The following is a 53,733-nucleotide window of genomic DNA, read 5'->3' as shown; positions in this document are numbered from 1 at the left end:
CCTCCCTGACGGCGGCCGAGGCGGGCGGTCTGACGCTCACCGCCCAGGGCCTGGGGATCGATCTGGCCCCGAGCACGTCCGACGGCGCGGCCACCACCCCCGCGTCCCTCTCCGTCGCCTGCGTACCCGGCCGGGACGCGGAGGGGCGTACGGTGCTCGCCACCGTTCCGGTCGGTGCCGACCTGCCCACCGGGGAACCCGGCACGCCTTCGCCGTCCCCGGCCTCTCCTTCGCCGTCCGGTTCCGCCACGGTCGGTCCGCTGCCCCCGCTCCCGTCGAACCGCCCGGCACCGGCGAGGCCGGGGACCCCCGAGAGGACCGGGAAGCAGGCTCCGAAGGACCCGATCGGCCCACGGCAGCCGGACCGCGGACGGGCGGCGGAGGCCACACCCGGCGCTCCCAAGCCCCGGCCGACCGCCCCGCCCTGCATCACCGAGAACCCGACCCCGGTGTCGCTCTCGGCGTACATCACCGGCTACTCCAACGTGAGGAAGCTGAACGGAGCCTCGCTCATCCCGTTGTCCTGTCTGCTGATCGAGCAGGGCCTGCCGGAGCCGCCCTCCACCCCCGTGCCGGACGGCGAGTTCCAGTTCTTCACCCCGTCGACGGCCCAGCTCTCCTACCAGGGGCGCCAGCAGACCCCGCCGTTCACCTCCACCCTCCTGACCTTCGGATTCGCGCCGGTCACGGCGACCATGGTCCTGGAGCAGACGGGTCCCATCACGATCGGCACGCTGTTCCGCGCCATCTTCGCCACCGGTGACAACTACCTGGACAACACGGTCCGGGCCCCCCTCGTCCTACGCGTCCTCGACGTCGAGGTCAACGGCGTCACCCTGGACGTGGGCCCCTCCTGCCGCACGGAGACCTCGCTCAGCTCACCCGAGCCCGAACCCGCCCGGTACCCCGGGAAGCACCTGGTGATGCTGGGCAGGGGATACATCCCGGTCGGAGGCAACGCCCAGGGCTACCAGCTGACCACCGGCGGCCCCCTGACGGGCGAGGTGACCATCCCCGCGTTCAAGGGCTGCGGCACCAAGGGCGGGGAGAACCTCGACCGGCTCCTCACCGCCTCCATCTCCGGCTCCGGCAACTACCTCAAGCAGATGCAGGGTCAGACCTGCACCGTGCTCAACCAAGTGCCCACCGACGATCCCCAGTGCACCGAGGACCTCCAGCCGTACGTGGTCCCCAAGCCCGAGCGCTGATCCACCCCACCTCCTCCTCTCCCAGGAAGGCATCCGCCATGTCCCTCGCCTCCTCCCGCACGAGACTCGCCACCCTCTCCGCACTGACCGCGCTCGGCGCCTTCGCCTCCCTCGGCACGGCGACCGCCGCCACTCCCCAGCTGAACGGCGGGTGGGCTCCGTTCGACCGCTGTCCGGTCGACGCCCCGGCGATGCTCGCCACGGACGGGCTCGACCAGGCGCCGCAGTGCGTCTCCTCCAGCTCGGCCTCCGGGGCCATCAAGCTCGGGAACACGACCGTCATCACGGGGAGGACGAACCTCCAGATCGGCGTCATCCAGAACGCCGACGGCACCAGCTCGGTCGTCGCCCCGCCCGCCGGCTCGCTCATCGCGGACTCCGCCACCGTCCCCGGCGGCCTGCTCGGGCTGATGTGCCCGAGCGACATCCCGTTCATCACCGACATCTGCCGGCAGCTGTCCGACGCCAAGCTCAACAAGATCACCGCCACCATGGAGTCGGTCGGCACGCCGTCGGACTTCGACCAGATCGCGGGCGTCCTCACCGACATGCCGATCGTGGCCATCCCGGTCCGCATCCACCTGGAGAACCCGTTCCTCGGGAGCAACTGCTACATCGGGACGAAGGCCAACCCGATCATCCTGCGCCCGAACAACAAGACCTCGCCCGACTTCTCCGTCGAGCGCTACAACGGCGACGGCTCCGCGAACGAGGAGGGCGACATGAGCCGCCTCAACATCCTCGGCTCCACCCAGGTCGACACCACCTTCGCCGTCCCCGGCGCCAGCGGCTGCGGCCTCGGGCTCGGGCTGGTCAACGGCGCGGTCAACCTCAAGACCGGACTGCCCTCCGCCGCCGGCCGGAACAGCCTCACCCTCGACAACACCCAGACCTACCTGACCGGCCTGTACGCCCCCGGGGTCGTCGCGCCCGACGCCGGCAAGGTCCTCTCCCGGAACTGGCACTCGGCCGTCAGGTAACGGCCACCCAGGGTCGATTCCCGGCCTAGTCGGCGGCCCACGGGCCTCCGCGCACACCAACTCTTGCGCAAGTTGTGTACAGCACACAGCAGTTGATTTAGCTTCAGCAGTCCCCGTTGGTACGCACCTGACGGCCATGGCGGCGCCCACCACCCAGGGAGGGCGCCGCACCGCCGCTCCCCACCGGTCGCGCAGGAGAGCAAGGGATCGGTCCATGCCCGCAATCGCACAGTCACCGAACATCGGCGAGCCGCTCGACCCACTTCCGAGGGAGTTCGCCGACCTGATGAGGCCGGAGATCCCGGGGCTCATCAAAGAGATCGGCATGGAGGTCCAGCGGACCTACCCCGTCTACGCGCACCTCTTCAACGGACCGCACTCGGACGCGATCCGCCAGGGCGTGGAACAGGCCCTGGCTGCCTTCGTGGAGCGGGTCGCCGTCCCGGGGGCGACGTCGGCCCTGCGGGACGAACTGCTGCGGAAGTTCGGGCGCGTGGAGGCCTACGAGGGCCGCGACCTGGGCTGCCTCCAGGGTGCCTACCGCCTCGGGGCGCGCATCGCGCTGCGCCGGGCCAAGAGCATCGGCCGCACCTACAACCTCTCCCCCACCCTGATCCTCGCCTTCGCCGACGCCCTCTTCGCCTACGTCGAGGAGCTGGAAGCCCTGTCGCGCGAGGGCTACGTCATGGCCCAGGCGCGCGCCGTGTCCGACGTGGCGGCGCGGAGGAGACAGTTACTCCACCTCGTCGTCGCGGGTCCCCCGCTGCCCCGGGCGACGATCGCCGAGCTGTGCGAGGAGGCGTCCTGGCAGCTCCCCTCCGAGTGCACCCTGGTGGCCCTGCGCCCACCCGTCGCCGAGCTCGTCCAGGCGGGACTCGACCGGGACGTGCTGGCCGACCTGACCCTCCCCCAGCCGCACCTGCTGATCCCCGGCCCGCTCACCCCGCAGCGGCGCGTGATGCTCGAATCGGCCCTGGCCGGGACCCACGCCGTCGTCGGTCTGACCGTTCCGCCGGCGCAGGCCGCGCACTCCGTCCGCTGGGCGCGGCGCGTCCTGCAGCTCATCGACGAAGGCGTCGTGGCGGACGCCCCCCTCGTGCGCTGCGAGGAGCACCTGACAACGTTGTGGCTGCTGTCCGACCCCGCCCTCACGGCGCATCTCGCCGCGCGTGAGCTGGCCCCGCTGGACGAGCTGTCCGGCACCCGGCGCGAGCGGCTGATCGAGACCCTGCGCGTCCACGTCTCCACGCGCGCCCCCGCCGAACAGGTCGGCGAGATGCTGGGCGTGCACGCCCAGACGGTCCGCTACCGGCTGCGGAACCTGGACGCCCACTTCGGCGACCGGCTCCTGGACCCGGACCACCGGTTCGCCCTGGAAGCGGCCCTGCGCTCGCTCCACCTCAACGGCGGGAAGCGGACGGACTGAGGCGCGTGCGGCTGCCCCGGGCGAGCGTCAGGCGCGGTTCCGGTCGGGGTGCAGGCGGATCTCGATGTCGTCGGACGAGGGGTCCGGCGCGGGGTCGGCGGTGACGCGGACGCTCAGCGGGAGGCCGGTGTCCGCGTCGACGAACGCCAGGGGCGGACGGCCGTCCTGGAGGTACGCGTCGCCCCACCGGACCAGCGAGAGGAAGACCGGCAGCAGGTCCTCTCCGGCCCGCGTCAGGCGGTACTCGTCGCGCGCCCGCTGCCCGGGCTCCCGGTAGGGGGTGCGGGCCACGACCCCGGCCGTCTCCAGCTGCTTGAGGGCGCGGGAGACCGAGGGCGCGGAGCTGCCGATCCTGGTCACGAAGTCCTCGAACCTCGTCGTGCCGTAGAAGCACTCCCGCACGACCATGAAGACCGTCCGGGTGCTCAGGAGGTCGAGCACCCGGCCGGCCGAGCACCCGTCCCCGATCGACCACGCGTCCCGGTCGCTCAGCCTCTTCTCGAACCTCATCGTCACGCGCCCATTGTAACTAATGCTTGCGTTACTCAGCCCTGGCGTGCTTGCATCTGACTAACGAAGTCGTTAGCCAGATGAGGAGTGAGTGTCATGGTCGCGTTGGCGGGCAGGGTGGTCGTGGTGACCGGAGGGCGGCGGGGGCTGGGCGCCGCCCTCGTGGACGAGGTGCTGGCACGCGGGGCGGGCAAGGTGTACGCCACCTCCCGCTCGCCGTACACGGACGAGCGCCCGCGCGTGGTGACGGTCCCGCTCGACGTGCGTGCGGCCGCGTCGGTCGCCGCGCTCGCGAAGCTCGCCGACGACGCCGAGGTCGTGTTCAACAACGCCGGGATCCTCCTGCCCGGGCCGCTGCTCACGGGCGACGCCGAGCAGGCCGCCGAGACGTTCGACGTCAACGTCTTCGGACCGCTGCGGGTGGCGCGGGCGTTCGCACCGGTGCTCGCCGCGAACGGCGGAGGGGCCCTGGTGAACATGCACTCCGTACTGTCCTGGCTCGCCGGCAGCGGAGCCTACGGGGCCTCCAAGGCGGCGGCGTGGTCCCTCACGAATTCGCTCCGGCTCGAACTGGCGCCGCAGCACACGCAGGTCGTCGGCGTGCACGCCGGCTTCATCGACACCGACATGGTCGCCGCCCTCGACCGGAGCAAGGCGAAGCCCGCCGACGTGGCCGCGCGGATCGCCGACGGGCTGGAGGCGGGGCACACGGAGGTGCTCGCCGACGACGTCAGCGTCGCCGTCAAGTCCGCCCTCTCCGGCCCCGTGGAAGACCTGACCTTCTCGGCCGCCGGCTGAGCCCGCACGAAGGAGACACGAACCACCATGCCCCTGTGGACCGTTCACCACACCCCCGGAGTCTTCTCCGACGACGAGAAGCACCGGTTCGCCTCGTCCGTCGCCGACCACTACGAGAAGGCCGGCCTGCCCCGCTTCTACGTGGTCACCCTGTTCCGGGAGACCCGGCCCGAGGACTTCTACGTCGGCGGAGAGCCCGCCCCCGTCGGGGTCCGGATCAGCATCGACCACATCGCCCGGCACAATCCCGACGAGGACAGCAGGCGCACGACGGCCCGCTGGATCAGGCGGATGGTGCAGCCGTACCTCGAACGGCACGCCGGGCTCCACTGGGAGTTCCACGTCGACGAGACCAGCGAGGAGCTCTGGATGATCAACGGGCTCGTGCCCCCGCCGGGCGGCTCCGACGCCGAGCGGCGGTGGGCGGAGCAGAACGCGGCCACCCCGTACTGACCCGGGTCAGCCGGCCGGTACGGTGATCTCCCTCTTGAGGATCTTTCCGCTCGGTCCCAGCGGCAGCCGGTCCACGAACCACACCCGGCGCGGGTACTTGTAGGCCGCCACGCGTTCCCTGACGTACGCGCGCAGCTCGTCGGGGGTGGTCTCGGCACCGGGACGCAGCACGACCGCGGCCGCGACCTCCTCGCCCAGCTCGGGGTGCGGGACGCCCACCACGGCGGCGAGGGCGACGGCCGGGTGCTCGTGGAGGACCTCCTCGACCTCACGCGGGTAGACGTTGTAGCCGCCGCGGATGACCATGTCCTTCTTGCGGTCGACGACGTACAGATAGCCCTCGTCGTCGGCCCGGGCGAGGTCGCCGGTGCGCAGCCAGCCGTCGGGGATCGCCGCCTCGGTCTCCTCCGGGCGGTTCCAGTACCCCTTCATGACGTTCGGTCCCCGGACGGCCAGTTCGCCGATCGCTCCGGGGGCCACGTCCTGGCCCTCGTCGTCGAGCAGCCGCACCTCGACGTCCCGGATCGGGGTGCCGATCGAGCCGGCCTTGCGCGGCCGCTCGGGGTGGTTGAAGGTGACCACCGGGCTGGTCTCGGACATGCCGAAGCCCTCCAGCACGGGGCAGCCGAAGCGCCGCTCGAAGCCGTGCAGGATCTCCACCGGCAGCGAGGCCCCGCCGGAGATGCACATCCGCAGCGTCGACACGTCGGCGTCCGAGGGGTGCTGGAGCAGCGCCGCGTACATGGTGGGGACGCCCTCGAAGACGGTGGCCCGCTCGCGGGCGACGGCCTCCAGGACGGCTCCCGGCTCGAAGCGCGGGACGAGGACGAGCGAGGCGCCGCTGCGGACGGCCGCGCTCATGGTGCAGATCTGTCCGAAGATGTGGAACAGCGGCAGGCAGCCCACCACGACGTCGTCCGGCGTCATCCGCTGGATCTCGACGGTGTTGACCTCGGTGTTGTGCCGCAGCCCCGCGTGGGTGAGGACGGCGCCCTTGGGGCGGCCGGTGGTGCCGGAGGTGTACAGCAGGACGGCCATGTCGTCGTCGGCCGTGTCGGCGACCTCGGCCGACGGCTCGTGCCGGGCCAGCGCGGCGGCGAACGCGGCGGGTTCGACCACCGCGTGCCGCACTCCCGCCGCGGCCGCGCCCTCGGCGCCCTCGCCCGGGGCCTGGTGCCACTCGAACAGCACCACGGCGCCGGAGTCGGTGAGGTGGAACTCGGTCTCCCGGGTCTTCAGGAGCGGGTTCATCGGGACGACGACCGCTCCGGCGCGCAGGGCGCCGTAGTACAGCACGACGAACTCGGGGACGTTGGGCAGCATCAGCGCGACCCGGTCTCCGGGGCGCACCCCCTCGGACCTCAGCAGGGCGGCGGCGCGGGCACTGCGCTCGTCCAGCTCCGCGTACGTGATGGCCTGCTCCCCCAGGCGCAGTGCGGGCCGCTCGGGCTGCCGCCCGGCCGTCTCCACGAGAAACCCTGCCAGATTGGCCATGCCCCGCCTCCGTTACACGGAATCACCGGATGTTTACATCGTCGACATCTTGCAGGGGCATGCGCCCGCGGCCTATGGCCGCAGCGACAACGCGGGGCGTCCCGGATTGTTCCCGCTCACCATCCGAGGGCGTTAGGCTGCGTCGATGATCCTTTCGGGTGTGGCTGCGGCGCTGCTGGCGAGGCTGCCGGAACTGGGCGAGCGCATGGCGCTGCGGATCCGCGCGAACGTCGAGGCGTACGAGGACGAGTCGCTGATCCCCCTGGAGTCGCTGCGCCGTTCCTGCACCGCCAACGCGGACCTCATCCTCACGCACCTCCGCGTCGGGGGCGCTCCCGACGCGAGCTCGGCCCGTGAGACCGGGCGGCTCCGCGCGGAGCAGGGCGTTCCGCTGGCGGACACCCTGCACGCGTACCGGATCGGCTCCCAGTTCCTGTGGACCGAGATCCTGACCGAGGCCCGTGCGCGCCCCGAGGTCTCCGACGATCTCCTGCTGTCGGAGTCGACCGAGTTCTGGGCGCTGTCCGGCCTGTACGCCGAGTCGGTGGCGGTGGCCTACCGCGAGGCGGCGGCCGAACTCACCTCACAGGGGCAGGCCAGGCGCTCCGCCCTGGTGGAGGCGCTGTTCACCGGCATCGTCACCGACCGCACGCTGTGGGAGACCGCCCGCGAGCTGGAGCTGCCCGAGCACGGCCCGTACGCCGTCGCGGCGGCGAAGGCGGGCACGCCCGGCGAGGAGCCGCTCACCGGGGCGGAGGCGGCGCTGCGCCGGGCGAACCTGCCCTCCGCGTGGAGACTCCTGCCGGACCAGCAGCTCGCCCTGATCGCCCTGCCGACGGCGTCCGCGGAGACGGCCTGTCTGCGCATCCTCCGCCGGACCCGCGCCCGGGTGGGCTTCAGTCCGCGGTTCCACTCCTTGCGGGACACGCCCCAGGCCCTGCGCTTCGCGCGCCTCGCCCTCGCGGGCCTCGAAGGCGCGGGACCCGGCGTGGCACGCTTCGACGACAACCCGCTGGCCATGGTCGTCGCCGCGGCGCCCGCGGAGGCCGCGCACCTGCTGGAGGTGGTGCTGCGGCCGGTGCTCGACCTTCCGGTCGCGGAGCGGTCCCGGCTCCTGCGCACCCTGGAGCACTGGTTCGCCGCCGCGGGCTCGGCTGGTGACGCGGCGCGGAGCCTGTTCGTCCACCCCAACACCGTCCGTTACCGGCTGCGGCGCGTGGAGGAGCTGACGGGCCGCTCGCTCTCCGATCCGCGGGCGGTGGCGGACATCGGCGCGGCGCTCCTGGCGGTGCGCGGTCCGGGGCCGGGCTGAGGCGTCCCGCCGGCGGTCACCCGCACCGGGCGGGGCGAGGCGTCACTCCTCGTCGATGATGTGCATCGCCGCTTCCTCGGCGGATGCCGCGCCGCCGTCGACGCCGAGGTCCCGGGCGTTCAGTTCCGAGGTGACGCCGCGCGTCCCCTCGTCCTCGGACATCAGGCGTCCCGCGCGCCGTGCGCCGACCTGGTCGTCCAGGAGCTCGCCGTCGGTGTCCGTCGTGTCGCCGAGACCGTCGCCGTCGGGGGCGGCGGGCTCGGGTTCCTCCTCCGCCAGGCGCTCGTCGAGGGTTTCGCCCCGTTGCCGTTCGGCCGCGGTCACACCCGCGCGCTCGGCACCGAGGGGCCGTTCGGGCGGCGAGTACCCCGCGTCGAGAGGATCGCCGAGCGGTCCTTCGAGGGTGTCCTCGTAGTCCAGTACACCCGCGTCGTCCTGGACCTCGCTGCCGTCGGGCTGGTAGACGTCGTCCCCCCACGCTTCCGTCTCGGTCATGCGGAGCTCCGTTCCTCACCAGGTCCACGACGGCATTCGCCCGGGCTCACTCCTCCCGTTCGAAGTCGGCCTCGGCCCGCTCGGCGTCGAGGTCGGACTGGGCCTTCGCGTACAGCGCGTGCACGAACTTCCGGGCCTCCTCGGGCGAGATGCCGACGCCGAGCCGGAGCAGCCGACCGGTCCAGTATCCGAGCGGATCGTCGGGTACGGTCATGGCGCCTCCTGAGGGGAGTGCGGTCGATGCCGACCGTATCGGCTGCGGGGCGGGACGGGGCCGACCGCACAGCTCTCCGGCTGATCCGCCCGCACGCGGGGCGCGTGCGGGGCGCCTTCGAGGGGCGTCGGATCCCCGTTCTTGATTCCATGGTCCCCGCCTGTGGGGGGAGCGCAACCCGATGTGGACAGGTCGGCGCCCCTCCCGGGAACCGCGCCGCCACCGCGACCCGTGCCGTACGGATCCGCCGGAGGGGCTCTAGCCCACCCACCGTCGCAGCAGCTCCTCCCGCTGCGCCGCGCGGGGTGTCGCGCCCTCCGCCGTGCGGCCCCACTCCGACATCGCCGCCAGGGTCGTGGCCATCGTGGCCGCGCCCTCCGTGAGACGGGACAGGAGGGCGCGGGAGAGCTCGGCCTCCGCCGGGGAGTAGCCGACGGCGGCGGCGACATGGACCTTGAGCTCGTACGTGCCGTCGTGTGCCTCCAGGTCCACCGTCATGAGCGGCGGCGCCTCGCCCGACAGGCCCGGTCCCAGGGTCATCCCCAGGTTCATGACGACGTCCAGGGCCACGTCCGCGACCGCGCCGACCTGCCGCTTCAGGGACTTCACGGGCACGTCCGCCACGGTCAGGGCGCGCACGTCCTCCCAGAGGTGGAGGCCGGACTGCCCGTCTCCCAGGGCCACCACGCCGTCCGGGCTCAGTCGTATCCCGGGCGCCGAACCGGTCGGCTTGGCCCCCACGTACACGTCGCCCTCGGCGATCCAGAACAGGCCCACCATGGCCATCGGCTGCTCACTTCCCCCGACGGCGGCGCACCGCCGCCGTGTCACACGTCAGAACGATCAGGTCGCCTCCGGAACGCGCGCGAGGACCGGGAAGTTCCCGCTCGGCGGCCGGTGGACAGCCAGGCGCGGTAGCCGCGCAGGGCCACGCGCTGCTTCCGGTGCTCCGAGACGAGCGCGACCGCCGGGTGCGTACCGGGCCTGGGGTCCACGCCGCGGGCGAGCCGGCGCATCTGGTGGCGGACCTTCGCCATGCCGGCGGCCGCGGCGAGGGTCTTGTCCGACCAGGTGACCGGCGCCATCGGCCGGTCGGCCTCGCGGCCGTTCCTCCAGCGGTCCGGCAGGTCGGGGGTGACGGCGAGGGCGGTGCCCATCCCGACGACGGCGACGCCGCTGTCGAGGACCTTCTCGGCCGTGGCGCGCCGTGTGATGCCGCCCGTGAGCATGAGCGGGACGGGGCTCGTCCCCACCAGTTCCTCGGCCAGGTGGAGGAAGTAGGCCTCGCGGGCCGTGGTGCGGTCGTCGGCGGGGCGCCCGGCCATGGCCGGGCTCTCGTAGCTGCCGCCGGACAGTTCGACCAGGTCGACGCCGAGGGGTGCGAGCATCCCGATCACCTGGCGCGCGTCGTCGGCGTCGAAGCCCCCGCGCTGGAAGTCGGCGGAGTTCAGCTTCACCGCGACGGCGAAGGCGGGCGAGACGGCCGCGCGGACGGCGCGGACCACGTCGAGGAGCATCCGGGCCCGGTTCTCCAGCGAGCCGCCCCACCGGTCGGTGCGCGTGTTGACCAGGGGCGAGAGGAACTGCGACAGGAGGTAGCCGTGCGCGGCGTGCACCTCGACGCCGTCGAAGCCCGCCTCCTCGGCGCGGCGGGCCGTGACGGCGAACCGCTCGACGGTGTCCTCGATCTGGCGCGGGGTCATGGCGGTCGGGCGGCCGAAGCGGCCGCTGTGCCGGCCCAGGTCGACGCCGATGTCGGACGGGCCCCAGACGACGCCGGGCATGTCGGAGGCCACCTGCCGGCCGGGATGGTTGATCTGCATCCAGATCGCGCCGCCGCCGGACTTCCCGGCCTCGGCCCACGCGGCGAACGGCTCCAGGGGCGCGTGCTCGTCGAGGACGACGCCGCCGGGGCCGGTCAGCGCCTCGGCGTGCACCATCACGTTGCCGGTGATCAGCAGTCCCGTGCCGCCGGCGGCCCAGCGCCGGTACAGGGTGTGCAGCCGCCGGTCGGGGAGCTGGCCGTCACGGGCCATGTTCTCCTCCATGGCCGCCTTGGCGATCCGGTTGTTCAGCACCTGCCCGGAGGGCAGGGGCAGTGCCGAGAACAGCTCGCTGGTCATCCCGGTTCCCTCTCCCGATCTCTCTCGTCTACGATGTGTGCACCACAAACATAAGGGCCCATGTAAGCAACGCACACATCGAAGAGTGTGAGCTATGTCGCAAACCGGTACGTACCATCACGGTGATCTGCGCGCCGCCTGCCTGCGCGCGGCGCGGGAACTCCTGAAGGAGGACGGCAGCGCCGGACTCTCGCTGCGCGCGGTCGCCCGGCGGGCCGGCGTGTCCGCCACGGCCCCCTACCGCCACTACGCGGACCGTGACGCCCTCGTCTCCGCCGTCGCCGCCGAGGGGTACCGCGAGCTCGCCGGGCACCTGACCGCCGCCCACCCCGCGCCCGCCACGCCGGACGACCTGGCCGCGGTCGCCGTCGTGTACGTGCGATTCGCGCTCGACCACCCCGCCCTGTTCCGGGCGATGTTCGCGGAACCCTGCGACCCGACCAGCGAGGAGCGCGTCGCCGCGACCGCCGTCATCACGGAGTACGTCCAGGGCATCGTCCGCGACGCGTTCCCCGGCGCCGACGCGTCGGGGGCCCTCCCGACCAGCGTCTGGGCCCTCGTCCACGGGCTGGCGTTCCTGCACCTCGACGGCAAGCTCGACGCCTCGTCGCCCGAGGCCGTCGCCGCGCAGGTACGCGGGGCCGTGCACGCCCTGTTCACCGCCTCCCCCGCACTGCGGGCGGCCGCCACGCCCTCCGGGCCCTTCCCACCCTCACCGTCCCAGGGAGACACCCTCCGATGAGCACGCCGCCCTCCCCCTCCGGAGCGCACCCGGACCGCTCGCCCCTCCGCCTGGGCGCACTCGTCCCGCTCACGCGCCCCGGCTGGGTCGAGGCGGGCCGGCACCTCCTCGCGGGGCTCACGCTGGCCGTGGACGAGGTCAACGACGCGGGCGGGATCGACGGCCGGCCTCTGGAGCTGGTCGTCCGGGACACCGCGGCCGATCCGGAGCGGGCCGCGGCGGCCGTGGACGAACTGGCCGGCCTGGGCGTGGCCGCCGTGGTGGGCGAGTACCACAGCGTCGTCGCCCGCGCCGTCGCCACCCGGGCCGACGCCCTCGGCGTGCCGTTCCTCTGCTCGTCCGCCGTGCTCGACGCGCTCGTCGAGGAGCCGGCGGAGTGGGTCGCGCGCGTGGCGCCGGCCCAGTCACGCGGCTGGCGGATCTACGCGGACTTCCTCCTCGCCACGGGCCGGGACCGGATCGCCGTGGCGACCCAGCCGAGCGTCTACTGGGCGACCGGGACCCGCCTGCTGCGGGACCGCCTCGCGCCCCGGGGCGGCTCCGTCGTCGAGCTCGACGCGACCGCGCTCACCCCCGAGGCCCTGTGCGACGCCCTCGTCGAGCACGACGTGACGGCGCTTCTCCTCCTGGTCGGCAGCCCGGAACCGGCCGTGCCGGTCGTCCGTGCCGTCCGGGGCGACCGGCGGCTCGCCGGCCTGCTGATCGGCGCCCCGGCCGGGCAGCCGGAGTTCGCCGGGTGGGCCGAGGCACTGGGCGAGGACGGCGCCGGGATCCCGTTCCTGCGCTACCTCCCGGAGCGCCTCGGTCCGCTCGGCGAGCGGGTACGCGAGGAGCTCCGCGAACGGCTGGGCGAGGCACCCTCCTTCGTCGCCCTGGAGGGCTGGGACACCGTCGCCGTCCTCGCCGCGCTGCTCCGTTCCCACGGCACGGACCGGGCGGCGATCGCCGCGGCCTGGCCGCACGTGACGGCCGAGGGCACCCGCGGTCCGATCCGGTTCTCCCGTACGCCGGGCATCGACCTCTGGCAGTGGACCTGGGCTCCGGTCCAGGTCGCCGACCGGGACCCGTCGGCCCCCTCCGTCTTCCGGGTGCTGCACACCGGCTGACCCGGGGCCCGGGCCGCCGCGCCCGTCAGGACGCCGCGGCGGCCCGGTCGGACTCGCTGCGCAGGACGCAGAACTCGTTGCCCTCGGGGTCGGCGAGGACCGCCCAGCCCGAGCCGTCGGCGTTCCTGTGGTCGGCGACGAAGGCGGCGCCGAGGTCCAGCAGGCGCCGCACCTCCTCGTCGCGGGAGGTCTCGGGGCGCAGGCACAGGTGCAGCCGGTTCTTCGTCGTCTTGGCCTCGGGCACCTGGTTGAAGTACAGCACCGGGCCCTCCGCGAGGAGGACCTGGGTCTCGTGCGCGCCCGGTCTGTCCTCCGGATCCATCGGACGGCCCGTCACGCCGCTCCAGAAGCGAGCCAGCTCGTAGGCGTCCGCACAGTCGATCGCCACATTCTGCAAAACCGAAACCATGGGGGCGATCCTTCCCGATCTTCACCGCGTCGGCCAGTGCCTCTCCTGCCGGGGGAGCCACCGGAGGGCGGCCAGGCCGAGGGCCACGTGCAGCGCGGCGGCCGCAGCGGCGGCCACCCGCAGGCCCGTGACGAAGGCGGACCTTGCGTCGGACGCCGCCGCCTCCGCGAGGCCGGGCACGCGCAGGGTCTCGTCCAGTGTCGGGGCGAGGCCGGGGCCGTGGAGGCGGAAGAGGACGGCCGCGAGCGAGCCGAGCAGGGCGATGCCGAGGGCGTTGCCGATCTCGTTGCCGGTCTCGGCGAGGGCACCGGCCGAGCCCGCCCGCTCCGGCGGCACCGCTCCGACGGCGGTGTCGGCGACGACGGCGAAGGAGATGCCGTAGCCGACCCCCGCGACCGCCGTCGAGGCGACGTACCAGCCCGTGCCGCCGGTGGCGGCGGCCGGCAGGAGCAGCAGCAGTCCCGTCGCGATCGAGAAGTGGCAGGCGAGCAGCGCGGCGCGGGTGCCGACGCGGTCCACCAGCGCCGGTGTCACGACGCACGTCACCGTCAGGACGACGGCTCCCGGCAGCGCGAGCAGCGCGGCGCGGAGTACGGGGAGGCCGAGGACCGACTGCAGGTAGACACCGGCCAGGTAGGCGACGGCCGACCACGCGGCGAGGGGCAGCAGTCCGGTGATGACGGCGACGGTGAAGACCCGATCGCGGAAGAGCGAGAAGTCGATCAGCGGGTGGTCGAGGCGCCGTTGGCTGACGCCGAACCAGGTCAGGAGGGCGGCACCGGCGACTCCGGCGAGCACCGCGGAAGCCGTCGCCCCCTCTGCCGCGGTGTGCTTGAGCCCGTAGACCGCGAGGAGCAGACCGCTCGCCGAGGTGACCACGCTGACGACGTCCACGCGTCCGGGGCGGGTCGCGCGCACTTCGCGGAGCAGGCCGGGTGCGACGCACAGGAACACGGCGATGACGGGGAGGTTGACCAGGAACACCGATCCCCACCAGAAGCGTTCGAGCAGCACGCCGCCGACGACCGGTCCGATCGCGAACCCGGCCGCGAAGGCCGCGGCGAAGACACCGATGGCCCGCGCCCGCCGCTTCGGGTCGGCGAAGAGTTCGCCGAGGACCGCGAGCGCGGAGGGAAGGAGGGTGGCTCCCGCGAGGCCCATCACGGCACGCGCGGCGATGAGGAGCTCCGCCGACGGGGCGAAGGCCGCGCCCGCGGAACCGATGCCGAACAGAACGGCGCCGGTCATGAGGAGCCTCAGGCGGCCGTACCGGTCACCGATGTTCCCGAACGCGATGAGCAGCGAGCCCACGGCGAAGCCGTAGACGTCGAGGATCCACAGGGCCTGATCGGCGCTGGGGGCCAGCGCCCGGCTGACCCGGGGCATCGCGAGGAACAGGACGGAGCCGTCCATCGAGACCAGGAGCACGGGACCGAGTACGGCCAGGAGGCCGAGCCATGCCCGGGTGTCGGCCGGGCGTGCGGAGCGTTGCGTCATACCGGCCACGCTCGGGCCCGGCGCCGAGGGCAGCCAGCCACCCGCCGTGGGTACACCCGGCGGGTACACCCACCGCCGGCCGCGCCCCCCTAGTCTCGACGGCATGGAGAGCCTCGGAGCGTTCTTGAAGAGCCGCCGTGACCGGGTCACCCCCGACCGGATCGGATTGCGCACGTACGGGACCGGGCGCCGGGTCCCGGGCCTGCGCCGCGAGGAGCTCGCCCACCTGGCCGGGGTCAGCGCCGGCTACTACACCCGGCTGGAACAGGGCCTGGCCGAGACGGCGTCCGAGCAGGTCCTGGGCGCGCTCGCGCGTGTGCTGGAACTCGACGCCGTGGAGACCGCGCACCTGCACAACCTCGCGCGGCAGCCCTCCCGCGCCGGCCTCGCCGAGCCCCCACCGGAGGACGCCCACCCGCGCGTGCTCGCCCTGCTCGGGTCGCTGGCCCCGGCGACCCCGGCGGTCCTGCTGGGCCGGCGCGGGGACGTGCTCGCCTGGAACCGGACCGGGCACGCACTCGTCGCCGAGCACGTCGCCTTCACCGCGCCCGGGCACCCGGACACCCGCCCCTCCGTCCCCCGGATGTTCTTCCTCGACCCCCTCACCCGGGACCTCCACCGCAACTGGGAGGAGCTCGCCCGCGTCCACGTCGGCTACCTCCGCCTCACGGCCGGACGGTTCCCGGCGGACGCGAGCCTGGCCCGTCTCATCGGTGAACTCACCATGCGCAGCGACCGGTTCGCCGCGATGTGGGCGGGGACCGAGGTCGCCGACTGCACCACCGGCGACATGCGTCTGCGGCACCCCACCGTCGGTGCCGTGAACGTCGCGTACCAGGTCTGGCTCCAGCCGGACAGCCCCGACCACCGCCTGGAGATCTACACCCCCGACGACACCGCGTCCGCCGACGCGCTCCGGCTGCTCGCCCAGCGCGCCCCGGACGTCCCCCGCGCCGACGGGCACCGACGGGCCGTGCGCTAAGATCACGTATGGCGTGATGGAAGTCAACGCCTGTGCAGCAACGCCGGATTCGGGTCTGTCGTGTCCTCGCTGCCGACCCGGCCGCGCGTGTGAGCACTGCCCCGCCGGGCGCGCCCGCTCCGAGACCTCCGGAGCGCCCCTTCCCTCCGTGCGCCCCCAGCAGGCAACGATCCGCAGTGCCCGTACGAGCCCCGCCGTTCCGTTGTCGACCGGTGCGCAGGCTCCTTGCTGGAGACGATGTTGAAAATCCTTCCCGAGATCTCCCGTACGCTGAGCGAGTACCTCCTCATCCCCGGCCTGACCACAGAAGACTGCACACCGGAGAACACGGACCTCGGGGCGCCGCTGGTGCGGCACCGGGTCGGCGAGGAGCCGGGGATCCGGGTCGCCACCCCCATGGTGAGCGCCATCATGCAGGCGGTGTCGTCGCCCACGCTCGCGGTGGCCCTGGCGCAGGTCGGCGGTCTCTCGTTCATCCACCAGAACCAGCGGATCGAGGACCAGGCAGCGGACGTGCTGGCCGTGAAGCGGCACAAGGCCGGCTTCCGGACCAGCGAGGTCACCGTGGCGCCGACGACGCCCCTCGGCGAGGTCTCCCGGCTGCTGGACGGCACCGAGCAGGGCGTGGCCGTGGTCACGCGGGGCGGGGAGGCGGAGGGCGAGTTCCTCGGGATCATCAGCCTCGACGACTTCCACCTGGAGCGCCACGGCTCCCACGAGACGGCGGGCAACCGGATGCGGGCCCGTGACGGTCTGGTCACCGCGCCGGCCACGGTCTCCCTGTCCGAGGCGAACGAGCTGATCTGGCAGCACCATCTGGACGTCCTTCCCGTGCTCGGGGACGACAGCCGGGTCGTCTCCCTCGTCCTGAAGCGGGACTACCAGGCGCACAAGACGTTCCACCGGGCGACCGTGGACGGCGAGAAGCGTCTGCGCGTCGGCGCGGGCATCAACTCCCGTGACTTCAAGGACCGGATTCCCGCGCTGGTCGAGGCGGGAGCGGACGTGCTGTGCCTGGACTCCTCCGACGGCTACTCCGTGTACCAGGCGAGGACCGTCGAGTTCGCCCGCGAGACGTACGGGGACGACGTTCCCGTGGGCGCGGGGAACGTCGTCGACGGGCGGGCGTTCCGCTATCTGGCCGACGCGGGAGCGGCGTTCGTGAAGGTCGGCATCGGCGGCGGGGCCATCTGCACCACCCGGGCGCAGAAGGGCATCGGGCGCGGGCAGGCCTCGGCCCTGCTCGACGTGGTCGAGGCGCGCGACGCCTATGCCCAGGAGACCGGTGTGTACGTGCCGCTGTGCTGCGACGGCGGACTGCTGAACGACTCGCACATGGCGATGGCGCTGGCGATGGGGGCGGACTTCATCATGCTCGGCCGCTACTTCGCCCGCCTCGACGAGAGCCCGTCGCGGAAGCTGCAGATCGGCGGGCAGTGGTACAAGGAGTACTGGGGCGAGGGTTCGCGGCGCGCGCAGAACGAGGCCCGCTACGGTCAGCGCGGCCAGATGGTCTTCGAGGAGGGCGTCGACGGTTACGTGCCCTATGCGGGCAGCCTGTACGACAACGTCGAGCGGACCCGCGCCAAGCTGACCTCGACGATGATCAGCTGCGGCTCGACGAACCTGCGGGACTTCCACCGCGACGCGGTCCTCGTCCCGGTGTCCGCGGAGTCCTTCAAGCAGACGGGTGCCGAGGTACAGCTGCGGCGGCCGACCGTCGACTCCGGCGAGTGATCCGACCGGTCCGGTCCCGGAGACGGGGCCGGACCGGTCCGCCCCGTGCCGCGCGCGGCACGATGGTGCCCATGTGCGCCTTCTTCGACACGCCCGAACCGCGTCCCGTACCGGCGGGCGCGTACCCGCTCTGGGACGGGGCCCTCGCCCTCGTCAACCGGGACCTCGCCGCGACCCTGCCGGACCAGAGCCCCCTGCGGCTGCTGGGACTTCCCGCGTACGACGGGGGCGAGCACGTCTACGTGGGCATGGCCAACGGCGAGTGGCAGGGCAACTGCCTGGATCCGGAATCGGCCGGCGACCCGCTCGACGCCCTGGCGGCCGTGGCCGACGCCGCACAGGAGACCGTGGTCGAACTCCTGTGGCGGGCCTGGCCGTTGTGCGGGGAGCACCATCTCGGCATGCACGCGCGCGAGGACGGGGGACGGCTGTCCTGGTGGTGCGCGGGCGGGACGGCCCCCCGCGAACCGGCGCACCTCCGGGCCGCCGTGGGGGGGGGGGGGGGCCGCGGCCGCGCCCCCCCCCCCCCCCCCCCGGGGGGCGGGGGGGGGCGCCCTCGACTCCCTCGTCCGCCCCCACCGCAAGGGCCGGCGTCGGGCCTGACGGGCGCCTCCTCACGCCCGCTCGCCCGCGATGGCTAGGCTGGCGCTCATGACACCGTCGCACCCTCACGAAGCCGGCGTCCGGCCCGTACTCCTCGACGCGGCGGAGCTGGCCTCCGATCCGGATCTGTGGGAGGGGTGCGCGGAGTCGGCCCACCGGATCCTGACGGATCTGGTGCGCGGCGGGGCCGCGCTCGGCTGGGTCGAGCCGCCTTCGCGGGACGAGGTGGCGGCGCTCCTCGATCACGTCGTCTCCGCCGCACGGGCCGGGGACGGAGCCCTCCGTGTCGCGTACCTCGACCGCCGGCTCCTCGGCCTGGGGTACTGGCTCCGCTACGCCCGCCCGACCCATCGTCCCCACGCCGACCTGGAGAAGGTCGCGGTGGACGCGGCGGCCCAGGGACTCGGGGCCGGCCGGGCGCTGACCGCCGCTCTGATCGCGGACGCCCGTGCGGCGGAGATCGAGGTGCTCACGCTGGACGCCCGGGGCGACAACGCCCACGCCCTGCGCCTCTACCGGTCGCTCGGCTTCACCGAGTACGGCCGCCTGCCCGATTTCGTGGCCGTCGGAGAACGCCGCCACGACAAGGTCTTCTGCATGCTGGACCTCCGCCGGCGGGACTGACCGCGCCCCCTACCCCGGTATCAGGCCCGCTCGGCACCGTGGTGTGACGTGGTCGACGGCGATCCCTTCCTAGTCTCCGGGGGTCGGCAGGCGCCGACGGCCACGAGAACGGGGACCGGTCATGTCATCCTCCACCGCACGCGGCGCTTCGCCCGTCGCATCCCGGCGGTTCGTCAGCCGGATCGGTCACGCCGCCTCGCTGCTGCCCGCCTCGCTGATCACCCTGGGCCTGGTGGCGGCCGGGCGCTCGGACCGGGCACGGGCCTGGTGGGCCCGGGTCGACGGGCAGGATCCCGCCGCCCCGTCGTCGGCGCGGCGGCCCGGCGCGGGGAGACTCGCGGCTCACGCGCTGATGTCCGTACCGCTCGGCCTGCTCGCCCTCGTCCCCGTGGGCGTCGAGATCCTCTTCGTCCTGCGCGGCGTGCTCTACCCCGTGGTCGACCACGGCCCGTACGACCACTCCTGGGGCGGCCCGAGCATGGCCGGGGCGTGGGCCGCGCACTTCCTCGTCGGCCTGGCGCTCGCGGTGGCCGGACTGGGTGTCCTGTGGCTCCTGGACCGTCTGCACTTCCGGCTCGCGGGCTGGACGTGGGGCCGCAAGGTGGGAGCGGGTGCGGTGTGCGCCCTGCCGGTCCTGTGCGCCGCGGGCGTCGTGCTGGTCATCGCGTGGACGCACCAGCTGTGAGGGGGACGCGGCGGGCGGGGCGCCGGGGAATCCGGTTTCGCCGACGCCGTGATCCCGCGATCATGGACCGGTCGCGCCCCCGTCAGCGAGGAATCCCCATGCCCGTGCCCGCCGACCCCACCGTCCTCCACCCGATGCCCGAGCAGCCCCGGGTGGTGCTGCTCCGCCCTCTCGTGACCTCGCCGCTGATCGAGGTCGGGGAGTTCTCGTACTACGACGACCCGGAGCACGCGACCGCGTTCGAGACACGGAACGTGCTCTACCACTACGGGCCGGAGAAGCTGGTCATCGGCAGGTTCTGCGCGCTCGGCACCGGAGTGCGGTTCCTCATGAACGGCGCCAACCACCGTATGGACGGGCCCTCGACCTTCCCCTTCCCCACCATGGGCGGCTCATGGTCGGAGCACTTCGACCTGCTCACCGGCCTGCCGAACCGGGGGGACACCGTCGTCGGGAACGACGTGTGGTTCGGTCACGGCGCGACGGTGCTGCCCGGTGTGCGGATCGGGCACGGCGCGATCGTCGGCTCCGGTTCCGTGGTCACCGCCGACGTCCCCGACTACGGCATCGTCGGCGGGAACCCGGCGCGCCTGATCCGGACCCGCTACGACGACGAGGACGTCACCCGGCTGCTCGCGGTGGCCTGGTGGGACTGGCCCCTGGAGCACATCACCGCGCACGTGCGGACGATCATGTCGGGCAGCGTCGCCGACCTGGAGGCCGTCGCGCCGCGTGCCGGCCGGCGGTAGTCACGCCGTCGGCGTGTCAGTCCCTCACGCGCAGCAGGAGCTTGCCCGTGGAGGTGCGCCCGCCCAGGAGCCGGTGGGCCTCGGACGCTTCGGCGAGGGAGAACTCCGCGGTGACGGGAAGGGACACCGCCCCCTCGGAGACCGCGCGCAGCGCGCGCTCGGTGAGGGCGCGCGCGGCGGCGGGCGCCGTCTGGGCGAGACCCAGCACGGAGAAGCCCGCGACCGCGTGGCCCTGGCCGTAGAGCTCGGGCTGGCCGACCTGCCACGGGGCGCCGCCGCCGGCGTTGCCGAAGGAGACCAGGCGCCCGAAGACGGCCAGGACGCCCAGACCGCGGCGCAGCGTGTCGCCGCCCACCGGGTCGAGCACGAGGTCGACTCCGCGGCCGCCGGTGACCCGCCGGACGTCCTCGTCGAAGGTCTCGGGGCGGAAGACTTCGTCGTAGCCGTGCTTCAGGGCGTACGCGGCCTTCGCGTCGGTGGAGGCGACGCCGTACACCGCCCCGGCGCCCGCCGCCCGGGCCAGCTGGCCCACGGCGGTGCCGATGCCTCCCGCCGCTCCGTGCACCAGCACGCTCTCTCCGGCGCGGAGCCGGCCGACCTCGTGGACGAGGGCGTGGGCGGTCGGCAGGACCGTGGGGAGGGTCGCCGCGGTCCTCAGGTCGAGCCCCTCGGGGAGCGGGAAGACGCTCTCGGCCCGGGCGACGACGACGTCGGCGTACGCGCCACCGCCGACGAGTGCGGCGACCTCCTGCCCCACGTCGAGGCCTTCGACTCCGTCGCCGAGGGCCCGGACGTGGCCGGAGACCTCGAGGCCCGGGCGGTAGGGCAGCGCGTCGACCCGGTAGCCCTCGGCGCGCGCCTTGACGTCGGCGAAGTTCACTCCGGCCCAGGAGACGTCGACGGCCACCTCCCCGGGGCCGGGCCGGGGCACCGGGACCTCGACGAGTCGCAGGACCTCGGGACCGCCGTACTCGGGGAACTCGATCGCGCGCATGGACGAACCATCCTTCGAGGCGTGCTCGGACGGGGCCGAGAGAGTGTTCAACGAGAAGCGAACACTCGCACTGTACGATGGTCATCGAACATCGGGCAAGCGCACGGGCCACGACGAAGGAGCCGACGGCATGGCTGAGCAGACCGGGGGCGCGGGACACCGCGCGGCGCCCGTGCACACGCACCCCGACGACGTCGCCCTCCTCACCGCGCTCTCCGCGCTCGCCGACCCCGTGCGCATCCAGCTGGTCCGCGAGCTCGCCGCCCAGCCCGACTGGACGCTCAGCTGCAGCAACTTCGACGTGCCCGTCGGCAGGGCCGCCAAGAGCCACCACTTCACCGTGCTGCGCGGCGCGGGCCTCGTCGAGCAGCGCGACCAGGGGCCGAAGCGGCTCAACCGGCTCCGCCGCGAGGAGTTCGACGCCCGCTTCCCCGGCCTCCTCGACCTCACCCTGCGCGCCGACGACGTCGGCTGAGCCCCGCTCCCCCGCACGGGGGAGGGGTGTCCGCCTCAGCCGACGCGGTCGGACGCGGAGACCCGGTGGACCTCCAGGCCCGGCTCGGCGAGCAGGTCGGCGATCAGCTCCTCGGATCCGCAGACGTACGTGCTCACCAGGTCGACGTCACCGCCCACGCACCAGGTCCGGTCGCGGGGCCACCACAGGTCGGGGAGTTCGACGAAGTCCTCCATGAGCACGGGTGACACGGCGTCGGCCAGGCCTCCGGACAGCAGGACCTCGTCCCGGCCCGGGGTGGGGAAGGTGGGGATCCCCTCCCAGTTCCACCGTCCGTACCCGTGCCACAGCCCGTACCAGCAGTTCTCCGGCGTGGCCGTGTGCCGCGCGAGTACGGGGATCAGGGCGCGGGCGACGCCTTCGGGGGTGGGTCCTTCGGCGGGGTGCTCGTCCCACACTCCCGGCAGGCCGTACTCCGCCGCGTTCTGGTAGTACCGGTCCGCGCCGATCACCTCGTACCAGTCCGTCAGCGCCTCGACCCGCCCGCCCCGGGCCGCGGCCACGGTGTCCCAGCGGACCGGGCGCTCGTCGAGCTCCGCGGGATGCAGCACGCGCGCGTACGCCGGGAATCCGGGCGCGGCGACACCGGCGACGGTGCCGAAGTCACCGTGCCCGGGGTGGCGTTCGGTGAGCCACCGCGCGGGCCCGAGGTCGCCGGTCTCGACGCGCAGGCGTCCGTACAGCGCGGGCCCGGGGCCGCTGCCCGAGCGGGTCCATCCGTCCATGCGCCCAGTCTGCCCCGGGCCGACGCCGCCGGCCCCTCCGCCCCGGGCCACCACGGTCGACGACCCGCTCGCGGGCGTCGCGTCGCCGGGCGGGCGCGGACGGCGCGGTTTACGGTCGGCTGCATGGTCGGTGATCGTCAAGGGTGGCTCCGGTGTCTGCTCGCCGGGGCCGTGTTCGTCGTGGGGATGACCGGCACCACGCTGCCGACCCCGCTCTACCCCCTGTACCAGGAGAAGTTCGGGTTCTCCGAGCTGACGGTGACCGTCGTGTACGCCGTGTACGCCTTCGGGGTCATCGGCGTCCTGCTCCTGGCGGGGAACGCCTCGGACACCGTCGGCAGGCGGCCCACCCTGCTGTGGGGGCTCGGCTTCGCGGCGGCGAGCGCGGTGTGCTTCCTGTCCGCCGACGCGCTCGGCTGGCTGTACGCGGGCCGGCTCCTCTCGGGCCTGTCGGCCGGCCTGTTCACCGGGGCCGCCACCGCGTACGTGATGGACCTCGCGCCGCCGGGCGGCCAGTCCCGGGCGACGCTCGTGGCGACCGCGGCCAACATGGGCGGCCTCGGCTGCGGGCCCCTGCTCGCCGGACTGCTCGCGGAGTACGCCCCCGCACCGCTCCTGCTCCCGTTCGCCGTGCACCTCGCCCTGGTGGCCGTGTCCGCCGTCGTCCTCCTGCGGCTGCCGGAGACCGTGCGGGACCCGCGGCCCCTGACCGCCGTGCGGCCCCAGCGGCCGGCGCTGCCCGCGCGGGTCCGCCCGGTGTTCGTCCCGGCGGCCATCGCCTCCTTCGCGGGATTCGCCCTGTTCGGGGTCTTCACCTCGGTCAGCCCCGCCTTCCTGGCGCGCTTCCTCCACGTCGACAACCACGCCGTGAGCGGACTGATCGTCGCGCTCGCCTTCTTCGCCTCCACCGCCGGACAGCTCGCCGTCGGCCGCTTCGGCGTGTCCCGGTCCCTGCCGCTCGGCTGCGCGGTGCTCTTCGCCGGCCTGGCCTTCCTGGCGGGCGCGCTGTCCGTGGAAGTCCTCGCGCTCGTCGTCCTCGCCGCCGTCGTCGGCGGCGTCGGACAGGGACTCTCCTTCCGCGCGGCGATGGCCGCCGTCGCCGCGGCCGCACCGGTCGAGCAGCGCGCTGCGGTCATCTCGACGCTGTTCGTCGTCGCGTACACCGGGATCTCGATCCCGGTCATCGGGGTCGGACTCCTGGCGGGACCGCTCGGCCTGGAGCAGGCGGGCCTGGTGTTCACGGGCTGCATGCTGGTCCTGGTCACCTCGGCGGCGGTGTACCTGCTGCGGCGGCCGGTGCGGACACCGACCGCGTGACCCCTACCGTGTGCCGGGAGCCGCACCGTGACGCGGAGACCCCCGTCGGCACGGGGCGCGAGGGGGTGGGGAGGTTCATGGGCCCCGTGACGGCCACGGGAAGGTTGCGGGAGCGTATGCGCTTCTCGATGCGCCCGCGACACGCGTGCCCGCCGGACTCCGGGCCCGGCGCCGGTGCCCCGGGCGGGGCGACCGCGCGGATCGCGTCCGGAGGCCGTCGGCGCCCGGCGGGCCTATCGTGGGGGCAGTCTCACGGCCGGAGCCGCCGGCGTACGGGCAGGTGAAGGGTGAACGGACCCGGGATCGACTACGAAGCGGTTTTCCAGGCCCTGCCGGGTGCCGTCGCGCTGCTCACCCCGGGGCTGGTCTACACGGACGTCAACGAGGCGTACGTCCTGACGGCCGGCCGGACCCGCGAGCAGATCGTCGGCCGCTTCCTCTTCGACGTCTTCCCCGACAATCCGGGGGATCCGTCCGCGACCGGCACGCGCAATCTGCGCGCCTCCCTGGAGCGGGTCGTGGCCACCCGGGAGCGCGACAGCATGGCGCTCCAGCGGTACGACGTGGAGTCCCCCGACCGGCCGGGGCACTGGCAGGAGCGGTACTGGAGCCCGGTCAACGTGCCCGTCCTCGCCCCCGACGGCTCCGTCGCCCTGGTGCTGCACCGGGTGGAGGAGGTCACCGAGCTGATCAAGGCCCGTGCCGCCCGGGGCGGGGACCAGGCGAAGGCCCTGGAGTCCGAGCTCTTCACCCGCGCCAGGGAGCTCCAGGAGGTCAACGAGCGGCTCCGGCTGGCCCACGCCCAGGAGCGCGAGGTGGCGCTCCACCTCCAGAAGGCGATGCTGCCCCCGCCGCGTCCCCTCGGCCATCATCACGCGGCCGTGCGCTACCGGCCCGCCGCCGAGGCCCTGAACGTCTGCGGCGACTGGTACGACCTCGTCGAGCTGCCCGGCCGCACCGCCGTCTCCGTCGGCGACGTCGTCGGCCACGGGTTGCGCGCCGCCGGTGTCATGGGGCTGCTCCGCAGCGCCCTGTCCGCCGCCTGCCGCGTCGCCGACGGCCCCGCCCAGGCCCTGGAGGTCCTCGACCTGTACTCCCGTGACGTCGACGGAGCCGAGTCCACGACCGCCGTGTCCGTCGTCATCGACTGGCGAAGCCGCGTGCTGACGTACAGCAGTGCCGGACATCCTCCTCCCGTCCTCTGCCGCCCCGACGGCACCGTGGAGTTCCTCGACCGGGCCACCGACCCCCCGCTCGGCGCCCGTCCCGACGCCGCGCCCCGGCCGCTGGCCGAGACCGTCTTCACCGACGGTTCGGTGCTCGCCCTGTACACCGACGGTCTCGTCGAGCGCCGGGGCGAGGACATCGACGCGGGCCTGAACCGGCTCGCCGAGGCGCTCGCCCGGCACCGGACCGCCCCTCCCGAGGCCCTCGCCGACACCCTGCTGGCCGAGCTCACCCCGCCCGCCGGGACGACCGACGACACGGCTCTGGTCCTGCTCCGTCTCTGACGCGGCGCGGCGTCACGGGCGATCTCTCCCTCCGGCCGCGGAACCGTGCACCTCGGGACCGCGTCCGTCCACACGTTCGCACGATCATGAAGAGTGCCCGAGGAGTCGCGCATGACGGAGACAGCCGCCCGCTACCTGTACCTGACCCGCCACGGTGAGGCGACCGAGGACGAGAGCGCGTTGACGGACCGCGGCCGCCGCCAGGCCGTCCTGCTCGGCGAGCGGCTGCGGAGCGCCCCGCTGACGGCGGTCCACCACGGCCCGCTGGCCCGCGCGGCGGAGACGGCCCGGCTGATCGGCGACCAGCTCGACGGGGTTCCGCTGCGGATGTCGCCGCGGGCCGGCGACTACGTCCCCTACGTGCCGCGGCGCGAGGAGCTGCCCGCGAGGTCGGCCGACGCGATGCTCGCGTTCCTCGCCCGGTTCCCGGCGGAGGAGCGCGAGCAGGGGCCCGGGCTCGCCGCCGAGGCCCTGGCGCGGTTCACCGGGCCCGTCGACGGCGACCGGCCGGTCCACGAGCTCGTCGTCACGCACAACTTCCTCCTCGCCTGGCTCGTCCGCGAGGCCCTGGAGGCCCCCAGGGCGCGCTGGATGGGCATCAACCACGCCAACGCCGGACTGACCGTCATCCGCTACACGCCCGACCGGGCCCCGGCCGTCCTGTTCCTCAACGACACCGGGCACCTCCCCGCCGACCTGCGCTGGACCGGCTTCCCCGCCGAGCTGCACGTCTGAGACCGGGGTCCGGACCGCCGCCCCGGAGGCGACCGGTCCGGATCGTGGACCTCCGGGCCCCTTGATCGTGGCCTCCGCAGTCACCATGATCATCAAGACCGGATCCGTCCCAGAGAGGTACTGAGCCCATCATGCGAGTCAAAGCCTTCGACCACCTCGTCCTCAACGTCACCGACGTCGACACGTCGCTGGAGTTCTACACCGGCGCCCTGGGCCTCGCCCCCGAGCGGGTCGAGGAGTGGCGGGCGGGCAAGGTGTCGTTCCCGTCCGTGCGCATCGACGAGAACACCGTCATCGACCTCTTCTCCCGCCCCCGGGGCGAGTCCAACGTCGACCACATCTGTCTCGTCGTGGACCCGCTGGACTGGCAGGAGGTCATCGACTCCGGCAGGTTCGACGTCCTGGAGGGCCCGGTCCCGCGCTGGGGCGCGCGCGGCTCGGCCGAGTCGGTCTACGTGAAGGACCCCGACGGCAACACGGTCGAACTGCGCTGGTACCCGCAGGACGTCGAGAACTGACGCGGACCTCCGGGCCGCCCCGGCGGAGCGATCCGGGGACGGACGTCACCCGCGCCCGCTAACGTACCGACGAGTAGCAAGGTGGGGCGGGCCCACCGGGTACGAGGGGAGCGGACCATGGACCGACAGTGGAGCCTCGAGGAGAGCACGGTCGTCGACGCACCGCCGGAGCTCGTCTACCGGCTGGTCTCGGACCTCCGGAACATGGGCCGGTGGAGCCCGGAGTGCCGGTACGTGTGGGTGCCCCGGCCGCCGGCGCGCACGGGGACCCGGTTCGTCGGGTTCAACCGGCGCGGACCGTTCCTCTGGCCCACCCTCGGGCGGATCAGCGGGCTGCGTCCGAACAGCGAGTTCGTCTTCGACATCAGCGCGTTCGGTCTGCCGATCGCCCGCTGGGGCTACCGGTTCGAGCCGGAGGGCGGCGGGACGCGGATCACCGAGTTCTGGCAGGACCTGCGGACCGACGGGGTCCGGGCCCGTGCGGCCGACCTGCTGGGCACCGTGTTCGCCGGGACGAACCCGGCCCGGCGGATCGCACTGAACCGGGCCGGGATGCGCACCACCCTCGACCGCATCGCCCGCACCGCGACGGCCGGGTCCTGAGCACCGGTACGCGGCCCTCGGCGCACGGCCCCCGGCGGCACGGGGCCGTGCGCCGCGCGTCCGGTGCCATGATGACCGTCGTCCGCGGGTTCCGGCCGACGGACCGCCCGGCGGTGAGGCGGGCCGGGCCGGGCACACCCCTGTGACCGTGATGTCCGTCGCAGCCGAAGGAGAGCACGTGCAGGACCCCACGCGGCAGGAGCAGGCACGCCCGGGCGGGACGGCGGGCCCCCGGCGAGCGGCCCGGGCCGCGGTACGGCGGCCGTCCGCGCCCCCTTCGCTGCCGTCCTGGGCCTCCTGGTGGCAGCGGCCGTTCCCCGACGCCAACACGCTGCTGCTGCACGGGAGACGACCGGCCCTGGTGGATTCGGGGTTCGTCGGCCACGCCCGGGAGACCGCCGACTGGGCCCGCTCCCGGGCCGGCACGGTCGACCTGGTCGTGAACACGCACTGGCACTCCGACCACGTCGGCGGCAACGCCCTCCTCCAGGCCGGAGGCGCCGCCATCGCCGCCGGGGCGCCCGAGGCCGAGGCGATCTCGCGCAGGGACCCCGGCTGCTGCTCGGCGGAGTACCTGGACCAGCCGGTCGCCCCGTACACCGTGGACATGGCCCTCGACGACGGACAGGTCCTCCGGCTCGGCGACACCGACTGGGAGGTCGTCCGCACGCCCGGCCACACCCCCGGCCACCTGGCTCTCTGGCAGCCGGAGGAACGGCTGCTCGTGGTCGGCGACGCGCTGTCGGACTACGACGTCGGCTGGGTCGACCTCGCCCTCGACGGGCCCGGCGCGGCGGCCACCGCGCTCGCCTCCCTCCAGCGGATGGCCGACCTCGACCCGCGCGTGATCCTGCCCTCCCACGGCCCCGTCCCGGCCGACACCGGGGCCGCCTTCGACGCGGCGCTGCGCCGGGGCCGACGGCTCGTCGACGACCCCGACGGGGCCGTCTGGTACGGCGCCCGCCGGATCCTCGCGTTCGCGCTCATGATCCGCGACGGCATCCCGGCCGACGAGGTCGAGCCGTACCTCCACGCGCGCGCGTGGCTGACCGACGCCGCGCGCCTGCTGCGCCGCACGCCCGAGGCCCTCGCCGGCGAGCTGGTCACGTCCATGCTCTCCGGCGGCGGGATCGTCCTGCGCGACGGGCGGCTGCACGCGGCGGCCGTCCACACCCCCGTGGCGGGCGGCTCGCTGCGTGTGCCCTACCCGAGCGCCTGGCCGGCCCCGGAGCCGCGCTGACGCGGGGTCACCGGCTCACCACTCGATGTGCGCCGCGATCCACTCGGCCAGGCCTTCCTCGTCCCCGGCGGGCGGCAGGTCCGGCGCGCAGTCGAGGGGCGTGCAGGACAGCTGGAGATGGGTGAGGTAGCCGTACGGGCCGTTGTCCGGCGCCGGACCCAGCACCAGCGCGTGGGTGGCGGTGCGCCAGACGCGGTGCGTCAGGGCGGGCCCGGTGACCAGGCTCTCGGCGGAGCGCGTCGTCCTCTCGGGCTCCGCCCCGAGCTGCCCGGTCACCACCCGGGCCGCCTCCGTGAGGACGGTCTCGCACGCGTCGGCGCTGCTCGGCCGGGAGCCGCTCCAGCCGGGCAGTTCCCGCCAGCGGTCCACCAGGCCGTACAGCCAGGAGGCGTTGGCCATGTCCTCGTCGTGCGGATCGACGGGGTACACCTCTCCGAAGACCAGGAACGTCCGGGCCTCCGGGCTGCCGAAGGGGCTGAAGACGTCGGTGCAGAGCACATGGCCGTGCGCGGTCCGGTAGGACTCGCAGACGAGCGAGTCCTCCCAGACCCAGCCCCGGAGCCGGACCTCCGCGTCGACGGCGTCCGAGTCGTCCGGGACGGGCGGGACGGCCGGCAGCGTCACGAGTTCGGCTACGGCCCCGGGGGTCAACGGCCGGTGGGCGAGGGCATGGACGGGAACAGACATGCGGACCACAGTAGATCGGCTCCGTGCGCGGGCCCGCACCCGGGAGGCCCCCACCCGGTGCTACCGCTGCCGTGCGGCCGGGAGCCCCTGCCGCCGGGAGCCGAGGATCCGGCCCAGGTCCAGCACGCTCAGGCCGAACATCAGGACGCCCAGCGGGACATGGAGGGTGGGCTCGTGGGCGATCCCCAGCACCACCTGCGCCGAGGCGAGGACGAGGAAGCCGGTCGAGTAGAGGATGGGCCGGGGCGAGCCGCCCCCCGGCTTCCAGGCGAGGACCGCGGCGATCACGTACAGCATGGTCGCGCCGTACATGACGCGGGCTCCGACGCCGTGCAGCACCTCGCCGTGCGAGGAGGAGAGCAACAGCCCGGCGGTGGAGGCCTGGAAGAAGAGGGAGAGGGTCTGCAGGGCTATCGAGACCTGGAGGAAGGTACGGATGCCGCTGCCCTGAACTGCCGTGGTCCGTGCGGTGGTCGCCATGACATGATCCCTTTCTTCTGCCTCGCGGCGGTGGCTCGGTAGTGTCTCGTCCGTCCGACGACGCGGGCCCGTGGAATGTGAGGCGGGACGCGGGATTCGTTTCCGGCCTCCGTCGCGCGGGCGCAGGGCGCGAGCGGATTCGGACGAGACGAACCAGGGAGCAGTCGCGATCATGAGCACCCCCACCGTGCCGGGGCACGACCGGTCCGAGGCGGACCTGAGCGTGGTCGTCGGAGAACGGCGGCAGTTGGTCAACCTCGGCTACCGGCTGCTCGGTTCGCTCGCCGAGGCCGAGGACGCCGTGCAGGAGACGTACGCCCGCTGGTACGCGATGTCCCCGGAGCGGCGCGGGGCCGTGGAGTCGCCGGGGGCCTGGCTGACGAGGGTGGCCGGGCGCGTCTGCCTGGACATGCTGGGCTCCGCGCGGGTCCGGCGCGAGCGTTACGTCGGGACGTGGATCCCCGAGCCCCTGCCCGACCGCGCGGAGTGGTCGAGCGTGCGGACGGACGGCGACGGGTCCGCGCCAGCCGATCCCGCCGACCGGATCACCCTGGACGAGTCGGTGAACATGGCGTTCCTCGTCGTGCTGGAGTCGATGACGCCGGCCGAACGGCTCGCGTTCATCCTGCACGACGTCTTCCGGTACCCCTTCGGCGAGATAGCCGACGTCGTCGGCCGCTCCCCCGCCGCCTGTCGGCAGCTGGCCTCCTCGGCCCGACGGCGTGTCCGCGCCGGGCGCGTCCCGGCCGTGCCGGCCGCCCGGCAGGCCGCCCTGGTACGGGAGTTCAAGGAGGCGTGGGAGGCCAGGAACATCAGGGCCCTGGTCGATCTGCTCGACCCCGACGCCACGATGGCGGCCGACGGCGGCGGCCTGGTCGGCGCCGTGCTCCGTCCGGTCGAGGGCAGCAGGCTCATCGCGCAGTACCTCGTGCACATCGCCGACAAGGCTCCCGGCCTGACCCTCCTGGAACGGACGGTCAACGGGGTGCCCGGACTCGTGGCCCAGAGCGGCGGTGTCACCGTGACCGTGGCGGCGTTCGAGCTCGCCGGGGGCCGTGTGGCCCGCATCTGGGCGGTGCGCAACCCGGAGAAGCTCCGCCCGTGGACGGAGCGCGGCTCGGGCTGAGCGGCGGGTCCCGGGACCCGCCGGCGCGTCACGCGGGGGGCGAGAGCCGTTCCCGTACCCACGCGGGATCGGGGTTGGTGTGGGGCCGGCCCGCCACGAAGACCGTCGGCACGGTCTCGTTGCCGTCGTTCACGGCCCGCACGGCCGCCGCTCCGTCCGGGTCGCGCCAGATGTTCACCCAGTGCGCCCGGCCGGCCCGGCGGCCCAGGCGGATCCGGAGCCGTATGCAGAACTGGCACCCCGGCCGCCAGTAGACGATCGGCCGCCCGTCGGCCTCGCTGCGTCGCCGCGCCTCCTCGGCGCCGATCGACCCGGGGAAGACCAGCGGCGAGTTCAGGCTCGCGATCAGCAGGAACAGGACGAGGAGTACGACGCCTTCGCCGGGGCTTCCCCCGGCGATCAGCCCCGCCCCGACGAGTGAACCGGCGACGGCGAGCAGGAGCGGCAGGAACCAGACACGCATCATGGGGCGCAGGCTATCGCCGAACGCCCGCCGGGCGAGGGGCGGGCCCCTGACGCCGCCCTCGTGAACCGTGCGTGAGCGCGCCGCCTCCGCCCCCCGCCGGATGGACTCGCCCGTTCCGGTGGAATGGCCGAAGTGTGCGTAGACCAGATAGGTGCCTGAGGCATGTAGTGGAGACGGCACCACAGTCCCTGCCAGCGAACCGCCCCTTGCGAGGCCCCCGTGACGAAAGCCGTGGCGTTCCCCCAGGACCGGACCTGCCCCTACCACCCGCCCACCGCCTACCCCCGTACCGAGGAGGAGCACCCGCTGACGCGGGTCACCCTGTGGGACGGGCGGGCGGTGTGGCTCGTCACCGGACACGCGACCGCCCGCACGCTCCTCGCGGACCAGCGCCTGTCCACCGACTCCACCCGTCCCGACTTCCCGCTGCCCACCGAACGGGCCTCGGCCCTCCGCAGGCGCCGGCGCGCGGCGCTGCTCGGCTGGGACGACCCCGAGCACAACACCCAGCGCCGCATGCTGATCCCGAGCTTCACCCTCAAGCGCGCCGAGACCCTGCGACCCCGCATCCAGGAGACCGTGGACCGGCTCCTGGACGCGGTGGAGGCACAGGGGCCGCCGGCCGAGCTGGTGAGCGCCTTCGCACTGCCGGTGCCGTCGATCGTCATCTGCGACCTGCTCGGCGTGCCGTACGCGGACCACGAGTTCTTCGAGGAGCAGTCACGGCGTCTGCTGCGCGGTCCGACGGGCGCGGACACCGAGGACGCCCTGGCCCGGCTGGAGGGCTACCTGGGCGATCTGATCGACCGCAAGCGCCTGAAGCCCGGCGACGGCGTCCTCGACGACCTGGTGGCGCGCGGTTCCGGCGAGGGCGGTCCCGACCGGCAGCAGTTGGTCCAGCTCGCGACGATCCTGCTGGTCGCGGGGCACGAGACCACGGCGAACATGATCTCCCTGGGGACGTACACGCTGCTGCGGCACCCGGAGCGGCTGGCCGAGCTGCGGGCGGACCCCGGGCTCGTGCCCACCGCCGTCGAGGAGTTGCTGCGGTTCCTGTCGATCGCCGACGGGCTGCTCCGGGTCGCGAGCGAGGACATCGATGTCGCGGGGACGGTGATCGGCGCGGGCGAGGGCGTGGTCTTCTCGACCTCGGTCATCAACCGGGACGCGTCGGCCTACAGCGATCCGGACCGTCTCGACTGGACCCGGTCCGCCCGCCACCACGTGGCGTTCGGGTTCGGCATCCACCAGTGCCTCGGGCAGAACCTCGCCCGAGCCGAGCTGGAGATCGCGCTCGGCACGCTCCTGCGCCGGCTGCCGGGGCTGCGGCTGGCCGTGCCCGCCGACGAGATCCCGTTCAAGCCGGGCGACACGATCCAGGGGATGCTCGAACTCCCCGTCACGTGGTGAAGGGAACGGTGCCGGACATGGCGAAGGAAGCGGTGCGGATGCGTGTGTCGATCGACGGGGACGTCTGCATCGGCGCGGGGCAGTGCGCCCTGACCTCCCCCGACGTCTTCACCCAGGACGACGACGGATTCGGGACGGTCGTCGCGGGCCGCGAGGACGGTACCGGAGCACTGGTCCGCGAGGCGGCCCGCGCCTGCCCCGTCCAGGCGATCACGCTCCACGGCCCGGCCGGCGAGGACGGGGCCTGGCCGGCCGGCGAGGACGGGGCCTGACGGGCGTGCACGGGTGACGCGGGAGTCGGTGCCGTCGAGCGGTCGGCGCCGGCTCCCGCGCGCGAAGGCCGGGCCGGGGTACGGGCGGGCCGCGGGCTCTGCGGTCAGATCCGTGTCGAGAGGGGCACCGTGATCTGCTTCAGCCAGCTGCCCGCGGCGAAGTCGCGGGCCTTGACGACGACGCGGTCGTGGAAGACCTCGACCTGGAGCCCCTGGTTGAAGGTGCCGGGGACGGAGACCTCGCCGCCCTGCCCGTCGTCGGTGTAACCCGTCTGCACGGCACCCGTGTTGATCACCGAGAAGCCGTCCAGGTTGGCGGTGCCCGGGACGACCCTGCGGACGTACCAGTCCGACAGTGCGAGGTCCCAGTGGGTGTGCCCGCAGAAGAGGAAGACGTCACGGTGGCGGCCGAGGACCGCGAGGAGCCGGTCCGCCTGGAGGTAGTCGCGCGCGTACAGCCGGTTGTGGCTGCCGGAGACGGTGTTGGGCAGCGGGTGGTGCGTGACGACCATGACGGGCCTGCGCCGTCGGGCCCAGTACGCGAGGCGGTCCTCCAGCCACGTGAACTGGGCCTCGCTGAGCCACACCTCGTCCCAGAGCTTCGGGTCGTGGAAGTGCATGTACTTCTCGGTGCCGAGGCTCAGCACCGGGATGCCGCCGAACGAGTGCTCCGCGTAGACCGTGTTGCGGCCGGCGAAGTGGAAGAAGCTGCGGAACAGCGAGTCCTCGGTGGTGCCGTTGGGCCAGGATTCCTGCGCGAGAGTGGACGGATCGCGCCACTTGGGGACGTAGAACTCGTGGTTGCCGATGGCCCAGGCGGTCGTCTTCGTCCGGGTGTGGCGCGCGAGCTCGGCGGTGACCGCGGCGTACTCCGCGTCGTACCCGCGCGGCGTGATGTCGCCGGCGACGGCGAGGCCCGAGCTCGCCGGGTTGGTCCGGTGCATGTCCTCCAGGGCGACGCCGAGGTCGCGGAGATCGCCCTGGATGTCGCTGATGACGTTGAACGTGGTGACCGGCCGTCCGGGACCGGGGTGCGCGCCGGGCTGGGGGCCGGAGTGCGTGAGGGGCGCCGCGCCCGCCGGTATCGGGGAGGCGGCGACGGCGCCGACCGCTCCTGTGGCGACGGTGAGCAGGGACCTGCGATCCACGGGGGAGTTCCTCTCGGGGCGGCGGTGACCGGGGACGGGCACGCCCTCGGTCACCGCACTTCGAACCAGACCCGTTATGGGTACGTGATCAGGTCGGCCCGTCACCCCGCCCTGGATGTCTGTCACATGAACGGACTCCGACAGTTGAACGGCGCTCGAAGATCAGGCGTGCCGACGGGCCCGGAGGAACCGGACCCCCTTCAGCGTGAGGGCCAGGCCCATCAGACCCAGACCGACGAACATGGCGGTGAGGTGGGAGAACCCGAGGCCCGCGAGGAGCAAGAGGCTGCTCACGGAGTCGAGCAGGTCGATCCGGGCGTCGACGCGCCGCTCGGCCTCGGGTGCGCGCATCCGGCGCAACAGGGAGCCGAGGGAGAAGAGCTGGAGAACGGCCAGGGCGACGAACACCCAGCGAAAGCCATCAGGTATGTCCACGTCGGACAATCTAGACGCCGCGGGTGGGGCGATCACCGCATGGGCCCACCGGCCCCGGGAACCTGCCGGGCCTTCAACTGCGGCGCCGTCCACCGGTGTCGGACCCGGCGGACGGACGGGCCGACGGTCCCGCCCCGCCGACTCCGGTCTCCCCTCCCCACGAGGCGGACCCGCCCTCGCCCGATGCCGGCCGTGCCCCTATTCCCCGCCGAGCCATCGGGGTCCCTATGGCAGGCATCGGTTTCTTCATTGGATGCCCAGGGGACGCGCCCCTACTGTCGAGGACATCGCCGCAGTGACGATCTCGCCGGGGAACGCCAACCGGAGCAGAGTGTCAGCTGTGCGCACCCCGCCACCGGGCCCTCCGGCCCCGTCACCCCCTGGAGCTCCCCCATGTCGAAGATCCTTTTCGTGCTGACCGGCGCCGACCACTGGACGCTGGCCGACGGCACCGAGCACCCGAGCGGATTCTGGGCCGAGGAGGCCGTCGCGCCGTACGAGGCGTTCAAGGCCGCCGGCCACGAGATCACCGTCGCCACGCCGGGCGGCGTCGTCCCGACCGTCGACGCGGGCAGCCTCGCCCCCGAGGCCAACGGCGGCCAGGAGGGCGCGGACAGGATCGCCGCGTCGCTCGCCTCCATCGACGAGATCAAGAACCCGATCAGGCTGGAGGACGCCCGTCCGGCCGATTACGACGCCGTCTTCTACCCCGGCGGGCACGGCCCGATGGAGGACCTCGCCGTGAACGCGGCCTCCGGGCAGCTGCTCGTCGACACCCTGCGGTCGGGCACGCCGCTGGGCGTCGTCTGCCACGGCCCGGCCGCGCTCCTCGCCGCCACGGACGCCGACGGCTCGAACGCCTTCGCCGGCCGTGAGGTCGCAGCCTTCAGCAACGCCGAGGAGACCCAGGCCGGCTTCGCCGACAGGGCGAAGTGGCTGCTGGAGACCCGGCTGGCCGAGGCCGGCGTGAAGGTGCGCGTCGGCGAGCCGTGGGCGCCGCACGTCGTCGTCGACGGCAACCTGGTCACCGGCCAGAACCCGGCCTCCTCCGCCCCGCTCGCCGCGGAGCTGCTCAAGAAGCTCGCCTGACCCTCGCCGTGATCGCGTGGCGGGCCCTGGACGCGGCCCGCCCACGTCACTACGCTCCTCTTCACCTACTCACATAGTTGACTAGTTGCGGAGATGTCTATGAAGTCCTTCCGTCAGGCCGTCGAGGCGAACGACCACGCGGCGATCGAGGCCCTGCTCGCCGACGACGTCGTCTTCACCAGCCCCGTGGCCTTCAAGCCGTACCCCGGCAAGGCCATCACCGCCGCCATCCTGCGCGGGGTCACCCGCGTCTTCAGCGACTTCCGCTACGTCCGGGAGATCACCGGCGAGGACGGCCGCGACCACGCCCTCGTCTTCGAGGCGCGGGTCGGCGACCGCGCGATCACCGGCTGCGACTTCCTCCACCTGGACGAGCACGGACTGATCGACGACTTCATGGTGATGGTCCGGCCGCTCTCCGCCGCGCACGCCCTCGCCGAGGCGATGGGGGCGCAGTTCGACCGCATCGCCACGGAGGCCGCCGCCGCGGTCACGCCCCCGGTCGAAGGCGACGAGCCGTCGGGCGTCTGAACCGTCCGGGCCCCGCCTCCGGGTCCGCCATACTGCTGCGATGCCCCTGCCGCCGCCCGCCCTGGAGCCCGAACCCCTGTCGGCCGACCCGCCGCACCGCACGGACCTCACCCTGCTCACCCAGTCCTGGCTCGACCTCACGTTCCTGCACTGGCCCGTGGACCCCATCGAGGTGGCCCCGCTCCTGCCGCCCGGCACCGTGCCCGACACCCTCGACGGGGTCACCTACGTCGGCCTCGTGGCCTTCCGCATGCACCGGGTGGGCTGGTTCCGCCTGCCGGGGATCCCCTACCTCGGGAGCTTCCCGGAGACCAATGTGCGGCTGTACTCGGTGGACGGTCACGGGCGGCGCGGTGTGGTGTTCCGCTCGCTGGACGCGTCCCGCCTCCTGCCGGTGGCCGTCGGACGGTGGGCGTTCCGCATCCCCTACGTGTGGTCGAGGATGACCGTCCGGGCCGACGGCTCCACGCTGACGTACGCCGGCAGGAGGCGGTGGCCCGGGCCGCGCGGAGCACACAGCACCATCAGCGTGGACATCGGCGAACGGGTCGAGGAGCCCACCGAGCTCGAACACTTCCTGACCGCGCGCTGGGGCATGCACAGCTCCTTCCGCGGGCGCCCCCTCTACCTCCCGAACACGCACCCCCGCTGGCCGCTGCACCGCGCCCGCCTCCTCGCCTGCGACGAGAGCCTCGTCACCGCGGCCGGTCTTCGCCGTCCCCCGGGGGAGCCGGTGAGCGTGCTGTACTCCCCGGGTGTTCCCGTGCGGTTCGGCCCGCCGCCACGGCTCCCCCGCGCCGTGACCGTCCCGCGCCAGCGGAACGGCGGCGGCTGACGCCCCCTCCCCCGGTCAGTCCAGGCAGGCGGCCACCAGCGCGGCGAAGGCCTCCGGCGCGAGGACCTCGACGCCGAGCTCCTGCGCCTTGACGGCCTTCGAGCTCGGCTTGCCGCTCGCGGACGGCGCCGCGACCAGGTACGTCGTCCTGGAGTTCACGCCGCTGCCCACCCGCCCGCCGGCCCTCTCGATCAGCGCGCCCATCTCCGAGCGCCCCCAGCCGTCCAGCGGACCGGTCATCCTGCCCGTCACGACGACGGTCGCCCCGCTCAACGGGCCGCCGGCCTCGCTCTCGTCCTTCTCCTGCCGCGGCTCGGTCATGGCGACGCCAGCCGCGACCAGCTTGTCGATCACCGGGGCGAGCACGGACACCTGCTCCACGATGACCGGCGCCTTCTCCGGACCTATGCCCTCCACCTCCTGCAGGGCCGCGGCGTCGGCCGCCCGGATGGCGTCCATCGTCCCGAAGTGCGCGGCGATGCGCCGGGACATGCTGCGGCCGGTGCCCGGCACCCCGAGCGCGCAGAAGACACGGCTGAGCGGGCGGGACCGGGCGACCCGGATCTGCTCGGCCAGCTTCGCGCCCCGCTTGGCGCTGCCCGAGGCGGCGGTGAGCTGCTCCTCGGTGAGCGTGAACAGGTCGGCGACGTCGCCGACGGCCCCGGCGGTGATCAGGGCGTCGACGTACTTCCTGCCGAGGCCGTCGATGTCGAGGACGTCGCGCCCGGCGACGTACTCGATCAGCGGCGCCAGGGCGCAGGCGGTGCCCTTCGCGCAGCGCCACCGCTCCTGGCTCCTGTCGATCTCCCCGCCGCAGTTCGGGCAGGTCCCGGGCAGCGGCACGGGCACGGCGCCCCGCGGGCGGAGCTCGACGACGGCGGCCTGGACACGCGGGATGATGTCGCCGGCCTTGTGGACGGTCACGGTGTCGCCGATGTGGAGGTCCCGGCGGAGGATGTCGGCGGGGTTGTGCAGGGTGGCGCGGGTGACGGTGGAGCCGTCGAGCTCCACGGCCGTGAGGACAGCGGTCGGGGCGAGCACACCCGTACGGCCCACTTCCCAGAACACGTCCTCCAGGACGGTCTGGCGCTCGACGGCCGGGAGCTTGTAGGCGATCGCCCAGTACGGGAAACGGGTGCCGAAGCCCGCCGCCGCCTGCTCCGCGGCACTGTCCGCCTTGACGACGACGCCGTCGATGCCGAACGGCAGGGCCGCGCGCAGGGCGGCGATCGCGTCGACCCTCTCCTGCGCCTCCGCCAGCGTGGCGACCGTGTGCAGTCCGGCCGGGGACGCCGCCGTGGTCCGCACTCCCGCCGCCGCCACGGCGGCCAGGGTCTCGGCGTGACCGGCGCCGGCGGGCAGGAAGGCCGCCCCGTCCAGGTCGACCGCGCCGTACGCCCAGAAGGTCAGGGCCGCCCGGTAGGGCCGGTCCTTGGCCCGCAGCGTGCCGGCGGCGCCGTTGCGCGGATTGGCGAAGACTCCCGCGCCGTGTGCGAGGCGCATCTCGTTCGCCGCCTCGAACTGCGCCCGGGTGAAGAGGACTTCGCCGCGCGCCTCGAAGGTGGCGGGCACCGGCAGCTGCTCGGGAAGGCCCTCGACGGTCCCGATGACGTGGCTGACGTCCTCGCCCCGCGCGCCGTCGCCGCGCGTGATGATCTGCACCAGGCGACCGTCGCGGTAGCGGGCGGCGACGGCCGCGCCGTCCATCTTCGGCTCGACGGTGAACCCTCCCGCGGGCTCGTGTCCGAGCCGGCGCCGGAGCGAGGCGCCCCAGGCGACGAGCCCCTCCGGGGCGAAGACGTTGTCGAGGCTCAGCATCCGTGTGGTGTGCGCGACGTCGCCGACGGGTGCGGCACCGTCGGCGACCTGGCCGGCGGGCGAGTCCGCGGACACGTCCCCGGGGTGCTCCGCCTCCCAGGCCGTCACGGCGAGCCGCAGTCGGTCGTACGTCGCGTCGTCCATGACGCTGTAGCCCGCGCCGTAGTAGGTGCGGGACGCGTCGCGCAGGCCCTCGATCGCGGCCTGGTACGCGGTACGGCTGGGCAGGCTGAAGTGCGCCTCAACGGCGGGCGTTGTCGTCATGTCCACCATCCTGGCGCAGGGCACTGACAACGCCCTTCGGGACGGCGGGCGCCTACTGCGTGCTCATCCGGTGGGGGTGCGCGGGGTCGGCGGGGCAGACGAAGGCGCGGTACTCGTCGCGGCCCGCCGCGACGCCGGTCGGGGAGCCGGCCGACGGGAACGGTCCCCAACTCGCCTGGCCCTCGGTGGCGTCGAGGGTCAGCAGCAGACGCATCTCGGCACGGCAGGCCTCGCAGTGGACGCGCACGAGGTCCGTCCTGTGCCAGGAGTCCCAGCCGCCGATCTTCCAGCCCGGCGCGAGGGAGAGGTCGTACTGGTAGGTCGGCGCCGCCGCTCCCGCGCGCTCCCGGAGGGCGTCCTCCCACGCGTCGATCCGCTCCACGAGCGCCGGGGGCAGGTAGTCGGCCCACGGGTACTCGACGATCTGCTCCGGGTGGAGCACACACGGCTTCGGCACGTACCGCGCGTGCTCGACGACCGACGGCCCGGGCTGCACCCGCAAGGGGTCGGTCACGTCCGCCGCACGGCGCCAGAAGAGCCGGGTCGACGGGCCGAAGTCGCTGAACCCGCCGTCCTCGTGCCCGTCGAACGGGCACCACAGCACCTGGAGCAGGTCCCTCCCCCGCGGTGCGAAGGCCGCCAGGTCGGGCACGTCGTGGGCGTGGAACTGCGCGAGGGCGAGGAGCGGGAGCGGGCTCCCGTCGTGCCGGTCCGGCCGTCCCCCGTGGCCCCGGTCCCGGCACACCGGCCACGCCTCGTCCGCGGGCCACAGCAGCGGTCCGCCCACGGAGCTGTCGGCCGCGGTCGGCGCGCCGGGGCGTGGATGGAGCCGCGTCGCGGTGCGGGCGTAGGCGCGGAGTTCGGGGAAGGGGACGGTGATGTCGAGGGGGCGGTAGGGGGTCGTGGGCGGAGGTGTCACCGTGCCGGGGCATCCGGTCGGGGCCGCCACTCCCCCGGGTCCGCCGGTCACGCCCCCGGACACAGGCGGCTCTCCAGCGTCCGCGGCAGCGGGTAGACGCGCTCGACGGGGAACAGCGCCCGGGCCTTCCCCTCCCGCCCGCTCCGGAGGAGCGCCGCGGCCTTGTGGACCCGGGGCGTGATGTCCGTGAGATCCACCGTCCACTCGTCGGTGAACGCGCGGATCAGGTGCCGGCTGATCCCGACCTGGATGCTGTAGTGGTTCAGCGCGGCCCCGCGGGCCGACCGTTCCGGGTCCCACTGGACGTGCACCGCCGCCCGCGCCACGTCCGCCGGGTCGCCGGTCGTCGGCACGGCCCGCGACAGGGCCTCCTCCCATCCCTCGCGGGTCATCCGCACGGCGAGGATCCGCTCCTGGCCGGGCTTCCGCGCCCAGTTGCTGCGGTGCATCAGCCACAGGAAGGAGGGCTTGATCCACGTCATCCGGTGGAACGAGAAGGGGGCGACGAAGCGCCCGGCGCGCAGCGCCGCGTCGGCGACGGCGGGCGCGTAGGCCTGGTGGACCACGATCGTGCGGGCGTCGTGGTCGGCACGGATCTGGTACGGGGGTGCCATGCCCCGCACCCTGCCACGCGGCCCGCGCACGGGGCGAAGGCTTTTCCCGGGCGCAGGGCGGTGGTTGCGGCGCGGACGGGGCATGGCACGGGAGCGGCCACGCGCCCGGAGGGCCGTCCGAAAACGCCGCAAGGCCCAGGCCGATGCGGGGGGGTACGCGGGCGGGGGGGGTCGGGGGGGGCCCGGGCCGGCGGGGCGCGCGGGGGGGGGGACGGCGGTCGGGCGGCGCGCGCGGGGCGCGGGCGCCGGGGGGGGGGCGGCCGCCGGTGGTGCGTCGCGTCGTCAGTTGGCGGCGAGCAGCCCGAGGGTGTCGATGACGCGGTTGGAGAAGCCCCACTCGTTGTCGTACCAGGCGACGACCTTGACGTGGCGTCCCTCGACGCGGGTGAGGGCCGAGTCGAAGATCGACGAGTGCGGGTTGCCCACGATGTCGGCGGAGACCAGCGGGTCCTCCGAGTACTCGAGGACACCGGCCAGCGGGCCCTCGGCCGCGGTGCGGTAGGCCGCCAGGACGTCCTCGACGGTCACGTCGCGGGCGACGGTCGTGTTGAGCTCGACGATGGAGCCGACCGGGACGGGGACGCGGATCGAGTCGCCGGACAGCTTGCCGTCCAGGTTCGGCAGGACGAGGCCGATGGCCTTCGCGGCGCCCGTGGAGGTCGGGACGATGTTGACGCCGGCGGCGCGGGCGCGGCGCGGGTCGCGGTGCGGACCGTCCTGCAGGTTCTGCTCCTGCGTGTAGGCGTGGACCGTCGTCATGAAGCCGTGCTCGATGCCGGCGAGGTCGTCGAGGACCTTCGCGAGGGGGGCGAGCGCGTTGGTCGTGCAGGAGGCGTTCGAGACGATCGTGTGCAGCTCGGCGTCGTACGCGTCGGTGTTCACGCCGTACGCGAGGGTGACGTCGGCGCCGTCCGCGGGCGCGCTGACGAGGACCTTCCGGGCACCGGCGTCGAGGTGCGCGCGGGCGGCCTTGGCGGAGGTGAAGCGACCGGTCGACTCGAGGACGATGTCGACGCCCAGCTCGGCCCACGGCAGCTGCGCCGGCTCGCGCTCGGCGAGGACCTTGATGCGGCGGCCGTCGACGACGAGGGTGTCGCCGTCGACGGTGACCGGGCGGCCGAGGCGGCCGGAGGTGGAGTCGAAGGCGAGGAGCCGCGCGAGGGCGGTGGGCTCGGTCAGGTCGTTGACGGCGACGACCTCGAGGTCGGTGTCGCGCTCCAGGAGGGCACGGAGCACGTTGCGTCCGATGCGGCCGAACCCGTTGATGGCGATGCGAGTCATGTTGCGATGTCCCTTCCGACCTGCTGATTCGTCACCCAGGTTCGCTCGGATCACCCGCCTCGACCAGCGGCGTGATCGCCACGGTCCGCAAGTATCGCGCCAAGGTCACGAGAGGATTCCGGTGCGGCGGCCTATTCCCCCCGTGCGAAGGTCCGCCGGTAGTCGCTCGGCGTGGTGCCCAGGATGCGCTGGAAGTGCAGGCGCAGATTGGCCCCGGTGCCCAGGCCGACGTCGGCGGCGATCTGCTCGACGCCCCGCTCGGAGCGTTCGAGCAGTTCACGGGCCATGTCGATGCGGGCACGCATGACCCACTGCATGGGCGTGTAGCCGGTGTCCTCGGCGAAGCGCCGCGAGAAGGTGCGCGGCGACACGGCCGCGTTCCGGGCGAGGATCTCCAGCGTGAGGGGCTCGCCGAGCCGGTGCAGGGCCCATTCGCGGGTGGCGGCGAACCGCTCGCCGAGGGGCTCCGGCACGCTGCGCGGCACGTACTGCGCCTGGCCGCCGCTGCGGTAGGGCGCGGCGACCAGACGCCGGGCCGCGTGGTTCGAGGCGCCCACGCCGAGGTCGCCGCGGAGGATGTGGAGGCAGAGGTCGATGCCGGACGCCGCTCCCGCGGAGGTGAGCACGCTGCCCTCGTCGACGAAGAGGACGTTCTCGTCGACGCGGATCAGCGGGCGCTTGGCCGCGAGGGCCCGCGCGTAGTGCCAGTGCGTCGTGGCGCGCCTGCCGTCGAGGAGGCCTGTGGCGGCGAGCGCGAAGGCCCCCGTCGAGATGGCGGCGAGCCGCGCCCCGCGGTCGTGGGCGGCGATCAGCGCGTCGACGACGGCGCGCGGCGGGTCCTCGCGGTCCGGGTGGCGGTAGCCGGGGACGAAGACGATGTCGGCCCAGGCCAGCGCTTCGAGGCCGTGGGCGACCTGGTACGCCAGGCCGTCGCCGCCGGCCACGACCCCGGGTTCCGCGCCGCAGACCCGTACCTCGTAGGGCATGCTCGCGCGGGTCGTGAAGACCTGCGCGGGGATGCCGACGTCGAGGGGTTTCGCTCCTTCGAGGACGAGGACGGCGACGCGGTGGAGACGTGAGGCAGACACGTCCACGAGGGTACGCGGCCCGGTGTCCGCGCTGGTCAGCGGCGGTCCCGGCGGTTCTCCCCTCAGCTGCCCCAGAGGACGCGCGCCGTGCGGGCGAGGACGCGGGGACCGGTGAGTGCCCTGGGGTGCGCGCGCATGTGGACGACGTCCAGGTACGTCTGGTTGACCTGCGAGTCCCTGACCGAGGCGGTGGTGATGCGGTCGCCCGCCCAGCGCAGGAACCGGTAGCCGCGCGGGTACGGGCCGGTGACGTGCGGCTGCGCGAGGTCGGCGGTCGTCGAGAGCTGCCAGGCGGCGTCGACGACCACGGCGGCCCGGCGGAAGTAGCCCCAGGCCGGGTCGTGCGGCGAGACGCCGCTCCGGAGGTGGACGTGCAGCGAGGAGGCCTGGAGTGCGGCGAGGGTCAGCCCCTGGCCGTAGACGGGGTTCACGGTCGCCATGGCGTCTCCGAGGACGACGAGTCCGCCGGGGAAGTCCGTCAGGTCCGCGAACCGCCGGCGACGGCTCTCCCTGAAGTGGAAGGGCTCCACCTCGCCGGTCATCTCGCACCGCTCGGCGACCTCCCGGAGGGGAGCGACGCAGCGCCGCATCCGGGCCAGGAACTCGGCGCGGTCGCGTCCGGGACGGTGGCCGGCGTATCCGGCGAGGACGACGGACCAGGTGCCGTCCTCGGCGGCGGCCAGGGCCCCGGGTTCGCACAGGACGGGCTGGTAGTCGCCGGCGGGGCCCGGGGTGGAGTGGGCGATGACCGTGCCGGGGAGCTCGCTCCCCCGGGTGAAGCGGGCGGTGGCGTAGCCGAGGTCGACGCGCATGCGGTCCACCGGGGCCTGGCCCCAGCCCTCGGCCGCGAGCCAGGTGCCGAGCCGGCTGGAGCGTCCCATGGCGTCGACGACGAGGTCCGCCCGCACGTCGTACTCGCTGTGATCGGTGTCCTCGGCGGCCGTGGCTCCCGCGGCCGCCAGCCGGACTCCGACGGCCCGTCCGCCCTTCAGGAGCAGCCCCCTGCCGGTGGCGCGCTCCGGCCTGACGTTGCCGAGTCCCATGACGCGGCGCCGGACGTGAGCCTCGATGAACGGGCGGCTCGCGCCGAGCATCGTCACGTCGTCGACGGGGGCCTTGAGGGCTCCGTCGACGTAGAACCGCACTTCGTCGCCCCGGCCGAGGCGGGCGCCGCCGGCCACCATCTCCCGGGTGATGCCGGGGAAGAAGTCCTCGATCCTGGTGTGGCCCATGGCGAGCAGGGCGTGCAGCTGCCGCCGGTGCGGTGCGCCGGGACCCGTACCGTCGCCGTCCTCGCCGAGGAGGTCGGGTTCGACGACGACCACCTCCTCGGCGAAGTCGCTCAGGACCCGGGCGGCGAGCAGCCCGGCGAAGCTTCCTCCCAGAACAACGGCGCGCTTCACGTGTTCCCCCTCCCTGCCGGGTCTGTTCCCGGCCGTCGCGAAGATCGTCACGACGGCCGGGACCCTACCGTGCGCCGGAGGTGTCCGGTGCCTCTCCGGGAGACGGCGGTACGGTGCGGTCGGCCGTCAGGCCGCCGGGCCCGGGATCAGCAGCGCTCCGCTGTTGCGGTCCCATCCGGACCACAGGTTCGTGTCCGTGCAGGAGCCGCAGCCGGGGCCGAAGAACACGCCCCGGGCGTTCTCGTCGCCCATCAGCCAGAAGCGCAGCCAGGCCGTGGTCGGGCCGCGGAAGTCGCCGCCGTCGCCGATGGAGCTGAGGTGTCCGGCGCCGCGGACCTCACCGTAGACGGCGGGGACGTGGGAGGAGTCCCGGTACAGCGCCTTCACGAGGGCCGGCCACACGATGTGGTCCCGCTCCCCCGCCAGGTAGAAGACGGGCTCGTCCATCAGGTCGGGGTCGGTCAGCGGGCCCGGCTGGATGGGGAGGGCGGTGTCGACCCGGGGGTCGGCCGCGGCGTTGACCGCGGCGGCGCCGCCCTGCGAGTGGCCGGCGGAGGCGATGTGTTCGAGGTCCACCTTCCGGTAGTAGGGGCTGGAGCTGTCGGCGTTACGGTGCTCCAGGACGTCGATGCCGGCGCGCATGCTGATCGCGAAGTTGGAGGTGGGGGTGTTGGCGGCGGCGACGATGAAGCCGTGGCTCGCCCAGTGGCGGAGCAGCGAGCTGTAGATCCCGGGCACGGCGCCGGTTCCGTTGCCCCAGATCACGACCGGGTGGAGCTCTCCTCGCCGCCCCATGTCCTTGGGGTGGTAGAAGGTGTGGACCGCCTCGATGTCGACGTCCACCTCGTACGGGCCGGGCTGGTCCCAGGCGGTGCCGACGGACGGGATCCGGCCGGTCGCCGCTTCCGTGGCTCCGGCGGTGCCGGGGCCGGCGCAGACGGCCGTCAGGACGGCGAGCAGCAGGGCGCACAGTGCGCGGCCGCCTCGCCGTGACAGGAATCGTGGCACAGGAACTCCTCTGTGGGTGTGGCACGTTGCGCGTCCTCGCAAGCGTGACCAGCGCCATGGTGGAGCCCCCCGGTGACGGTTGTCCCCCGGCAGGAGCCCAGTCCTTGCGGACCACGGCTGGGCAGTCGCCCAACGGGCGGGGTCTGAACTACGCCGTCCGGATCTCGTTCCTCGTGTCCGGAACCGTTCGCGACCGTGCGGCACTCATGATCGTTGGACCGGGGGTCCCGCGCGACAGCGGCGCGGTCCCCCGCTCCTGCGGCCCACCCCCGCCGAGTGCCGCGCCGAACGTTCGGAAGAACAGAGGAATCACCGTGTTCCAGTCGTCGCACCGCCGCCTGGCAGTGAGCGCCACCGCCCTGATCGCCGCACTCGCGGCGGGGCTCGCTCCAGCCACCGACGCGTTCGCCACCCCCCTCGTCCCCGCTGCCACCGCCGCACACGCGGTTCCCGCCCCCGACATGGCGGGCGTGGTCGCGGCGCTCGACTCGGCCATGGCCAACGGCGCTCCGGGGGCGATGGCCCGGTTCACCGGGCCCGACGGGGTCCGGAGCCGGACCGCGGGCGTCCGGGACCGGGTGTCGGGGGCGCCCATGGACATCAACGCCCGGTTCAGGATCGGCAGCGTGAGCAAGACGTTCTCCACGGTGGTGCTGCTGCAGCTGGTGGAGGAGGGCCGGCTGGAGCTCGACGCACCTGTCGACCGCTACCTGCCCGGGCTGCTCCCCGACCGCCGCATCACCGTCCGGCACCTGCTCACCCACCGCAGCGGGCTCGCCGACTACACGGACGCGATGTTCAACGACACCGTGCCGGGCTTCGAGGCCGTGCGGAACCGGGTGTTCAGCTACCAGGAGCTCGTCGACCTGTCCCTGCGCGAGCCCCGGACCACCGAGCCCGGCGCGGCGTACAAGTACTCCAACGCGAACTTCGTGGTCGTCGGCATGCTCATCGAGAAGCTCACCGGCCGGCCGGTGTCCGACGCGTACCAGCGCCGCGTCTTCACGCCGCTGAAGCTCACCGCCACGTCGTACGTCCACCCGGACACCCGCATCACGGGCCTGCGGGTGCGGGGCTATCTGCACCCGGACGCGGCCGGCGACCCGCTCGTGGACTCCACGGAGCAGACGGTGTCCTGGGCGCAGTCCGCCGGTGCCGTCATCTCCAGCCCGGCCGATCTGAACACCTTCACCAGCGCGCTGATGAGCGGCCGGCTGCTGTCCCCGGCGATGCTGGAGGCGATGACGACGGTCACGCCGACGGACGCCACGAACACCCGGTTCTACGGGCTGGGCCTGCGCCGCTACGACCTGTCCTGCGGTACGCGGGTGTTCGGGCACACGGGCACCGTGCAGGGCTACTACACCTACGCGTTCTCGACGCGGGACGGCCGTCGCAGTCTGTCCGCCGTGGCGAACACGTCGAACCACGGCGAGGCGAACACGGCGCTCGGCGGAACGCTGGAGGCGGCGTTCTGCGGGAAGAGGCCGTCGGCGGCGTCCTCGCGCGCCGCCGCGTCGCCGACGGCCGGTGACGTCTCGCCGCTGCCGGCGGAGCGCGACCTGCCCGAGCGCCACTGACGGTGCGCCGGGACCCGGCCGGAGCTCCGCCGACGGCTCTCCGGCACGGTCCCGGTGCTCACGCCCGGTACGTGCTCACGCCTGGTACTCGGTGAGGTCGATGGCGTAGACGTTCAGGGGGAGGCCGAAGACCGGGTGGCTCGTCTCCCGCTCCGGCACCATGCCGAGTTTGCGGATGACGTTCTCGGAGGCGTGGTTGCCGGTGTGGGTGATGGCGATCACCCGGTCGAGCCCGCGGTCCTGGAGGGCGAACTCGAGGACCGCGTGGGCGGCCTCGGAGGCATACCCCTGGCCCCAGTACGGGCGGCCCAGGCGCCAGCCGATCTCCACGGCGGGGAGCACCTCCGGGAGGAAGTCCGGCACCGAGAGCCCCGCGAAGCCGATCAGCTCCCCGGAGCCGAGGAGCTCGACCGCGAAGATCCCGAAGCCCTCCTCGTCCCACTCCTCCTCGTACCGCTCGACGGCGTCCGCGGTCTGTTCCGGGTCGCGGACCGAGCCGTCGCCGATCCACCGCATGACCTCGGGGTCGGCGTTGATCTCGGCCATCGGGGCGAGGTCGTCGTCGCTCCAGCGGCGGAGGAGGAGCCGGGGGGTGAGGATCTCGGTCATGCCTCCATCCTGACGCACGCGGCGTCCGGTCTCACGGCGGAGGACGGGGCCGCCGCCGTCGGATCAGCGGTAGTACGGCTCGACCGCGGCCCGTACCTCGTCGAGCAGCGCGGGGCCGTCCTGCGGCACGGGCGGGCGGTGCGGGGCGGGCCGGATGTCGAGGAGCTGTGCGCCGGAGAGCGCGTAGACGACGCGACGGAGGCCCGCCTGCCGGATGACCGCCTCGCACATGCCGCACGGCTCGCAGCTGGTGTACAGGGTGGTCCCGGCGGCCGTCGCGGGGTCCAGTTCCCTCGCCGCCCACCGGGCGAGCTTCAGTTCGGGGTGGGCGGTGATGTCCCGGTCGGTGAGGGTGGTGTTGCGCTCCTCCGCGAGGACGGTCCCGTCCGGTGCCGCGAGGAGCGAGCCGAACGGCGGGTCGCCGCCGTCCCGTGCCTCGGCCGCGAGGGCGATGGCACGTCGGAGGAGAGTGTGGTCGTCGGCTGTCGTCATGACGGCTCCGTTCGGGTGCGGTGCGGGGGGAGGTGCGCGGCCACGGTGGCGAGTGCCTGCCAGGCCTTCTGCGGGTGCGTGGTCTCGTGGGGGTCACCGCCGTACGGGTCGAGGACGACGGTCTCGGCGCCCATCCGCCGCAGCTCGTCGAGGTCGTCCATGATCTGGTCGATCGTTCCCTCCCCCGCGAGGCGGTCCCGACCGCCGACCCGTTGCGGGGTGAGTCTGAGGGCGATGCGAGGGGCCAGGGCGGGTGGGGGCGCCTGCTGCTCGTCCGCGTACTCCGCCAGTCTGGCGGCGCCTTCGCGCAGCTGCGTCAGGGTGCGGCGCAGGGGGTGCCAGGCGTCTCCGAACCGGACGGCGCGGCGCAGTCCGGCGTCGCTGTGGCCGCCGATCCAGACCGGGATGCGCCGGTCGCCGTAGGCGGCGGTGTCGGTCCACGCCTCGCGCACGGCCCTGAGGTGGTCGTCGGTGAGCCTTCCCCTGCGCTCGAACGGGATCCCGAGGGCGGCGAACTCCTGGCGTGCCCAGCCCACTCCCACCCCGAGGACGAGCCGGCCGCCGCTGAGGGCGTCGAGGTTGGCCGCCATGCGCGCGGTGAGCAGCGGGTGCCGGTAGGGGGCGATGAGGACGGTCGTGCCGAGTCGTACCCGGGTGGTGACGCCGGCCAGCCACGACAGCGTGGTGAACGGCTCGTAGAAGGGGGCCGGGTAGCGCTCGGCGACGTCGGGGGTGATGGCGATGTGGTCCGAGAGCATCAGCAGGTCGTATCCGAGGCCCTCCACCGTCCGGGCCCAGTCGCGCAGCGTTCCGGGGTCGGCTCCGGGGCCGAAGTTGAGGATGTTGACTCCGATCTTCACGCGGCACAGGCTAGCCAGCCCCGAAGGACGATCAGAAGTGATTCCCGCCTGTTCAGGGGCCGTTCGACCGTGGAATCGCCGGTATTCTCGTCGTATGACCGAGAGTCTTGATACGACGGACTGGGCGATCCTGACGGAGGTTCAGCGGGACGGCCGGATCGCGTACACGGAGCTGGCGCGGCGGGTGAACCTGAGCGCCTCGGCGACGAAGGAACGGGTGCGGCGCCTGGAGGAGTCCGGGGTGATCACGGGCTACCGGGCGGAGGTGGACCTGGAGCGGATCGGGTACGCGGTCCTCGCGGTCGTCCGGCTGAAGTACCCGGGGACGCGGCACGAGCCGCTGCGCCGGCTGCTCGGTGAGCGGGCGGAGATCCTGGAGTGTCTCCGCACGACCGGCGACGACTGCTACGTACTGAAGGTGGCGGCGACGTCGATGGCCCATCTGGAGGAGATCGTCGACACGCTGGCGGAGTTCGGCAGCACGACCACCAACCTCGTCTTCAGCCGTCCCCTCCCGCTCCGCGGCCCCGGCGAACCGGGGGGCTCCCGCCACCCCGGCTGACGTTCGCCACGTGTCGTGGCCGTGCCGCTCCCACCCTGGGCCGGGGAGTCCGTCACCAGGGCACGGACCCGCCGTCGTCGAAGAATCCTCCGGTCGGTCCGTCGTCGGGCAGGGTCGCGAGGTGGATCGCGATCGCCGCGCCCTGCTGGGGCGTGCGGACGCCCTGGAAGCCGTTGAGGTCGGTGGCGGTGAAGCCGGGACAGCCGGAGTTGATCAGGATGCCGGTGTCGCTCAGTTCCTTGGCGTACTGGACGGTGAGGGCGTTGAGGAAGGTCTTGGACGCCAGGTACGCGGCGGGAACCGGGCCCATGTCGACGCCGGGCGTGGTCTGCAGGGCGAGCGAGCCGACGCTGCTGGACATGTTCACGATCCGCGGCGATGCCGAGCGGCGCAGCAGCGGCAGCATCGCGTTGGTGACGCGGATGACCCCGATCACGTTGGTCTCCACGACGGCTCGTACGGTCGCGGGATCGACCGTGGTGGGCGTCTGCGGCGAACCGCCGGTGATCGCGGCGTTGTTGACCAGGACGTCGAGCCGTCCGGCGCGTTCGGCGACCAGCTCGGCCGCCGCCGCCGCACTCGCGTCGTCCGCCACGTCGAGCGGAACGCCGAACGCGTCGGTCCCGGCCGCGCGCAGCCGCTCCACCGCGGCGTCGCGGCGCCGTCGATCCCGCGCGCCCACGCCGATGCGCCAGCCCAGCGAGCCCAGGCCCGACGCGATCTCGTATCCGATTCCCTTGTTCGCGCCGGTCACCAGCGCGATCGTCTGTTCCGTCATGGGACCCAGCGTGGTGCGGACCCGGGTGGGACGTCCAAGACCGGCCGGGTGGGCGGCGATACCGCACGGATATCGGTCGTGGTGGGCGCCGGATACGATGACGTGGTGGAGACGCGGGAGCTTCGGTACTTCGTCGCCGTCGCGGAGGAGTTGCACTTCGGGCGGGCGGCGCAGCGGCTCTCCATGGCGCAGCCACCGCTGTCACGGGCGATCCAGCAGCTGGAGCGGCGGCTCGGGGTGGTCCTGCTGCACCGCACGGCTCGCGCGGTCGCCCTGACCGAGGCCGGGTCGGTGCTTCTGCGGGAGGGCCGGGCCGCACTCGACGCGGTCGAGGCCGCCGAGCGCCGCACGCGCCGCGCAGCCGCCGGACCGCCCGGTGTGGTGCTGGCGACGAAGGCCGGCGCGGCCGGCGAACTGCTGGCGAAGCTGCTGGACGCCTACGCCGCCGAGCCCGGCGCGCTCGCCGTCGAGGTGCTGCTGTGCGGGCCGGGCGAGCAGGAGAGGCTGCTGCGCGACGGGCGTGCCGATGTCGCTCTGCTCCAGCGGCCCTTCGACTCGACGGCCGGGCTCGACACCGAGGAGCTGCGCACCGAACGGCAGGTCGTGGTCCTGCCCGCGGGGCACCCCCTGGCCGACCGACCCCATGTGTCGATGGCCGAGGTCACCGCCCGGGCGGGCCTGCCCCTGCCGCGCTGGCCCGGACGGGACGGCGGCTATCCGGACGGCCCCGGCCCGCGGGTGCGCGACCACACCCAGTTGTTCCAGCTGATCGCACTCGGACGGGCCTGCGCGGTCGTGCCCGAGTCCCTTCGGGCCGGGCTGCGCGACGGTCATGCGACGGTGCCGGTGCCGGACGCTCCGGCTGTCACCACCGTCATCGCCTGGCCACCGCACAGCAGGTCCCGGGCGGTCGCCGACCTCGTCCGCACCGCGACCCGCCTCTAGGGTCGTGCCGACGGTCAGGGCAGGCGGGGCGGCGTGAGGTCCGTGGGATCGGTGTTGGCGCCGCACAGGACGACGCACACCTTCTCCCCCGGTGAGGGGCGGTAGCCGGTTCCGGCGGGGCCGGTCAGGGCCGCGAGGGCGGTGGCGGCGGCGTGTTCGACGGCGAGACGGCGGTCGTCCCAGAGGGCCCGGCGGGCGCGGACGACGGCGGCGTCCGTGACGAGGACGGAGTGGACCGACTCGTCCTGGGCGGCGTTCACGGCGAGGGAGGTGGCGCGGCGGGCGCCGAGGGCGTCGCTCGCGACGGAGTCGACGGTCACGTCGACGGGGTGTCCGGCCCGGAGCGCGGCGTCGAGGGCGCGGCAGTTCTCGGGCTCGACGGCGACGGTGCGGATGCCGTGGTGCCGGGCGGCGGTGGCGACTCCGGCGAAGAGCCCGCCGCCGCCGACCGCGACGACGACGGTGTCGAGCCCGGGGACCCGCTGGTGGATCTCGTCGAGGAGGGTGCCCGCCCCGGCGGCGATCAGGGGGTGGTCGTAGGCGTGGGAGGCGAGGGCACCGGTCTCGGCGGCGTACGCCTCGCAGGCGGCGAGGGCCTCGGCGTACTCCGACCCGACGAGCCGGACGTCGGCGTCGAGGCCGCGCAGTCCGTCGACCTTCACCCGGGGTGCCGTGGCGGGCAGGAAGACGGTGGCCCTGACCCCCTGGCTGCGTGCCGCCCAGGCGCAGGCGAGGCCCGCGTTGCCGCCGGAGGCGATGGTGACGCCGGCGTCCGGGAGGGTGCCCCGCTCGCGGTGGGCGAGGAGGAAGTTCTGTGCGCCACGGGCTTTGAAGGAGCCGGTGTGCTGCATGAGCTCCAGGGCGAGGTGGAGCTCGTACGGCTCGGTGCCCGGATCGGCGGGGGTGACCGTGACGGGGCGGACGTGACCGGTGATCCGCTCGGCGGCGGTCGTGACGTCGGCGTACGCGAGGGTGTGCACGAGGTGCTCCTGAAGGGGGCCGGGGCCGGTCGTCGGTCCCGGCGATCTTCTCAGGGTCCGGTGGGAGGCGGGGAGGCGGGGCCCGCCCGGAAGCCCTTCGAAACGTGGTTGACCAGGCGCTCCGCAGCGGGCGATAGTGTCGCCGCTCGGCCGGGAACGTTCGGCTGGAATCATCAGGGTGGGGACTCTTGCACAGGGAAGAAGACGGCGTGGCCGCGTCCGGGGCCGCGTGCGCTCGCGCGACCGCGCTGATCGCCGCGGGCCGGTACGCGGAGGCGCGTGAGGCCGCGGGGTCGGCGCTCGAGGCGGAGGGGCCGGAGCCCGCGCTCTTCCTCGTCCTCGCCCGCGCGCACATGGCCGAGGACGACGACGACCACGACGACGACGCCGAGCGGGTGTTCCGACGGGCCCTCGACGTCTTCCCCGACCATCTCGACCTCCTCGCCGGGTACGCCGAACTCTGCCGGCGCTCCGACCCGCTGGACCGGCCCGGACGCCACGGCCGCGGCCCCGTCCTGCTGGAGCGGCTCCGGGAGCTGGCGCCCGACTCCCCGCACCTGGGCCGGGCCGACGTCCCGGGCTCCCCCCTCGCGACCGCGGCGGCCAAGGGGCCTTCGGCCGCCCGGGTGCAGCGCCACGACGTCGTCCAGGCGCTGACCACCGCCGCCTCACCGGAGGCGGCCGGGGAGGAGGCGCGCCGGCGGGCGGCCCTCGCTCCGTACGACCTTCGGCTCGCCGTCCTCGACGCCTCGCTCACCGCCCTCGCCCGCCCGGGACGGGCGCCGCTGCGGTTCCTCGCCCGCCGCAGGCCCGAGTACCTGCTCGTCGTCCAGTCGGTCGTGGCCGCTCTGGTGATCGCGCGGTTCGCGCTGGAGGGGTTCCCGTCCTGGATCCCGTTCGCGGTCGCCGTGCTCGCCGATCTGCCGCTCCTGGCGCTGCGGCTTCTCCTGCGCGGCGCCCGCGAGCGGGGCGGGGAGCGGGCTTCGTGCGTGGTGGACGTGGAGCCCGGCGCCGCGGAGCCGTCCCTGCCCGACGTACCGCGCCGTCCGCGGCGCGAGCTGGCCCTCGTCGGTGCCGGGGCGGCCGTGCTCCTCGGCGCCGTCGCGACCACGAGCGTGCTCGCGTACGTCGAGTACACCGCGTATCCCCGGTACGAGGCGGTCGCTCCGAACAGCTTCCGGGGGATGGCGCGGATGGACATGGGCGAGCAGTTCGGCGGCTCGGTCAGCGACCCGCGCGGCCGGGTCGAGGCCTCGTTCAACGCGGTCTACACGGGGGGCTCGGGCGACGGGTCGGAGCTCTCGGTGAGCGCGTCCATCGGCGACTTCCACGATGCCACCGTCGCCCTGGTGGAGCAGAGCGGCGCGCTCCTGTCGCGTACCCCCGGGGTGACGCCGCTCGACGACGGATGGATGGCGGACGCGGGCGCCTACGGCGGCTGGATGCGGTGCACCCGGTACACGGAGGACCTCGTGGGGACGCCCAGGGCCATGTGCTACTGGACGGACAAGGGAAGCATGGGGTACGTGACGTTCAAGGCCTCGCAGGACATGGCGCACGCCGACATCGAGCAACTCGCCCGCATGGCCCGGCAGTCCGAGCTGCGGCCCGTGTCCTGACCGGACGGAGCCCCGCATCGGGACGACGGAAGCGGCCCCCCGGCCCCCCCGCCCCGCCGGGGGGGCGGGGGCCGGGGGAGGGGCGCGTGAGGGGTGGGGGGTGGGGGGGGGCGGGCCCCCGGGGGGGCCC

58 protein-coding genes (1 of these 58 cut by a window edge) are annotated in these 53,733 nt (G+C 73.7%); 31 read left to right on the top strand and 27 right to left on the bottom strand.

Annotation, left to right across the window (positions count from 1 at the left end; genetic code table 11):
* The 3 genes from ACFV2S_RS09770 to ACFV2S_RS09760 form a co-directional block, all read left to right on the top strand.
* Positions 1-1,208 carry the 3' portion of a DUF6801 domain-containing protein gene (locus tag ACFV2S_RS09770; protein WP_385555883.1) on the top strand. It extends 445 nt beyond the left edge of the window, so the window shows 1,208 of its 1,653 coding nt (coding positions 446-1,653); its start codon lies beyond the left edge, outside the window; it ends in the stop codon at positions 1,206-1,208.
* Positions 1,209-1,246: 38 nt separating this feature from the next.
* Entirely contained in the window at positions 1,247-2,188 is a 942-nt protein-coding gene (locus ACFV2S_RS09765; protein WP_385555881.1) for a hypothetical protein, read from the top strand.
* 214 nt (positions 2,189-2,402) lie between these two features.
* Positions 2,403-3,614 (top strand): helix-turn-helix domain-containing protein, encoded by a 1,212-nt coding sequence (locus ACFV2S_RS09760; protein WP_385555879.1) that lies wholly within the window; start codon positions 2,403-2,405, stop codon positions 3,612-3,614.
* A gap of 27 nt (positions 3,615-3,641) precedes the next feature.
* Here the strand turns inward: ACFV2S_RS09760 and ACFV2S_RS09755 are convergent, their stop codons facing one another.
* A complete protein-coding gene (locus ACFV2S_RS09755; protein WP_385556247.1) occupies positions 3,642-4,124 on the bottom strand; it encodes a winged helix-turn-helix transcriptional regulator in 483 nt (160 codons plus the stop codon).
* A gap of 96 nt (positions 4,125-4,220) precedes the next feature.
* Between ACFV2S_RS09755 and ACFV2S_RS09750 the strand changes: the two genes are divergently transcribed.
* Positions 4,221-4,922, top strand: coding sequence for an SDR family oxidoreductase (locus ACFV2S_RS09750; RefSeq protein ID WP_385555877.1), 702 nt, complete (start codon positions 4,221-4,223; stop codon positions 4,920-4,922).
* Positions 4,923-4,949: 27 nt separating this feature from the next.
* Positions 4,950-5,375, top strand: a complete 426-nt coding sequence (locus tag ACFV2S_RS09745) for a tautomerase family protein (RefSeq protein WP_383797737.1) — start codon at positions 4,950-4,952, stop codon at positions 5,373-5,375.
* A 6-nt stretch (positions 5,376-5,381) separates the two neighbouring features.
* Here the strand turns inward: ACFV2S_RS09745 and ACFV2S_RS09740 are convergent, their stop codons facing one another.
* Positions 5,382-6,869 (bottom strand): long-chain fatty acid--CoA ligase, encoded by a 1,488-nt coding sequence (locus tag ACFV2S_RS09740; protein ID WP_385555875.1) that lies wholly within the window; start codon positions 6,867-6,869, stop codon positions 5,382-5,384.
* 160 nt (positions 6,870-7,029) lie between these two features.
* Here ACFV2S_RS09740 and ACFV2S_RS09735 point away from each other — a divergent pair, with 160 nt between their 5' ends.
* Complete coding sequence (locus ACFV2S_RS09735) at positions 7,030-8,181, top strand: PucR family transcriptional regulator (RefSeq protein ID WP_385556245.1); 1,152 nt, start codon at positions 7,030-7,032, stop codon at positions 8,179-8,181.
* A 42-nt stretch (positions 8,182-8,223) separates the two neighbouring features.
* Here ACFV2S_RS09735 and ACFV2S_RS09730 read toward each other — a convergent pair whose 3' ends face one another.
* The 4 genes from ACFV2S_RS09730 to ACFV2S_RS09715 form a co-directional block, all read right to left on the bottom strand.
* Positions 8,224-8,676, bottom strand: a complete 453-nt coding sequence (locus ACFV2S_RS09730; RefSeq protein ID WP_385555873.1) for a DUF5709 domain-containing protein — start codon at positions 8,674-8,676, stop codon at positions 8,224-8,226.
* A 46-nt stretch (positions 8,677-8,722) separates the two neighbouring features.
* Positions 8,723-8,890 (bottom strand): hypothetical protein, encoded by a 168-nt coding sequence (locus ACFV2S_RS09725; protein ID WP_361392196.1) that lies wholly within the window; start codon positions 8,888-8,890, stop codon positions 8,723-8,725.
* A 258-nt stretch (positions 8,891-9,148) separates the two neighbouring features.
* Complete coding sequence (locus tag ACFV2S_RS09720) at positions 9,149-9,676, bottom strand: hypothetical protein (protein WP_385555871.1); 528 nt, start codon at positions 9,674-9,676, stop codon at positions 9,149-9,151.
* A 41-nt stretch (positions 9,677-9,717) separates the two neighbouring features.
* The gene (locus tag ACFV2S_RS09715; protein ID WP_385555869.1) at positions 9,718-11,013 is read right to left on the bottom strand and encodes an NADH:flavin oxidoreductase/NADH oxidase family protein; all 1,296 of its coding nucleotides are present in this window, start codon (positions 11,011-11,013) and stop codon (positions 9,718-9,720) included.
* 94 nt (positions 11,014-11,107) lie between these two features.
* Between ACFV2S_RS09715 and ACFV2S_RS09710 the strand changes: the two genes are divergently transcribed.
* Entirely contained in the window at positions 11,108-11,755 is a 648-nt protein-coding gene (locus ACFV2S_RS09710) for a TetR/AcrR family transcriptional regulator (protein WP_385555867.1), read from the top strand.
* Complete coding sequence (locus tag ACFV2S_RS09705) at positions 11,752-12,861, top strand: ABC transporter substrate-binding protein (RefSeq protein WP_385555865.1); 1,110 nt, start codon at positions 11,752-11,754, stop codon at positions 12,859-12,861. Before ACFV2S_RS09710 ends, ACFV2S_RS09705 begins: the two co-directional genes overlap by 4 nt.
* Before the next feature lie 25 nt (positions 12,862-12,886).
* Here the strand turns inward: ACFV2S_RS09705 and ACFV2S_RS09700 are convergent, their stop codons facing one another.
* Entirely contained in the window at positions 12,887-13,270 is a 384-nt protein-coding gene (locus tag ACFV2S_RS09700) for a VOC family protein (RefSeq protein ID WP_385555864.1), read from the bottom strand.
* Between the two features lie 21 nt (positions 13,271-13,291).
* A complete protein-coding gene (locus ACFV2S_RS09695; protein ID WP_385555862.1) occupies positions 13,292-14,767 on the bottom strand; it encodes an MFS transporter in 1,476 nt (491 codons plus the stop codon).
* Positions 14,768-14,870: 103 nt separating this feature from the next.
* Between ACFV2S_RS09695 and ACFV2S_RS09690 the strand changes: the two genes are divergently transcribed.
* The 6 genes from ACFV2S_RS09690 (at position 14,871) to ACFV2S_RS09665 (ending at position 20,147) form a co-directional block, all read left to right on the top strand.
* On the top strand, positions 14,871-15,749 hold the full coding sequence (locus ACFV2S_RS09690; protein ID WP_385555860.1) for a helix-turn-helix transcriptional regulator: 879 nt from the start codon (positions 14,871-14,873) through the stop codon (positions 15,747-15,749).
* A gap of 237 nt (positions 15,750-15,986) precedes the next feature.
* Positions 15,987-17,486 (top strand): IMP dehydrogenase, encoded by a 1,500-nt coding sequence (locus ACFV2S_RS09685; protein WP_385555859.1) that lies wholly within the window; start codon positions 15,987-15,989, stop codon positions 17,484-17,486.
* A gap of 71 nt (positions 17,487-17,557) precedes the next feature.
* Entirely contained in the window at positions 17,558-18,127 is a 570-nt protein-coding gene (locus tag ACFV2S_RS09680; RefSeq protein ID WP_385555857.1) for a hypothetical protein, read from the top strand.
* A 10-nt stretch (positions 18,128-18,137) separates the two neighbouring features.
* Positions 18,138-18,713: a GNAT family N-acetyltransferase gene (locus ACFV2S_RS09675; RefSeq protein WP_385555855.1), complete on the top strand. Its 576-nt coding sequence runs from the start codon at positions 18,138-18,140 to the stop codon at positions 18,711-18,713.
* Positions 18,714-18,834: 121 nt separating this feature from the next.
* On the top strand, positions 18,835-19,398 hold the full coding sequence (locus tag ACFV2S_RS09670) for a hypothetical protein (RefSeq protein ID WP_385555853.1): 564 nt from the start codon (positions 18,835-18,837) through the stop codon (positions 19,396-19,398).
* A gap of 98 nt (positions 19,399-19,496) precedes the next feature.
* Positions 19,497-20,147 carry a CatB-related O-acetyltransferase gene (locus ACFV2S_RS09665; RefSeq protein ID WP_385555851.1) on the top strand — a complete coding sequence of 217 codons (651 nt, stop codon included), beginning with the start codon at positions 19,497-19,499 and terminating at the stop codon, positions 20,145-20,147.
* A gap of 16 nt (positions 20,148-20,163) precedes the next feature.
* Here the strand turns inward: ACFV2S_RS09665 and ACFV2S_RS09660 are convergent, their stop codons facing one another.
* The gene (locus tag ACFV2S_RS09660; protein WP_385555849.1) at positions 20,164-21,141 is read right to left on the bottom strand and encodes a zinc-binding alcohol dehydrogenase family protein; all 978 of its coding nucleotides are present in this window, start codon (positions 21,139-21,141) and stop codon (positions 20,164-20,166) included.
* A gap of 130 nt (positions 21,142-21,271) precedes the next feature.
* Between ACFV2S_RS09660 and ACFV2S_RS09655 the strand changes: the two genes are divergently transcribed.
* Entirely contained in the window at positions 21,272-21,616 is a 345-nt protein-coding gene (locus ACFV2S_RS09655) for an ArsR/SmtB family transcription factor (RefSeq protein ID WP_385555847.1), read from the top strand.
* Positions 21,617-21,651: 35 nt separating this feature from the next.
* On the opposite strand, the gene ACFV2S_RS09650 is transcribed toward ACFV2S_RS09655, so the two are convergent.
* Entirely contained in the window at positions 21,652-22,380 is a 729-nt protein-coding gene (locus ACFV2S_RS09650; protein WP_385555845.1) for a hypothetical protein, read from the bottom strand.
* A gap of 123 nt (positions 22,381-22,503) precedes the next feature.
* Here ACFV2S_RS09650 and ACFV2S_RS09645 point away from each other — a divergent pair, with 123 nt between their 5' ends.
* The 6 genes from ACFV2S_RS09645 (at position 22,504) to ACFV2S_RS09620 (ending at position 28,304) form a co-directional block, all read left to right on the top strand.
* Positions 22,504-23,697: an MFS transporter gene (locus tag ACFV2S_RS09645; protein ID WP_385555843.1), complete on the top strand. Its 1,194-nt coding sequence runs from the start codon at positions 22,504-22,506 to the stop codon at positions 23,695-23,697.
* A 287-nt stretch (positions 23,698-23,984) separates the two neighbouring features.
* A complete protein-coding gene (locus tag ACFV2S_RS09640; RefSeq protein WP_385555841.1) occupies positions 23,985-25,208 on the top strand; it encodes a PP2C family protein-serine/threonine phosphatase in 1,224 nt (407 codons plus the stop codon).
* A gap of 111 nt (positions 25,209-25,319) precedes the next feature.
* Positions 25,320-25,943: a histidine phosphatase family protein gene (locus ACFV2S_RS09635; protein WP_385555839.1), complete on the top strand. Its 624-nt coding sequence runs from the start codon at positions 25,320-25,322 to the stop codon at positions 25,941-25,943.
* Between the two features lie 131 nt (positions 25,944-26,074).
* On the top strand, positions 26,075-26,461 hold the full coding sequence (locus ACFV2S_RS09630) for a VOC family protein (RefSeq protein WP_385555837.1): 387 nt from the start codon (positions 26,075-26,077) through the stop codon (positions 26,459-26,461).
* A 117-nt stretch (positions 26,462-26,578) separates the two neighbouring features.
* Positions 26,579-27,064 carry an SRPBCC family protein gene (locus ACFV2S_RS09625; protein WP_385555835.1) on the top strand — a complete coding sequence of 162 codons (486 nt, stop codon included), beginning with the start codon at positions 26,579-26,581 and terminating at the stop codon, positions 27,062-27,064.
* Between the two features lie 178 nt (positions 27,065-27,242).
* Entirely contained in the window at positions 27,243-28,304 is a 1,062-nt protein-coding gene (locus tag ACFV2S_RS09620) for an MBL fold metallo-hydrolase (RefSeq protein WP_385555833.1), read from the top strand.
* Positions 28,305-28,319: 15 nt separating this feature from the next.
* On the opposite strand, the gene ACFV2S_RS09615 is transcribed toward ACFV2S_RS09620, so the two are convergent.
* Both ACFV2S_RS09615 and ACFV2S_RS09610 read right to left on the bottom strand, forming a co-directional pair.
* Positions 28,320-28,991, bottom strand: coding sequence for a hypothetical protein (locus ACFV2S_RS09615; RefSeq protein ID WP_385555831.1), 672 nt, complete (start codon positions 28,989-28,991; stop codon positions 28,320-28,322).
* Positions 28,992-29,051: 60 nt separating this feature from the next.
* Positions 29,052-29,471, bottom strand: a complete 420-nt coding sequence (locus ACFV2S_RS09610; RefSeq protein ID WP_385555829.1) for a hypothetical protein — start codon at positions 29,469-29,471, stop codon at positions 29,052-29,054.
* Positions 29,472-29,643: 172 nt separating this feature from the next.
* Between ACFV2S_RS09610 and sigJ the strand changes: the two genes are divergently transcribed.
* On the top strand, positions 29,644-30,597 hold the full coding sequence (gene sigJ / locus ACFV2S_RS09605; protein ID WP_385555827.1) for an RNA polymerase sigma factor SigJ: 954 nt from the start codon (positions 29,644-29,646) through the stop codon (positions 30,595-30,597).
* Between the two features lie 28 nt (positions 30,598-30,625).
* On the opposite strand, the gene ACFV2S_RS09600 is transcribed toward sigJ, so the two are convergent.
* Positions 30,626-31,063, bottom strand: coding sequence for a glutaredoxin domain-containing protein (locus ACFV2S_RS09600; RefSeq protein WP_385555825.1), 438 nt, complete (start codon positions 31,061-31,063; stop codon positions 30,626-30,628).
* A 219-nt stretch (positions 31,064-31,282) separates the two neighbouring features.
* Between ACFV2S_RS09600 and ACFV2S_RS09595 the strand changes: the two genes are divergently transcribed.
* Positions 31,283-32,473: a cytochrome P450 gene (locus tag ACFV2S_RS09595; protein ID WP_385555823.1), complete on the top strand. Its 1,191-nt coding sequence runs from the start codon at positions 31,283-31,285 to the stop codon at positions 32,471-32,473.
* A 38-nt stretch (positions 32,474-32,511) separates the two neighbouring features.
* Positions 32,512-32,745, top strand: coding sequence for a ferredoxin (locus ACFV2S_RS09590; protein WP_385556243.1), 234 nt, complete (start codon positions 32,512-32,514; stop codon positions 32,743-32,745).
* Between the two features lie 104 nt (positions 32,746-32,849).
* Here the strand turns inward: ACFV2S_RS09590 and ACFV2S_RS09585 are convergent, their stop codons facing one another.
* Positions 32,850-33,893 carry a metallophosphoesterase family protein gene (locus ACFV2S_RS09585; protein WP_385555821.1) on the bottom strand — a complete coding sequence of 348 codons (1,044 nt, stop codon included), beginning with the start codon at positions 33,891-33,893 and terminating at the stop codon, positions 32,850-32,852.
* A gap of 162 nt (positions 33,894-34,055) precedes the next feature.
* Positions 34,056-34,328 (bottom strand): hypothetical protein, encoded by a 273-nt coding sequence (locus ACFV2S_RS09580; protein WP_385555819.1) that lies wholly within the window; start codon positions 34,326-34,328, stop codon positions 34,056-34,058.
* Positions 34,329-34,721: 393 nt separating this feature from the next.
* Between ACFV2S_RS09580 and ACFV2S_RS09575 the strand changes: the two genes are divergently transcribed.
* The 3 genes from ACFV2S_RS09575 to ACFV2S_RS09565 all read left to right on the top strand — a co-directional run bounded on the left by ACFV2S_RS09575 (position 34,722) and on the right by ACFV2S_RS09565 (position 36,783).
* Positions 34,722-35,417 carry a type 1 glutamine amidotransferase domain-containing protein gene (locus ACFV2S_RS09575; RefSeq protein WP_385555817.1) on the top strand — a complete coding sequence of 232 codons (696 nt, stop codon included), beginning with the start codon at positions 34,722-34,724 and terminating at the stop codon, positions 35,415-35,417.
* Positions 35,418-35,516: 99 nt separating this feature from the next.
* Positions 35,517-35,948: a nuclear transport factor 2 family protein gene (locus ACFV2S_RS09570; RefSeq protein WP_385555815.1), complete on the top strand. Its 432-nt coding sequence runs from the start codon at positions 35,517-35,519 to the stop codon at positions 35,946-35,948.
* Between the two features lie 40 nt (positions 35,949-35,988).
* A complete protein-coding gene (locus ACFV2S_RS09565; protein WP_385555813.1) occupies positions 35,989-36,783 on the top strand; it encodes a YqjF family protein in 795 nt (264 codons plus the stop codon).
* A 15-nt stretch (positions 36,784-36,798) separates the two neighbouring features.
* Here ACFV2S_RS09565 and ligA read toward each other — a convergent pair whose 3' ends face one another.
* The 7 genes from ligA to ACFV2S_RS09530 form a co-directional block, all read right to left on the bottom strand.
* Positions 36,799-38,865 (bottom strand): NAD-dependent DNA ligase LigA, encoded by a 2,067-nt coding sequence (gene ligA, locus ACFV2S_RS09560; protein ID WP_385555811.1) that lies wholly within the window; start codon positions 38,863-38,865, stop codon positions 36,799-36,801.
* A gap of 52 nt (positions 38,866-38,917) precedes the next feature.
* On the bottom strand, positions 38,918-39,784 hold the full coding sequence (locus ACFV2S_RS09555) for a hypothetical protein (protein ID WP_385555810.1): 867 nt from the start codon (positions 39,782-39,784) through the stop codon (positions 38,918-38,920).
* A 47-nt stretch (positions 39,785-39,831) separates the two neighbouring features.
* Entirely contained in the window at positions 39,832-40,398 is a 567-nt protein-coding gene (locus ACFV2S_RS09550) for a DUF4291 domain-containing protein (protein ID WP_385555808.1), read from the bottom strand.
* A gap of 282 nt (positions 40,399-40,680) precedes the next feature.
* On the bottom strand, positions 40,681-41,679 hold the full coding sequence (gene gap, locus ACFV2S_RS09545) for a type I glyceraldehyde-3-phosphate dehydrogenase (protein WP_385555806.1): 999 nt from the start codon (positions 41,677-41,679) through the stop codon (positions 40,681-40,683).
* Between the two features lie 131 nt (positions 41,680-41,810).
* Positions 41,811-42,767 (bottom strand): GlxA family transcriptional regulator, encoded by a 957-nt coding sequence (locus ACFV2S_RS09540; RefSeq protein WP_385555804.1) that lies wholly within the window; start codon positions 42,765-42,767, stop codon positions 41,811-41,813.
* Positions 42,768-42,829: 62 nt separating this feature from the next.
* A complete protein-coding gene (locus tag ACFV2S_RS09535; protein WP_385555802.1) occupies positions 42,830-44,170 on the bottom strand; it encodes an FAD-dependent oxidoreductase in 1,341 nt (446 codons plus the stop codon).
* A gap of 126 nt (positions 44,171-44,296) precedes the next feature.
* Positions 44,297-45,178, bottom strand: a complete 882-nt coding sequence (locus ACFV2S_RS09530; protein ID WP_385555800.1) for an acetylxylan esterase — start codon at positions 45,176-45,178, stop codon at positions 44,297-44,299.
* 314 nt (positions 45,179-45,492) lie between these two features.
* On the opposite strand from ACFV2S_RS09530, the gene ACFV2S_RS09525 reads away from it, so the two are divergent.
* Positions 45,493-46,758, top strand: coding sequence for a serine hydrolase domain-containing protein (locus tag ACFV2S_RS09525; protein ID WP_385555798.1), 1,266 nt, complete (start codon positions 45,493-45,495; stop codon positions 46,756-46,758).
* A gap of 75 nt (positions 46,759-46,833) precedes the next feature.
* On the opposite strand, the gene ACFV2S_RS09520 is transcribed toward ACFV2S_RS09525, so the two are convergent.
* From ACFV2S_RS09520 to ACFV2S_RS09510, 3 genes are all read right to left on the bottom strand, one after another.
* On the bottom strand, positions 46,834-47,367 hold the full coding sequence (locus ACFV2S_RS09520; protein ID WP_385555797.1) for a GNAT family N-acetyltransferase: 534 nt from the start codon (positions 47,365-47,367) through the stop codon (positions 46,834-46,836).
* 63 nt (positions 47,368-47,430) lie between these two features.
* Positions 47,431-47,859: a nucleoside deaminase gene (locus ACFV2S_RS09515; protein WP_385555796.1), complete on the bottom strand. Its 429-nt coding sequence runs from the start codon at positions 47,857-47,859 to the stop codon at positions 47,431-47,433.
* Positions 47,856-48,719, bottom strand: coding sequence for an LLM class flavin-dependent oxidoreductase (locus ACFV2S_RS09510; protein WP_385555795.1), 864 nt, complete (start codon positions 48,717-48,719; stop codon positions 47,856-47,858). The genes ACFV2S_RS09515 and ACFV2S_RS09510 overlap by 4 nt, the downstream gene beginning before the upstream one ends.
* A gap of 94 nt (positions 48,720-48,813) precedes the next feature.
* Between ACFV2S_RS09510 and ACFV2S_RS09505 the strand changes: the two genes are divergently transcribed.
* Entirely contained in the window at positions 48,814-49,281 is a 468-nt protein-coding gene (locus ACFV2S_RS09505) for an Lrp/AsnC family transcriptional regulator (protein ID WP_383790815.1), read from the top strand.
* Between the two features lie 52 nt (positions 49,282-49,333).
* On the opposite strand, the gene ACFV2S_RS09500 is transcribed toward ACFV2S_RS09505, so the two are convergent.
* The gene (locus ACFV2S_RS09500; RefSeq protein ID WP_385555792.1) at positions 49,334-50,059 is read right to left on the bottom strand and encodes an SDR family NAD(P)-dependent oxidoreductase; all 726 of its coding nucleotides are present in this window, start codon (positions 50,057-50,059) and stop codon (positions 49,334-49,336) included.
* A 105-nt stretch (positions 50,060-50,164) separates the two neighbouring features.
* Here ACFV2S_RS09500 and ACFV2S_RS09495 point away from each other — a divergent pair, with 105 nt between their 5' ends.
* Entirely contained in the window at positions 50,165-51,004 is an 840-nt protein-coding gene (locus tag ACFV2S_RS09495) for a LysR family transcriptional regulator (protein ID WP_385555790.1), read from the top strand.
* Positions 51,005-51,018: 14 nt separating this feature from the next.
* Here the strand turns inward: ACFV2S_RS09495 and ACFV2S_RS09490 are convergent, their stop codons facing one another.
* A complete protein-coding gene (locus tag ACFV2S_RS09490; protein ID WP_385555788.1) occupies positions 51,019-51,984 on the bottom strand; it encodes a serine/threonine dehydratase in 966 nt (321 codons plus the stop codon).
* A 209-nt stretch (positions 51,985-52,193) separates the two neighbouring features.
* On the opposite strand from ACFV2S_RS09490, the gene ACFV2S_RS09485 reads away from it, so the two are divergent.
* The gene (locus ACFV2S_RS09485; RefSeq protein WP_385555786.1) at positions 52,194-53,603 is read left to right on the top strand and encodes a hypothetical protein; all 1,410 of its coding nucleotides are present in this window, start codon (positions 52,194-52,196) and stop codon (positions 53,601-53,603) included.
* Positions 53,604-53,733: the final 130 nt, after the last annotated feature.

This window comes from Streptomyces sp. NPDC059695 (genome assembly GCF_042733785.1).
GTDB lineage: Bacteria > Actinomycetota > Actinomycetes > Streptomycetales > Streptomycetaceae > Streptomyces.
The sequence above is the reverse complement of the archived record's forward strand: the minus strand, read 5'-3'. Positions and strand labels throughout refer to the sequence as shown.

Excerpts from the sequence above, each read along its gene's own strand:
- ACFV2S_RS09765 (WP_385555881.1), top strand. The coding sequence starts at position 1,247 with ATGTCCCTCGCCTCCTCCCGCACGAGACTCGCCACCCTCTCCGCACTG.
- ACFV2S_RS09760 (WP_385555879.1), top strand. The coding sequence starts at position 2,403 with ATGCCCGCAATCGCACAGTCACCGAACATCGGCGAGCCGCTCGACCCA.
- ACFV2S_RS09755 (WP_385556247.1), bottom strand. The coding sequence starts at position 4,124 with ATGAGGTTCGAGAAGAGGCTGAGCGACCGGGACGCGTGGTCGATCGGG.
- ACFV2S_RS09750 (WP_385555877.1), top strand. The coding sequence starts at position 4,221 with ATGGTCGCGTTGGCGGGCAGGGTGGTCGTGGTGACCGGAGGGCGGCGG.
- ACFV2S_RS09745 (WP_383797737.1), top strand. The coding sequence starts at position 4,950 with ATGCCCCTGTGGACCGTTCACCACACCCCCGGAGTCTTCTCCGACGAC.
- ACFV2S_RS09740 (WP_385555875.1), bottom strand. The coding sequence starts at position 6,869 with ATGGCCAATCTGGCAGGGTTTCTCGTGGAGACGGCCGGGCGGCAGCCC.
- ACFV2S_RS09730 (WP_385555873.1), bottom strand. The coding sequence starts at position 8,676 with ATGACCGAGACGGAAGCGTGGGGGGACGACGTCTACCAGCCCGACGGC.
- ACFV2S_RS09725 (WP_361392196.1), bottom strand. The coding sequence starts at position 8,890 with ATGACCGTACCCGACGATCCGCTCGGATACTGGACCGGTCGGCTGCTC.
- ACFV2S_RS09720 (WP_385555871.1), bottom strand. The coding sequence starts at position 9,676 with ATGGCCATGGTGGGCCTGTTCTGGATCGCCGAGGGCGACGTGTACGTG.
- ACFV2S_RS09715 (WP_385555869.1), bottom strand. The coding sequence starts at position 11,013 with ATGACCAGCGAGCTGTTCTCGGCACTGCCCCTGCCCTCCGGGCAGGTG.
- ACFV2S_RS09710 (WP_385555867.1), top strand. The coding sequence starts at position 11,108 with ATGTCGCAAACCGGTACGTACCATCACGGTGATCTGCGCGCCGCCTGC.
- ACFV2S_RS09705 (WP_385555865.1), top strand. The coding sequence starts at position 11,752 with ATGAGCACGCCGCCCTCCCCCTCCGGAGCGCACCCGGACCGCTCGCCC.
- ACFV2S_RS09700 (WP_385555864.1), bottom strand. The coding sequence starts at position 13,270 with ATGGTTTCGGTTTTGCAGAATGTGGCGATCGACTGTGCGGACGCCTAC.
- ACFV2S_RS09695 (WP_385555862.1), bottom strand. The coding sequence starts at position 14,767 with ATGACGCAACGCTCCGCACGCCCGGCCGACACCCGGGCATGGCTCGGC.
- ACFV2S_RS09690 (WP_385555860.1), top strand. The coding sequence starts at position 14,871 with ATGGAGAGCCTCGGAGCGTTCTTGAAGAGCCGCCGTGACCGGGTCACC.
- ACFV2S_RS09685 (WP_385555859.1), top strand. The coding sequence starts at position 15,987 with ATGTTGAAAATCCTTCCCGAGATCTCCCGTACGCTGAGCGAGTACCTC.
- ACFV2S_RS09680 (WP_385555857.1), top strand. The coding sequence starts at position 17,558 with ATGTGCGCCTTCTTCGACACGCCCGAACCGCGTCCCGTACCGGCGGGC.
- ACFV2S_RS09675 (WP_385555855.1), top strand. The coding sequence starts at position 18,138 with ATGACACCGTCGCACCCTCACGAAGCCGGCGTCCGGCCCGTACTCCTC.
- ACFV2S_RS09670 (WP_385555853.1), top strand. The coding sequence starts at position 18,835 with ATGTCATCCTCCACCGCACGCGGCGCTTCGCCCGTCGCATCCCGGCGG.
- ACFV2S_RS09665 (WP_385555851.1), top strand. The coding sequence starts at position 19,497 with ATGCCCGTGCCCGCCGACCCCACCGTCCTCCACCCGATGCCCGAGCAG.
- ACFV2S_RS09660 (WP_385555849.1), bottom strand. The coding sequence starts at position 21,141 with ATGCGCGCGATCGAGTTCCCCGAGTACGGCGGTCCCGAGGTCCTGCGA.
- ACFV2S_RS09655 (WP_385555847.1), top strand. The coding sequence starts at position 21,272 with ATGGCTGAGCAGACCGGGGGCGCGGGACACCGCGCGGCGCCCGTGCAC.
- ACFV2S_RS09650 (WP_385555845.1), bottom strand. The coding sequence starts at position 22,380 with ATGGACGGATGGACCCGCTCGGGCAGCGGCCCCGGGCCCGCGCTGTAC.
- ACFV2S_RS09645 (WP_385555843.1), top strand. The coding sequence starts at position 22,504 with ATGGTCGGTGATCGTCAAGGGTGGCTCCGGTGTCTGCTCGCCGGGGCC.
- ACFV2S_RS09635 (WP_385555839.1), top strand. The coding sequence starts at position 25,320 with ATGACGGAGACAGCCGCCCGCTACCTGTACCTGACCCGCCACGGTGAG.
- ACFV2S_RS09630 (WP_385555837.1), top strand. The coding sequence starts at position 26,075 with ATGCGAGTCAAAGCCTTCGACCACCTCGTCCTCAACGTCACCGACGTC.
- ACFV2S_RS09625 (WP_385555835.1), top strand. The coding sequence starts at position 26,579 with ATGGACCGACAGTGGAGCCTCGAGGAGAGCACGGTCGTCGACGCACCG.
- ACFV2S_RS09615 (WP_385555831.1), bottom strand. The coding sequence starts at position 28,991 with ATGTCTGTTCCCGTCCATGCCCTCGCCCACCGGCCGTTGACCCCCGGG.
- ACFV2S_RS09610 (WP_385555829.1), bottom strand. The coding sequence starts at position 29,471 with ATGGCGACCACCGCACGGACCACGGCAGTTCAGGGCAGCGGCATCCGT.
- sigJ (WP_385555827.1), top strand. The coding sequence starts at position 29,644 with ATGAGCACCCCCACCGTGCCGGGGCACGACCGGTCCGAGGCGGACCTG.
- ACFV2S_RS09600 (WP_385555825.1), bottom strand. The coding sequence starts at position 31,063 with ATGATGCGTGTCTGGTTCCTGCCGCTCCTGCTCGCCGTCGCCGGTTCA.
- ACFV2S_RS09590 (WP_385556243.1), top strand. The coding sequence starts at position 32,512 with ATGCGTGTGTCGATCGACGGGGACGTCTGCATCGGCGCGGGGCAGTGC.
- ACFV2S_RS09575 (WP_385555817.1), top strand. The coding sequence starts at position 34,722 with ATGTCGAAGATCCTTTTCGTGCTGACCGGCGCCGACCACTGGACGCTG.
- ACFV2S_RS09570 (WP_385555815.1), top strand. The coding sequence starts at position 35,517 with ATGAAGTCCTTCCGTCAGGCCGTCGAGGCGAACGACCACGCGGCGATC.
- ACFV2S_RS09565 (WP_385555813.1), top strand. The coding sequence starts at position 35,989 with ATGCCCCTGCCGCCGCCCGCCCTGGAGCCCGAACCCCTGTCGGCCGAC.
- ligA (WP_385555811.1), bottom strand. The coding sequence starts at position 38,865 with ATGACGACAACGCCCGCCGTTGAGGCGCACTTCAGCCTGCCCAGCCGT.
- ACFV2S_RS09550 (WP_385555808.1), bottom strand. The coding sequence starts at position 40,398 with ATGGCACCCCCGTACCAGATCCGTGCCGACCACGACGCCCGCACGATC.
- gap (WP_385555806.1), bottom strand. The coding sequence starts at position 41,679 with ATGACTCGCATCGCCATCAACGGGTTCGGCCGCATCGGACGCAACGTG.
- ACFV2S_RS09520 (WP_385555797.1), bottom strand. The coding sequence starts at position 47,367 with ATGACCGAGATCCTCACCCCCCGGCTCCTCCTCCGCCGCTGGAGCGAC.
- ACFV2S_RS09515 (WP_385555796.1), bottom strand. The coding sequence starts at position 47,859 with ATGACGACAGCCGACGACCACACTCTCCTCCGACGTGCCATCGCCCTC.
- ACFV2S_RS09505 (WP_383790815.1), top strand. The coding sequence starts at position 48,814 with ATGACCGAGAGTCTTGATACGACGGACTGGGCGATCCTGACGGAGGTT.
- ACFV2S_RS09500 (WP_385555792.1), bottom strand. The coding sequence starts at position 50,059 with ATGACGGAACAGACGATCGCGCTGGTGACCGGCGCGAACAAGGGAATC.